Source organism: Bradyrhizobium sp. LB14.3, assembly GCF_040547985.1.
Lineage (GTDB): Bacteria > Pseudomonadota > Alphaproteobacteria > Rhizobiales > Xanthobacteraceae > Bradyrhizobium.
Window position 1 is genome coordinate 1 of sequence record NZ_JBEPQT010000029.1, and the last position, 57,671, is coordinate 57,671.

The window sequence follows — 57,671 nt, forward strand, 5'->3', positions numbered from 1 at the left end:
CGTCTCCAGGTTGGGTGGTATTGCAACCTCAGTCTGGCCTCAGACTTGGTCGCTATCCACTCCCCATGGAATCTTCGCTGCGCTCGCAATGACGAATTGGAGAAGTTCGGCATATCCTCCGAAACAGCTACAATACCCTGCATCAACAAGAAGGAGCCAAACAATGGATCTCGGTCTCAAAGGCAAGAACGCCATCGTGCTCGGCGGCACCCGCGGCATCGGGCGGGCGATTGCGGCGACGCTGGCCGGTGAAGGCAGCAATGTCGCGGTGTGTGCACGCAACGCCGATCAGGTTGCCGCCACCGTTACGGAGTTGAAGGCCAGCGGTATCCGCGCGACCGGGGGCCCCGTCGACGTCACTGACGGCGCGGCACTGAAATCCTGGATCGAGAATGCTGCAAAGGAGCTTGGCGGCATCGACATGCTGTTCTCTAACGCGGGGGCGATGGCGCAAGGCCATGATGCCGCATCGTGGGAGCAGAATTTTCGGCTCGACCTGCTCGGCGCCGTCCATGCGTTCGACGCCGCGCGGCCGTTTCTCGAGGCCGGCGGTGAGAAGAGTGGCGACGCCGCCTTCGTCATCATCTCCTCGATCTCAGCGGCACAGGCCGATCTCGCCAGCTCCTACGGCCCGATCAAGGCGGCACTGATCCACATGGCCAAGGGGCTGGCGCGGCAATACGCAAAGAAGAAGATCCGCGTCAACGTGGTCTCGCCCGGCACCGTCTACTTCAAGGGCGGCGTCTGGAACATGATCGAACAGAACATGCCAAAACGCTACGAAGATGCGATGAGCCGCAATCCGACCGGCCGCATGGCGACCCCGCAGGAAATCGCGAGCGCGGCGGTGTTCTTGGCAAGCCCGGTGTCGGCGTTCACCACAGGCTCCAATCTGGTGGTGGACGGCGCGATTTCGAACCGGGTGAATTTTTAGGAGGGCATGCGCGTCCCCGGCAGTTCCGTCATCCTGAGGTGCGAAGCTTGCGATGCAAGCATCGCAAGAAGAGCCTCGAAGGATGAACGGCCGAGCTGGTAGCCGGGCCGTCGCCCTTCGAGGGCCGCTGAAGAAGCGGCCACCTCAGGGTGACGGTGCGAGAGCGGCGCGGCCCACAACCTCAATGAAAATCCCGCGACGGCGGCAGGATGCGGACGTTGCGGGGGTGGCGGATTTTTTGCGCGGGCGCATCCGCATGGGCGCGGGGATCGTCGTTGAGCGGCTCGATCAGGGCGGCGCCTGCCGGCACCGGGTGCTTGCAGCTCAGGGCGTCGTTGGCGAGGCCGACCAGATCGTGCGAACGGTCGATCATGCGCTGGGCGATAAGGTGCGTCACCTTTTCGGGGCTGCTCTGGATGTAGCCTTCGACCAGGATGAGGCGCGCACCCATCACCTCTTTGCGGTACTGCTCCATGATCTTGGGCCATACCACGACATTGGCGATGCCGGTTTCGTCCTCCAGCGTCATGAACACGACGCCGCTGGCGCTGCCCGGCCGCTGCCGTACCAGGACGACGCCGGCACAGCGCACGCGGCGCCGCTCGTTCACATGATTGATGTCCTTGCAGGCGACGATGCGCTCGCGCGTAAACATCTCGCGCAAGAATTCCATCGGATGGCCTTTGAGTGAAAGGCGAATGGTCTGGTAGTCCGCGACCACCTGTTCGGCGCGCGGCATCACCGGCAACGGCTTGGCGTGCTCGTCCGGCTGCTCGCGTGCGGTGGCCGCTTCGAACAGCGGCAGCGGCACATCGTCGGGCAGGCGCCGCACCTGCCACAGCGCCTCGCGGCGGTCGAGCCCGAGCGAGCGGAACGCGTCGGCATCGGCGAGCAGGATCAGCGCGCGCTTGGGCAGTCCGGTGTCGCGGGCGAAGTCTTCCAACGAGGTAAAGGGCCGGCGGTTGCGGGCGGCGACGATAAGATCTGCCCAGTCTTCCTGGCTGACGTATTCCTTGCCCTGCCGCTCTGCCTGTTGTTTTTTGAGTGCGTCCTCATCCGGATCGAGCCAGTGAAAGCCGTCGACCTGGCGGAAACCGAGACGGACAGCACAATACTTGCCCTCTGTATTTTCCAGCGTGTTTTGTGCGGAACTATGAGACACGTCGATGTCGCGCACCTCGACGCCGTTCTTGCGGGCGTCGCTGACGATCTGCGCCGGGGCGTAAAAGCCCATCGGCTGCGAGTTCAGGAGACCGCAGCAGAACGCATCGGGATGATGAAGCTTCAGCCATGAAGAGACGTAGACAAGCTGCGCAAAGCTCGCCGCGTGACTTTCCGGGAAACCATAGGAGCCAAACCCCTTGATCTGCTCGAAGCAGTTTTTTGCAAATTGCGGATCGTAACCTCTGCGAATCATGTTGCCGATCATTTTCTCTTCGAAATTGCCGATGGTACCAACGTTGCGAAACGTCGCCATGGCACGACGCAATCCGTTCGCTTCTTCCGGGGTAAATTCTGCGGCCACGATCGCAATTCGCATGGCCTGCTCCTGGAAAAGAGGAACACCAAGCGTCTTGTACAGAACGTCTCGAAGCTCATCTTTATTGCCACCCTTAGGGTAGGGATATTCGATATCCTCGGGCCGCATTTTCCGCCGCCGCAGATACGGATGCACCATGTCGCCCTGGATCGGTCCCGGCCGCACGATCGCGACTTCGATGACGAGATCGTAGAAGGTCTGTGGCTTCAGGCGTGGCAGCATGTTCATCTGTGCGCGGCTTTCGACCTGGAACACGCCGAGCGATTCTCCGAGGCACAGCATGTCGTAGACTTTGGGATCGTCCTGCGGGACGCTCGCCAGAACCCAGCGCTTGCCCTTGTGCTGGTCGATCAGATCAAAAGATTTCCTGATGCAGGTCAGCATGCCCAGCGCGAGCACGTCGACCTTCATCATGCTGAGCGCGTCGACATCGTCCTTGTCCCATTCGATGAAGGTCCGATCGTCCATCGCGGCGTTGCCGATCGGCACATAGGTGTCGAGCCGGTCTTGCGTGAGCACATAGCCGCCGACATGCTGAGACAGATGACGTGGAAATTCGATCAGCTCGGTCGCGAGCTCGACCGCGAGGTTGATCATGGAGTTTTGCGGATCGAGGCCGGCCTGCCTGACCTGCATGTCGTTGAGGCCCTTGCCCCAGCTGCCCCAGACGGTGTCGGCGAGTGCGGCGGTGACGTCCTCGGTCAGGCCCAGCGCCTTGCCGACGTCGCGGATGGCGCTGCGGGGGCGATAGTGAATGACGGTGGCGATGATCGCGGCGCGGTGGCGGCCGTAACGGCGATAGACATATTGCATCACCTCCTCGCGCCGCGAATGCTCGAAATCGACGTCGATATCGGGCGGCTCCAGCCGCTCCTTGGAGATGAAGCGCTCGAACAGCAGATCGACCTTGGTCGGGTCGACCGAGGTGATGCCGAGCACGTAGCAGACCGCCGAATTCGCCGCCGATCCCCGCCCCTGGCACAAAATGTTCTGGCTGCGCGCGTAATGCACGATGTCGTGGACGGTGAGGAAGTAATGCGCGTATTTCAGCTCGGCGATCAGCGCGAGCTCTTTCTTCAGGGTGGCGCGCAGCTTGTCGTCGATCTCACCATCGAAATATTTGTCGACACCCGCCCAGGTCATATCCTCCAGATGCCCTTGCGCGGACTTCCCCGGCGGCACCGGCTCGTCCGGATACTGGTATTTGAGCTGGTCGAGCGAGAAGGTGATCTTGTCCGCAAAGCGCATGGTCTCCGCGATAGCCTCAGGGAAATCGCGGAACAGCCGCGCCATCTCCCTGGGTGTCTTCAGAAACCGCTCTGCATTGGCTTCCAGCCTCCGGCCGATCGCCTCGATCGTGGTTTTTTCCCGGATGCAGGTCAGCACGTCCTGGAGAGGACGGCGGCCGGCATCGTGATAGAGCACCTCGTTGGTCGCAAGCAGCGGCACTTTTGCTTTTGCGGCGAGATCATCGAGCTGCGCGAGGCGGCGCCGGTCGTCGCCGCGATAGATCAGGCTCGCCGCCAGCCACACGCCCTCGGCGCGGCTCGCCTTCAGCTTGGCGAGAATGTCCTGCGCTTGCGCCGCATCGAAGCGATGCGGCAGCGTCAGGATCAGGAGCTGACCTTCGGAAAATGCAAGCAGATCGGCGAAGGTGAGATGGCACTCGCCCTTCTCGATCCGCGTGATGTCGTCGCCGCGCTTGCCCCGGGTGAGAAGCTGGCACAGCCGGCCATAGGCGGCGCGGTCGCGCGGATAGACCAGAATATCGGGCGTACCGTCGATAAAGACGATGCGCGTGCCGATCAGCAGCTTTGGCTTGTGCAGCACCTTGTCATTGTCGAGCTCCTTGTAGGCGCGCACTACACCGGCCAGCGTGTTGTGATCCGCGATGCCGATCACGGGAATGCCGAGGATGCTGGCCTGGTGCACATAGGCACGCGGGTCCGAGCCGCCGCGCAGGAAGGAGAAATTCGTGGTGATGCCGATCTCGGCATAAGCTGGTGTATTCATGCGAAGAGACCGTGCACATACCAACCGGGAGGAGCGGGCTTGCCGTCGTCATCGAAGCACTCCCCTTCGTAAAGACCGTCGCGAAAGATCCAGAAGCGCAGGCCCTCGGCATCCTCGATACGGAAATAGTCCCGCGTCAGTTGCTTGCCGTCCTGCCGCCACCATTCCATGGCGATGCGTTCGGGCCCTTCGACCCGCACCACCGCATGCTGCGCGCGGCGCCAGGTGAATTGATGCGGCGGGCCGTCGGGCACGGTCGCGAACGGAACCGCGACCGGCTCGGGCTTGTCGAACAGCCGCAAGGGACGCAGCGGCGGCTCACTCTCGGTGCGCGCTGGCCATTCGGCCTGCATGGCCATGGCGAGATGATGCTGCGCGGGTGCGGCCAGCACCGCACATTCGGGGATATGGGTGTCCTGCGGCAGGTGCACGACGACGCGCTTTCCGCCGATGCGCGCGGCGATGCGGTCGATCAGCGCGGCGAGCTCGTCATTGTCGTGGACATGGGCGTCGAGATCGCGCTGCTCCTGCACCACGATCTCGGTGCGGCTCGCCGACAGCCGCACCATGTCAAAGCCGAAGCCGGGATCCAGCGGATCGGCGAGCGCATCGAGGCGCTCGCGGAACAACCGGTCGACGACGGCGCTTCGCGTCACGGGACGTCCGGTCTCGACCATGATCGCGCGCACCGCGCCGTCGGTGCGGAAGAAGGTTGCTTCCAGGCGGCGCGCGCCCTTGCCTTGCTTCTCCATCGCCGCGATCAGCGTGTCGGCGAGCCGCGACAGCGTCATCGCGATCATGGTGTCGGTGGCGATCGGCTCGGCAAAGCGTTTTTCCACGATGTAATCGGGCGGCGGCTTTCGCGGGCTGATCGGCGCATCGCCCTGCCCCAGCGCATGCGCGAGCAGCGTGGAGAACCGCGCACCGAACCGCGCCGTGATTTCATGTGGTTCGCGGGAAGCGACATCGCCGATCGTCTTCAGGCCGGCGCGGCGCAAGCCCGTGGTGATGGCCTCGCCCGCACCAAGCGCGGACACCGGAAACCGGCTGATCGCCGCCGCCTCCCCGCCATCGGCGACGATGGTGCCCGTGACCTGGCGCGTCAGCGTGCGTGCGCAAACCGAGGTGCCGGCGATCGCCGCGCTGACGGCAAAGCCCTGGCGATCGAGGGCACGGACGAGGGTCTGCAACAACGCAGTCTCACCGCCGAACAGATGCGCACAGCCGGTGATGTCCAGAAACAGCCCGTGCGGCGGATCGAGCGCCACCAGCGGCGTGAAACGATCGCACCAGTCGGCGATGTCGCTGAGCGTCTTCGCATCGGTCACGACATCGGCGTCGAACACCTTTAAATCCGGACACATCGCCCGGGCATTGGCCAAGGGCTGGCCGATATACAGACCGAGGCGCTCGGCGGCCTCGTCCAGCGCATGGATCACCAGCGCGCTGTTGTCCTTGGCAACGACGATGCTGGGCTCGTTATTCTTATGCAGTCCGGCGTTGCCAAAGAACCGCTGGATCCGGTCGATGGGCAGGCGCGGCAGCCACAGGCTGAGGATACGCCGGCGGTTCAGAGAACTGGCACTCATCACATTTCCATTCCATGATCCACCGGCCGCACGGGCCATGACGATTGCGCAGGAGCTCGGCATCGAAGCGCGGCGCGCCCCAGGCACTCCACACCGACCCCGGCGGCGAATGCGCCGCGCGCAGCATCCATCGTGTCTCCGCGGTCGATGGCAAAGGTTGCGCGGCCATCCGCAGCAACAGGCCAGTTACGCCTGAAGATTGCGCGGCCAGCGTCAGCTTGCGGCTCGCCACGAGATCGAACTGCCTGGTTTCGCCCCAGAGCTCGAGCACGACCGCACCCAGCGCATCGCAGGCGAGCCCATCGGCCGAGGTGCGCAGCGCGCTCTCCACATCGGCGGCGCGCACCATCACCATGCGGCGCGGATCGAGACCGATCTCGGCGAGCCCGCTCATCGACAGCGCGCCGGTTTCAATGTCTGAAAAATCCTGCCGCACCCATAGCAGCGGTTTGCGCGCCGTCACGCGCCCCGCAAGTCCCGTGACAAAGCCCGTCGCGGCCGCGCCCTGACGTCCTTCGCAAAACACCTCGTGGATCGCCGCGCGCGCGAGCCCGCCCTTCAACGCGCCGTCGGCCGCGCCGTGACCAAGCGCGACGCGATCGCGCTGATGCACGACCTCCGCCGTCTCGATGCGCTCGATCTGGCCGCGCAAGGTCGCAAGCGCGCTTGTTCGTGCGGTGGCGCATGATCCGCCAAAGTGTGAGCGGTTTGGCGACAAGATCATGCGCCCTCTTAAAAAGAAGAGCGCGATCGGACGCAAAACCGGCGACCACTTTTGCTGATCGCGCTCTGCATGCTCGCCGCTCCTTCAGGGATGATTGCCGGTGCTCTCAAAAGAGAACCAACGGCTGGCTCAATTGTTCATGGTATGTTCTAATATAAAGCTAACGGCGCCCCAGGAGTCAATCGAATTGGGACTCTTCGGGATTCATGAGCAGAATCAAAGGGATTCACACATGGACGTGCAACGCAAACTGGAGATTCTGGCAGACGCCGCCAAGTACGACGCGTCCTGCGCCTCCAGCGGCACCGAAAGGCGGGATTCCAGCGACGGCAAGGGCATGGGCTCGACCGCGCCCGGCATGGGCATCTGCCATTCCTACGCCCCGGACGGCCGCTGCATCTCGCTGCTCAAGGTGCTGCTGACCAACGCTTGCAATTACGATTGCCTCTATTGCGTCAACCGCGCCTCCTCCAACGTGCCGCGCGCCCGCTTCACCGTCGACCAGGTGGTCAAGCTGACGCTCGACTTCTACCGGCGCAATTACATCGAGGGGCTGTTTCTCTCCTCCGGCATCATCCGCAGCCCCGACTACACCATGGAGCAAGTGGTGAGCGTCGCGCGAAAACTGCGCGAGCAGCATCACTTCCGCGGCTACATCCATCTCAAAACAATCCCGGAGGCCGACGATGCATTGATTGCCGAGGCCGGCAAATATGCCGATCGTCTTTCCATCAACATCGAGATGCCGGAAGAGGCGAGCCTGCAGCAATTCGCGCCCGAGAAAGACGTGCGCGCGATCCGCCGCACCATGGGCCGGCTGCGGCTGAAGCTGGACGAGGCCGAGGAAAACCGTAGCGCGAAAACGAAAGCCAGGCCGCAGCGCTTCGCGCCGGCAGGCCAAAGCACGCAGATGATCGTCGGCGCCGACGCGGCCTCCGACCACACAATTCTCCACACCAGCGCCAATCTCTACGGCTCATACAGGCTGAGGCGCATCTACTATTCCGCGTTCAGCCCGATCCCCGACGCCAGCCGCGCGCTGCCTCTGCGCGCGCCGCCCTTGCTGCGCGAGCACCGACTCTACCAGGCCGACTGGCTGATGCGGTTCTACGGCTTCGATGTCGGCGAGATCGTCGACGACAGCGCGATGCTGCCGCTCGACATCGATCCAAAACTCGCCTGGGCGCTGCGCCACCGCGACCGCTTCCCGCTCGACGTCAACCGCGCCAGCCGCGAGGAATTGTTGCGCGTGCCGGGCTTCGGCACCAAGACGGTCGAGCGCATCATCGCGACGCGGCGCACGACCACCATCCGCGTCTCCGATCTCGCACGGCTGCATGTGCCCCGCAACAAGGCGCTGCCGTTCATCGTCCTCAGCGATCACCGGCCCACGCCGCATCGCCTCGACGAGGCACGGCTGATCGAACGGTTCAAGCCGAAGGCAACGCAACTGGGGTTTGGCTTCTGATGCAGTACATCACCCTCGACACCGAAACCGATTTCGACGGCTGGCGCAAAGCCGCGCGTGCGCTCGTGCTTCATCAGGTGAAGCCGGCCGATATCACCTGGGCCGTGCAGGGCGGCGAAGCGGAGCTGTTCGCGCCGCCCTCGCCGTCTCGGCTGCCGGAGGCCGGCAATGGCACCTTCAACGTGTCAGCAAAATTCGTAGAACTCGCCAAGGCCGCGATCCTGCATCGCGACGGCGAGCGTTTTTCGATCCTCTATCGCCTGCTGTTTCGGCTGAAGGGCAATCACGACCTCATCGAGGTCGCGACCGATGCAGATGTCGCGCAAGTCACGGCCATGGCAAAGGCGGTCTATCGCGACGAGCACAAGATGCACGCCTTCGTGCGCTTTCGTGAGATCGGCCGGGAACGCGAAGCACACTACGTCGCCTGGTTCGAGCCGGAGCATCATATCGTCGAGCTCGCCGCGCCGTTCTTCGCCAAACGTTTTGCCGACATGCCATGGTCGATCCTGACGCCGGATCTCTGCGCACATTGGGACGGCCACGCGCTCTCGTTCACGTCTGGCGTCAGCAAGCGCGAGGCGCCGGGCGAAGATCGGCTGGAGGAAACCTGGCGGCGTTACTACGCCAGCATCTTCAATCCGGCCCGCCTCAAGGTGAAGGCGATGCAGGCCGAGATGCCGAAGAAATACTGGAGGAACCTGCCCGAGGCTTCGATCATTAAGCCTCTGATCGAGGACGCCGAACGCATGACCGGCGCCATGATCGCCAATGCCGCAACCGATCCACACAAGCCTCAGAAGCGACCGGAGGCTCCGATGAAACGTAAGTCCGCCACCGACGATCTCGAAGCGCTCCGCGAGGAGGCTGCGCATTGCCGCGCCTGCCCGCTCTACAAGGACGCGACGCAGACCGTATTCGGCGAAGGCCCGAAGTCCGCCAATATCATGCTGGTCGGCGAGCAACCCGGCGACAAGGAAGATCTCGCCGGCCATCCCTTCGTTGGTCCGGCCGGCCAGATGCTGGACCGGGCACTGGCGGAAGCCGGCGTCGACCGCAAGAAGGTCTATGTCACCAACGCGGTGAAACACTTCAAATTCGTGCCGCGCGGCAAAATCCGCCTGCATCAGAAGCCGAATACGCCGGAGATAAAGGCCTGCCGGCAGTGGTATGAGCGGGAAGTCTCCGTAATCCAGCCCGATCTCATCGTCGCGATGGGCGCGACTGCCGCGCAGAGCGTGTTCGGCAAGATCACCCCGATCGGCAAGACCCGCGGCCGGCTGATCGACCTTCCCGACGGTCACAAGGCCCTGGTGACGGTGCACCCGTCCTATCTGCTGCGGTTGCCCGATCCGGAAGCCAAAGTGCTGGAATATCAGCGCTTTGTCGAAGATCTGAAAATCGCCGCCAGTCTGCAGAAGAAAGCGGCGCGCGCCGCCTAGATACAGGCGGGAAAGCGGCTTTCAAGCCCTGGTTGTCATCCAGCCTTCAAATCCATCGGGGACAATAGCCCTTACAGAGCTAAGGGGCGTCCAGACATGACCGATGTTGCATTCGACCACGCGGTAGCCGATCCCGCGCCGATCCAGCCGGCCTCGCGGCCAAATCTCGACAAGGGCTTCAATCCGCTGACGATGATCCTGTTCTTCGGCATCTTGGCCGTGGGCCTGCTCTACGTGGCCTACAGCATCTATTCCGATGTCGATGCGACCGGTACCAGGGTCACGAGCTACCTGCCCTATATCCTGCTTATCGTTGCGCTCCTGATCGCGCTCGGCTTCGAATTCGTCAACGGTTTCCACGACACCGCCAACGCGGTTGCGACCGTGATCTACACCCACTCGCTGCCGGCGGAATTCGCAGTGATGTGGTCCGGCCTGTTCAACTTCCTCGGCGTGCTGACGTCGACCGGAGCTGTCGCGTTCGGCATCGTCTCGCTGCTGCCGGTGGAGCTGATCCTCCAGGTCGGCTCGAGCGCCGGTTTCGCGATGGTGTTCGCGCTGCTGATCGCCGCGATCCTTTGGAACCTCGGTACCTGGTATTTCGGCCTGCCGGCCTCCTCCTCGCACACGCTGATCGGGTCGATCATCGGCGTCGGCGTGGCGAACGCGCTGATGCGCGGCCGCGACGGCACCTCGGGCGTGGACTGGGGCAAGGCCACGGAGATCGGCTATGCGCTCCTGCTGTCGCCGCTGGTCGGCTTCGTCTGCGCCGCAAGCCTGCTGCTGCTACTCAAAGTGATCATCAAGAACCCGGCGCTCTATGCCGCCCCTGAGGGCAACAAAGCCCCGCCGATCTGGATTCGCGGCCTGCTGATCCTGACCTGCACCGGCGTCAGCTTCGCCCATGGTTCGAACGACGGACAGAAGGGCATGGGCCTGATCATGCTGATCCTGATCGGCACCGTGCCGACCGCCTATGCGCTCAACCGCGCATTGCCGGAATCGCAGGTCGCCCAGTTCGCGAAGGTCTCGGATGCCGCCTCCAAGGTGGTTGCGGCCAAGGGCGCCGGTCATGCGATCATCGGCGACCCCCGGCCTGCGGTGACGCAGTACGTCACCTCGCATCACATCAGCGAAGGCACCTACCCTTCGCTGTCAGTGCTGGTGAAGGATGTCGGCGACCAGGTTGCGACATACGGCTCGCTGAACAAGGTGCCGGCGGAAGTCGTCGGCAACACCCGCAACGACATGTACCTGACCTCGGAAGCGATCCGCTTCCTGATGAAGGACAAGGAAAACGACCTCAACAAGGACGAGGTCGCAACCTTGAACGCCTACAAGGGCGGGCTCGACAACGCGACCAAGTTCATCCCGACCTGGGTGAAAGTGGCGGTCGCGATCGCGCTCGGCCTCGGCACCATGATCGGCTGGAAGCGCATCGTCGTCACCGTCGGCGAGAAGATCGGCAAGACCCACCTGACCTACGCGCAGGGCGCCTCTGCCGAGCTGGTCGCCGCCGCCACGATCGGCGCCGCCGACATGTTCGGCCTGCCGGTATCGACGACCCACGTGCTGTCGTCCGGCGTCGCCGGCAGCATGGCCGCGAACGGGTCGGGTCTCCAGGTCGCCACCATCAGGAACATGCTGATGGCCTGGGTGCTGACCCTGCCCGTCGCGATCCTGTTGTCGGGCACGCTGTACGTGATCTTCTCGCGGATCTTCTGAAGCCGGTCGCGTCACTCAAAGACAAAGGGCCCGTGCGATGCACGGGCCCTTTCATTTGTGCTTTCGGCTTGACCTCACGCTCGGCCCTACGATGCCGCGAGCGATTCCTCGACCAGCTTGACCCAGTACGACGTGCCGTAAACGATCGCCTCGTCGTCGAAATTGTAGGCGGGGTGATGCAGGCCGGCGCTGTCGCCGTTGCCGCAGAAGATGAAGGCGCCGGGGCGCGCTTCCAGCATATAGGCGAAATCCTCGCCGCCCATCAGCGGCGACATCTCGTGCACGTTGGCCTCGCCCGCGACCTGCCCGGCGATGCGACGCGCAATTTCGGTCTCCGCGGCGTGGTTGTTCACCACGGGATAATTGCGCTTGTAGTGCAGATCGATCTTGGCACCGGTGATCTGCGCCACGCCCGCGACAATCTCGTGCACGCGCTTCTCGACCAGCTTGCGCACCTCCGGCGACAGCGTGCGGATGGTACCCCTCAATGTCGCGGTTTGCGGAATGACGTTGCGGGCGTTGCCGGCGTGAAACTCACAGATCGAGATCACGGCCGATTCCAGCGGATCGACGCTGCGCGCGACGATCGACTGCAACGCGGTGATCACCTGCGCGCCGACCAGAACGGAATCGACGCATTTGTGCGGCCGCGCGGCATGGCCGCCGAGGCCCTCGATCATGATATCGACCTCGTCGGTCGCCGCCATGATCGGACCCGGCCGGATCGCGAACGAGCCGATCGGAATGCCCGGGCCATTGTGCATGCCGTAGACCTGCTCGATGCCGAAGCGCTCCATCATTCCGTCCTTGACCATGGCCAGGCCGCCGGCGCCGCCTTCCTCGGCCGGCTGGAAGATCACCACCGCATCACCGGCAAAATTGCGGGTCTCGGCGAGATAGCGCGCAGCACCGAGCAGCATCGCGGTGTGGCCGTCATGGCCGCAGGCGTGCATCTTGCCGGGAGTCTTCGAAGCGTAAGGCAGGTTGGTCTGTTCCTCGACCGGCAGCGCGTCCATATCGGCGCGCAGGCCGATGGTCTTGAGGCCCTCACCGGCCGGCTTGCTGCCCTTGATCACGCCGACCACGCCGGTCTGTCCGACGCCGGTCACGACCTCATCGCAGCCGAATTCGCGCAGGCGATCCGCGACGAATGCTGCGGTGCGGTGGACGTCATACAGCAACTCAGGATGCTCGTGGATGTCCCGGCGCCAGGCCTGAATATCGGGTTGAAGGTCGGCGACGCGGTTCACGATGGGCATGGAGGGTCTCAAGCTTTGTTGAAAATACAGGACTGTCTACCATGCAAGCACCAGTCCACCCAACTGCCGGGGATCGGGGTCTAGCCTGTCTGTTCGGCATGGCCGGGCTTGTCCCGATCCGCCGCGTCTGCGTATTAGGATGGAACGTTAAGTGACCATCCGGGTGGAAGCAGAATGCCAAGGCGGCTCGAAGGTGAATTTGACTATATCGTCGTTGGGGCCGGCACGGCGGGCTGCATCGTTGCCAACCGGCTGTCGGCCGTGCCAGGCAATCGCGTCCTCATCCTCGAAGCCGGCGGCGACGACAACTGGATCTGGTTCCACATTCCGGTCGGCTATCTCTTCGCGATCGGCAATCCACGCTCGGACTGGATGTTCAAGACCGAGGCCGAGCCCGGCCTGAACGGCCGCGCGCTCGCCTATCCCCGCGGCAAGGTGATCGGCGGCTCCTCGGCGATCAACGCCATGATCTCGATGCGCGGACAGGCCGCCGATTACGATCACTGGCGCCAGCTCGGCATGACCGGCTGGGGTTATGACGACGTGCTACCGCTGTTCAGGCGGCTGGAGGATCATTTCCTCGGCGCGAGCGAGCACCACGGCGCCGGGGGCGGCTGGCGCATCGAGGCGCCGCGGCTATCGTGGGACGTTCTCGACGCCGTTGGCGACGCCGCCGAGGAGATGGGCATCAAGCGCATTCCCGATTTCAACACCGGCGACAACGAAGGCACCAGCTATTTCCACGTCAACCAGAAGCGCGGCCGGCGCTGGTCGTCGGCACGCGGCTTCCTCAAGCCGGCGCTGAACCGCCCGAACTTGCGGCTCGAGAAGCACGTGCTGGTCGACCGTCTGATCATCGAGCAGGGCCGCGCCGTCGGCGTGCGCTTCGTCCAGAACGGCGAAATCATCGAGGCGCGTGCGAAACGCGAGGTGATCCTTTCGGCCGGCGCGATCGGCTCGGTGCAGGTGCTGCATCGCTCCGGCATCGGGCCCGCCGACTGGCTATCCCCGCTCGGCATCGACATCGTGATGGACAAGCCCGGCATCGGTCGCAATCTCCAGGATCATCTCCAGCAGCGCGCGATCTACAAGGTTGAGGGCGTGCGCACGCTGAACGAGACCTATTACAATCTGGTCCGTCGCGGCCTGATGGGCCTCGACTACGCCTTCCGCCGCCGCGGCCCGCTGACCATGGCGCCGTCGCAGCTCGGCATCTTCACACGCTCCGATGCGACGCGCGCGCGCGCCAACATCCAGTTCCATGTGCAGCCGCTGTCGCTCGACAAATTCGGCGATCCGCTGCACCGCTTCCCCGCGATCACGGTGAGCGCCTGCAATCTCCAGCCGACCTCGCGCGGCACCGTACGTCTCCGCGCGGCGGCGCCGGACGAGAAGCCGATCATCGCGCCGAATTATCTGTCAACGGACGACGACCGCCGAGTCGGCGCCGACGCCATCCGCACCACCCGCCGCCTCATGCAGCAGAAGGCGCTGGCAAAATACCGCCCGAGCGAATATCTGCCCGGTCCCTCCGTCGGTGACGACGACGCCTCGCTTGCGAAGGCCGCAGGCGACATCGGCACCACCATCTTCCATCCCGTCGGCACCGCGAAGATGGGCGCGGTGAATGACCCGATGGCGGTGGTGGACGAGCGCCTGCGCTTTTACGGCCTCGAAGGCTTACGCATCGTCGACGCCTCGATCATGCCGACCATCACGTCGGGGAATACCAACACGCCGACCGCGATGATCGCCGAGAAGGGCGCGACGATGATCCTGGAAGATGGCAAGTAGCGCCCTACCATGATTCAAGCGCACCGCTTTTCGATCGGCCCCGCGGATGCGCAGATCGCCATGCTGCGATGGGGCGAGAGCGGAAGGACGCCTGCGCTTCTGCTTCACGGCACCGGCTTCGTCGCCGACGTCTGGGACGAGGTCGCACGCGATCTCGCCGCGACCTACACGGTCTATGCGCTCGACCGCCGTGGCCATGGCGCGAGCCACAAGCCCGGGGCCTATCATTTTCTGGACTATGCCGAAGATGTCTGCCGGGTGATCGATGCGCTCGGGCTGCGCAACGTCTACGGGATCGGCCACAGCGCAGGTGCGACCGATCTTCTGCTCGCGGCGAAACTCTTGCCCGGACGTTTCGCACGCCTGTTCGTGATGGAGCCAACTGTAATGGATCCGCGCGCCGCGCGCTCCGGAGAATTGAGCGAAGACTCCTTGTCCCGCGTGCAGGGAACACTGCGCCGACGTGCCGAGTTCGACAGTGCCGACGCCGTATTCGAGCGCTACCGCGCCGCGCCGGCGTTTGCGGACTGGACCGAGACTTCGCTTCGGGCCTATGTGCGCCATGGCTTCGCGCCGCTGGCGAACGGCCGGGTGCAGCTCTGCTGCACGCCCGAGATCGAGTCGGCGATCCTGCGTCCGATCTACCAGGCGATGGAGCAGGTCTACGTCGGCGATGCGCGCGGCAATCCGTTTACCTCGCTCTCCGCGATCGACTGCCGGGTGCGGGTCACGACCGCCGCGAAGTCGGGACCGATCTACAAGGAGATGGCCTCGCGCGCCGTGTCGCTGATTCCGCGCGTCAGCACGCTGACGTTCGACGGTGCAGGGCATTGTGTGGCGCAGGAAGCGCCGGCGATCGTGGTGAAGGCCGTGCGCGAATTCGCGACATAGCGTCGTGCCTCGATCGAAACCACCTCACGAAATCGTCATCTCATCCGGGAATAAACCCACTCCTCCCCCAATCACCTCCCCGAAGCCCAATTCCGGGCGAGAGGAGACACGCGATGAGCGGACACGATCACGGGGACGACGGCTTAAGCCGCCGCAAGGTGCTGGAATGCATGACCTGGGCCGGAACCGGAGTGCTCTGGACCATCACGGGCGGCGTGCCGCGCTCGCTCGGCATCATTGATTCCGCGCAAGCCGCGACCGCGGCCGCGCCCGGCATGACCTTCCTCCAGATCAGCGACAGCCATGTCGGCTTCGACAAGCCGGCCAATCCCAACGCGCTCGGCACGCTGGAGGAAGCCATCAACAAGATCAACGCGATGCCGGTCAAGCCGTCCTTCATGATCCATACCGGCGACATCACTCATTTGTCGAAGGCCGCCGAATTCGACAACGCCGATCGCATCATCTCGCAGAGCAAGCTGGACGTGCACTACGTGCCCGGCGAGCATGACTTCCTCGACGAGGAGGTAAAGTTCTATCGCGAGCGCTACGGCCGCGGCACCAAGGGGGCGGGCTGGTATTCGTTCGACGCCGGCGGCGTGCACTTCATCGGCCTCGTCAACGTCGTCGATCTCAAGGCCGGCGGCCTCGGCAATCTCGGCGCCGAGCAGCTCGCCTGGCTCGAGGACGATCTGCGCGGCAAGTCGAAATCGACACCGATCGTGCTGTTTGCCCACATCCCGCTCTGGACCGTCTATCCGGAATGGGGCTGGGGCACGGAGGACGGCGGCCGCGCGCTGGAATACGTCAAGGGTTTCGGCTCCGTCACCGTGCTGAACGGCCACATCCATCAAGTGATGCAGAAGGTCGAGGGCAACGTCACCTTCCACACCGCGCGCTCGACTGCGTTCCCGCAGCCGGCGCCGGGGGCAGCTCCGTCACCCGGACCGATGAAGGTCGAGAACGCAAAACTGCGCGCCATGCTCGGCGTTGCCAGCGTCAACTTCAAGCAGAACGAACAGCGGCTCGCGATCATCGACACGCCGCTCCAAGGTTGAGCAGAGCTGAACGGAAGCTGACAATGAAGACACTCAATCGCCGCGACTTCGCTGTCGACCTCGGTCTCGCTTTGGCCGCGGCTATCCTCTTGCCCGCAACAACCGCTCGTGCCGACGACATGGAAGTGCATATCGACAATTTCGTTTTCCAGCCGGCCGAGCTCAAGATCAAGGTCGGCACCACGGTGACCTGGTCCAACCGGGACGACATCCCCCACACCGTGGTGTCGGCCGGCAAGTTCAGGTCCAAGACCCTGGACACCGACGACAAGTTCTCCTTCACCTTCACCAACGCGGGCGACTACAAATATTTTTGTTCGTTGCACCCGCACATGACGGGGATGATCAAGGTTGAGTAACATCTCGAACCAAGGCATCAACGTCTTGCCCGGCCGGTGGTCCCACGCCGGCCGGGCTCGTGTGCCCTCGGTCACACACGCCGACCAAACGAATGTGGACGAAACGAAGCAACGCGCAGAACAAGAGGCAAAGCGAGGAGCGATGCCCGCCAACGACGATTTGCAGAAGGCGCAGCGCTTCCGCGAGGCAGCGCTGCCTCATCTTGACGACGTCTACACACTCGCACGCTATCTGCTGCGCGACGCCTCCGATGCCGAGGACGCGGTGCAGGAGTGCTATCTGCGCGCGCTGAAGCATTTCGACAGCTATCGCGGGCCGGCGATGAAGCCCTGGCTGTTTGCGATCCTGCGTAACGTCTGCAACGCCGAATATGGACGGCGCGCGCACAGACACAGCGCGATCGAGGATACGCCCGGCGCCGCCGAGCAGACGCCGATCTGGCAAGAGACCGAGGCGAGCCCGGAGACGGAAGTGCTGCGCAGCCGCGACGCCGGCGCGATCCGCAAGCTGATCGACGCCCTCGCCGAACCGTTCAAGGAAACCTTCGTGCTGCGCGAGATCAGCAACCTGTCCTATCGTGAAATCGCCGAGGCCGTCGGCGCACCCGTCGGCACCGTGATGTCCCGCCTCGCACGCGCCCGCGCCATGCTGCGCGCGGCCTGGATGGCGGAAGAGGAGCACTCGAAATGAACTGCGACGAAGCAAAAATGCTGCTTCACGCGCTGCTCGACAACGAGCTCGATGCGGGCCATGCACGCGAGGTCGAAGCCCATATCGCAAGCTGCCCGGCCTGCGCCGCCGAGCTTGCCTCACAACGGGAAATGCAGCGCGTGCTCGCCGACACCAATTTGCGCTACACCGCGCCGACGAGTTTGCGCACCCGGATCGAGGCTTCGCTGCCGCAGCCGCAGCGCCAACAACCGAGCCGCCGCTCCGTGCTGCGCGGCTTTGCAATGGGTTCGGCGGTCTCTGCGCTCGCCGCCTCCGGTGTCGTCGCCGTGGTGCTGCGCCAGGACGACCAGCAGCGCATCCTGTCGGAGGTCGTCTCCGCGCATCTGCGCTCGCTCCAGGCCGGCCACCTCATCGACGTGGTCTCGACCGACCAGCACACCGTGAAGCCGTGGTTCAACGGCAAGCTCGACGTCGCCCCGCCCGTGATCGACCTCACCGCGCAGGGTTTTACGCTGGTCGGCGGCAGGCTCGATTATATCGACGCACGTGCCATCGGCGCGGTCGTCTACAAGCGCCGGCAGCACGTGATCAACCTGTTCGTATCGCAGACCACGAGCACCGAACACCGGCCGCCGAAGACCCAGACCATGCAGGGCTTCAACTGTCGCCGCTGGGGCGAGCGGGGCCTGAATTTCTGGGCCGTCAGCGATATCGGCGCCGACGAGCTCGCCGAGTTCGTCGACAAGTTCGAGGCGGCGATGAAGGCGAATGTGGAGGGGTAACCCTGGACTCGTATCAGAATTTGATACAAATCCCTTGCGCATGTATCAACCAATGATACATTGCCTGAGTGATCAGGACGTTTCGGGATAAAACGACTGAGGCGGTCTTTAACGGCGAAAGCCCCAAACGCTTTCCGGCCGACCTGGTGAAGGTTGCTCGCCGGAAATTGCGCTATCTTCACGCTGCGGGCGAACTCAGCGACTTGAGGGCACCACCCGGAAACCGCCTTGAGGCCCTCACGGGCGATCGCAAGGGACAGCACTCGATCAGGATCAACGACCAGTTCCGAGTGTGCTTCGTGTGGACATCACAAGGTCCCGTTCAGGTCGAGATCGTGGATTATCACTAGGAGAATGCGACGATGGCCAAGAAACTCAAGCCCATGCATCCTGGTGAGGTTCTGCGGGAAGAATTCCTGAGCCCGCTGGACATGTCGGCAGGCGCGCTCGCCAAGACATGCGGCCTGCCGCGTACGCGTATTGAGCGGATTGCGAGTGAGCAGACCGGAATCACCGCTGACACCGCGCTTCGGCTTGCCAAAGCGCTCGGCACGACCGCTGAGCTATGGCTCAATCTCCAGAACGATTACGATATTCAGATCGCCAAACGCGATCTCGGCAAGGCTCTCGACCGCATCGAGACTGTGAACAAGCCCAAGGCGGCCTGAGGGATCAGGTTACGCCGACCGCCTCACCGCGTTGTCCACCAGCGTCTTGCCGAGCGACCAGATCGCGCCGGGGACCTTGTGGCTACCGGCAATGACGTCGTCGAAGGCGCGCTCGATCCAGCCGCAATCTTCCTCGGTGATGGTGAGCGGCGGCAGCAGCTTGATAGTGTGGCTGCCGTGGCCGGCGACCTGGGTCAGGATCTTGTGATCTTTGAAGAGCGGCACGGTGATGAGCTGGCAGAACAGGCCCTTGTTGGCGGCCTCCAGCACGTTCCACGAGGCTCGCAGCCGCAGCGATTTCGGCGGACCGAACTCGATGCCGATCATCAAGCCCTTGCCGCGCACTTCCTTCAACAGCTCGTAGCCGGGCACCATGCGCGTGAGCGCAAGGCGCAGCTCGGCACCGCGCTTGGCGGCGGACTCGATCAGCTTCTCGGACTCCATGACGTCGAGCGTGGCGATGCCGGCTGCCATCGCCAGGTCGTTCTTGGAGAAGGTGGAGCCGTGCACCACCGCGCGGTCCATCTGGTTGAAGATCTTGTCGAAGATGCTCTTGCGCGTCAGCACCGCGCCGACCGGCACGTGGCCGCCGGACAGCGACTTCGACAGCAGCACCATGTCGGGCTCGACGTTCCAGTGCTCGACCGCGAGGAAGCGGCCGGTGCGGCCCATGCCGGTCTGGATCTCGTCGGCGACGAACAGCGTGCCGTATTTCTTGCAGAGCGCAGCCGCACCCGGCAGGAACTCGTCGGTGGGCATGTTGACGCCCTTGCCCTGGATCGGCTCGACGACGAAGGCCGCCACCTCCCGCGAGGCCAGCGCCTTTTCGAGCGCGGCGAGATCGTTGAACGGGATCGAGGTGCAACCCGGCAGCAGCGGCTCGAAGCCGGTGCGGAAGTTCGAATCACCCGTCAATGACAGCGCGCCATAGGTCAGGCCGTGATAGGCATGGGCGCAATAGACGATGCCGGGCCGGCCGGTGGCGCAGCGAGCGAACTTGATCGCGGCTTCGACGCATTCGGCGCCGGAATTGGCGAAGAACGCCTTGTCGAGATAGGGCACGTACTTCAAAAGCCGCTCGGCGAGCACGCCGGCGAGCACCGAGACGTCGAACTGGACGAGGTTGGGCAGGTCGGCATCGAGCACGCTCTTGAGCGCCTCGCGCATGACAGGATGATTGCGCCCGATCGCAAACACGCCAAAGCCGGACAAAAGGTCGAGATAGCGCGCGCCGTCTCGGTCGTAGAGGTACTGCCCCTGCCCCTTCTGGAAGCCGACATCATAGCCGATGGTCTTGAGCACCCGAACGAACTGCTCGTTCATATGCCGATTATGCAGGGCGCTGCGCTGGGCCTGACGGTCCGCGAATAGCTGAGACATGTCTGGATTTGGGCTGTGCATCCGTTACATACTTCGGTTGAGGGCCGTCTCGTCAACTGAAAACGGACCGTTGCCGAAAACGGTCTGTGCGGCCTTTTGCCCTTTTTCGGACCATCTTCGCAAGCACAGCTTTAGACCATGTTGCACTGCCAAGGAACTATCATGCGTTTAGCCCTTTACACCGGACTAATACTGGCTGGCGGTTTCACCTGCCTGACCCCGGCGCTCGCCGCCGATCCGACCGGCGACTGGCGGGTTGCCGACGCCGTGGCCAACATTCGTGTCGCCCAATGCAATGGCAGCATGTGGGGCGCGGTTTCCTGGGAAAAAGAGCCCGGCGGCCGCGATGAATACAATCCGGACGCGTCGAAAAAGACCAGGCCCACGCTGGGCATGGCGACCCTGATCGACATGAAGAAAAAGCCCGGCGCCGATCAGTGGGAGGGTCAGGTCTACAACGCCAAAGACGGCCAGCTCTACAGCGCGACCATCACGCCGGTTGGCACCGACCAGCTCGAGATCAAGGGCTGCGTGATGGGCTTCCTCTGCGGTGGCGAAACCTGGACCCGCGTTGGCCCGCCTATTCCCTTGAGCACCGCCAATGCCATGGCCAAGGGCACGCCGAAGTCCACCGGCGCGGTGCCGAAGGCCCCGGGAACGACGGGCGCTACAGCGGCGCAGCCTGCGCCGGCAGCGCCGAAGGCCGCCGGCACTGCCAAACCTGGTCAGAAGGGCGCCGCCGACCCGGTCGGCGACATCTGCCTACTCCCTGAGATTGCGGGGTTTGCCCATTAGCGCCGGCTGAAACAGCAGCACGGCGGCGAGCGTCGTCACCAGCGACAGCGCGAGCAGCTTGCCCATGCTGGACGTTCCCGGATGGCTCGACAGCCACAGGCTGCCGAACGCCGTCGCCGTCGTCATCGCGCTGAAAAAGATCGCACGCGTCAGGCTGGTCTGGAGCAGGTTTGTCCTGCCCGAGCGCCAGGCCACGACATAGTAGATCTTGAAGGCCACGCCGACGCCGAGCAGCAGCGGGAACGCGACGATATTGGCGAAGTTGAGCGGCAAGCCAATCAGCACGCAGATCTCGAGCGTTACCGCGCCGGCAACCAGGAGCGGCACCAAGGTCATCAGCACGTCGACGAACCGGCGCAGCGTGATCCACAGCAACAGGCCAATCACCAACAGCGCGTAGATTCCGGCATGGATGAACGCCTTCACCACGGTGTCGCCGGATTTCAGGATCGAGACCGGGCCGCCGATCGCTGTCGGCTCGGCAACGAGCACGGCCGCCGCAAATTTGCGCAGCGTGTCGTTATCGTTGGGATCGCCTTTGGGCAGCGCCTCGACGCGGATGATGCCGTCTTTGCTCTTCCAGGCGCTGATGAGGTCGGGTGGCAACGACTTCAGGGTGACCGGCTCGGCCTGCATCGCGTTCCGGAGCTGGTCGAACACGATCTTCATCGGCGCGACGAACACGTCCTGCGCCTTGTTCCGCGTAGCCTCGTCGCCATTGGCGAGCTTTTCCAGCGCGTCCGCGAGCCGGCGCGAGGCGACCGCACCCGGGCCCTTCGCATCGCCTGCGGTCCGGCGCAGATTGTCGACCGAGGATTTCAGCGCATCGACGTTCTCCTTGTCCGTCGGCGCCGCATCGATCTGGTCAGGATTGAGCGCAGGGTTCAGCACCTTGGCGCCCTGTGCAAGCAGCTTCAGCTTCGGCGGCTGGTCCTCAGGGACGAAGCTGTTGAGGGACATCACCCGCAGCACTTCGGGCACCTTCTCCAACTTCGCCTCCACCTGCTTTGCCTGCTCCTCCGACGTGGTCATCACATTGATGGCATTGGCGCCGGTGTTGGGATCCTTGCGCAAATCGAGGAAGGTCGCGATCGATTCGGCCTTCGGATTGCGCAGGTTCATCGGGTTGAAGTCGAACTTCATGAAGTAGAGCAGCGGCAGGCCGGCGACCGCGAGAAAGATCGTACCACCGACGACCAGCACGCGGTGCTTTTCCAGGAAGTGATCGAGCGGCGCCAGGAAGGCGTAGCCGACCGGCTCCTTCTCGCCGGGCGGATTCAACAGCTTCAGCATCGCCGGGAGTACGGTGATGCTGGTGAGGAACGCGACCAGCATGCCGACGCCGGCGATCTGGCCGAGCTCCGATATGCCCTTGTAGTCGGTCGGCATGAAGCAGAGGAAGCCGGCCGCGGTTGCCATCGCCGCCAGCGACAGCGGTATCGCCGAGCGCTTCGCGGCCAATACCAGCGCACCCGAAAGGTCGTTGTGCTTATAGCGCTCGGAGCGATAGCGGACGCTGTACTGAATACCGAAATCGACGCCGAGGCCGACGAACAGCACGGCGAACGCGATCGACAGCAAATTGAGCGAGCCCACCATCATCAGACCGGCGGCGGTTGTCAGCGCAAGACCGACGAAGAGATTGACGAACACCGCGAAGATGATCTTCGCCGAATGCAGCGCCAGCCACAGAATGAGCAGCACGACCAGAACCGTGCCGATGCCGTTGACGACAGCGCCTTCCTGGACGGTTGCATATTCCTCGTTGGCGATCGGGACCGGACCGGTCAGCCGCACGCGCGCCTGGTATTTGGTCGCAAACTCCAGATCGGCTGCGGCCTTGCGGATCGCGTCGGTGGCGCCCTTGCCGGGCTCCAGCGCGTTGTAGTCGAGGATCGGCTTGAACTCGATGAAGGCGCGCTTGTCCGAATCCGTCAGCGGCTCGTCACTGACGAGCTCTCGCCAGGAGAAGCTCGCACTGCCCTTGTTGAGCACGGTCTCAACCGTTTGTGCGATCTGGTTGAAGGGCCGTTCGGTGTTGTCGAGCTTCACTTGCCCGCGCTTGACGCCGGCAAGACCCGTCTCGAGCGCACCGGTCAGGCCGCGGATCGAGGGATCGCCCGCCATGATCTCGATCAGGGGTGCGGCGGATTCGAACTGGCTCGTGACCTTGGCGACCTCCTCGGTCGGCAGGAACAACAGGCCGTTCTTCTCGAAGAACTCGCCGGTGCCGAGCTGTTGCATCGACTGGAAGTCGGTTTTGTCGTCCTTCAGCTTGGCATAGAGCGCGTCCGACGCCGCAGTCGCCATCTCCGGCGTTTTGGCTTCGACCACCGCCGTGATCGTCGCATCGCGGTCGAAAGCGCGATCGAATTGCTGGTCGCGTTGGCGCCAGTCCAGATTTTGGGCAATCAGCGAATTGATGTCGGTGTTGATGGCGAAGTGATGGACCGTGTAGTAGCCCGCCCCCACCGCCAGCAGGAGCCCGAGAACGACGACGATGGGGGCAAACCGGGTGCAGGCCCTGACGATGGCAACGACTACGCTTTGCAGCACTTCTTTTCTTTCTGCGTTAACAGCTTCCCGGAAACGCCCGCTGTTTATCGGAGTTCCCGGGCGAAACCTATTGCTGTTTTGAGTGGCTCTTTCCGCCAGGAGGTTCGAGCTGAACGGCGGGAGGCCGTGGCAAAATCATGCGGGGCGGTCGGTATAGCCGAGGAGTTGAGGCGGGAAAGTGACCGAGGGCCGCGCACAAAATGTCGCCGTTTTGCCGACCGGAACGTTCTCTACTATAGTACCGCAAATGGATCCTGCAGGGGAACCAAAGTTCATGGGCCCCTTTCCTTGCTGCCGATTTTTTGACACAAAGTATTGCGCCTTCCATGTGTACCCGCATGGGCGACGGCTGCGTGCCGAAACCGATGGTGCGGATATTGCAGCTCATTGGTATCCGGGTGCTCCGGGGACTCAAGATGCGGATCGGTGCAACTTGCGTGATGGACGTCCAATGGAAGTTTATCTGGCGCAATCGCGCGGTTTTTGCGCGGGCGTAGTGGGTGCAATGGGGAGATTGAAGAACAAAGCCGCAACCACGGTGTCCGAGGGCATTACCGGGGCACTTCAGGCCCGCTTTACAGATATTCAAGGCCCGGACATCCGGGATATCTGCTATGCGACACAGAACCGCCAATCTGCGGTAAGGAACTGGAGCAAGTTGGTCGATGTGATCTTGGTGGTGGGCGCTGCCAATAGCTCGAACCGGCTCCGCGAAATCGGCACTGAGGCCGGCGTCGCGAGTTATATGATTGCCGACGGCAGCGCGCTCGATCCGGAGTGGTTGAAAGATGCCAGGACCGTCGGCGCCACGGCCGGCGCTTCGGCGTCCGGGGTACTCGTGGATGACGTGATCGAAGCGATGCGGCGGATCGGACCGGTACAGGTCTCGGTGCTGCCGGGCCGCGAGGAGAACATCGAATTCCGGCTTCCGGCCCAACTGGCTGCGAGTTGACCCACCCGAATTTCAAGCCCAGAAAGAAACTCGTAATGGCTATCCCCTTCTTCAAGGAAATGCGTATCGGCGGCTATTTGATCAAGCAGAAGCTGCTTGGCCGCAAGCGCTATCCGCTCGTGCTGATGCTGGAGCCGCTGTTTCGCTGCAACCTCGCCTGCGTCGGCTGCGGCAAGATCGACTATCCGGACGCGATCCTCAACCGCCGCATGAGCGCGCAGGAGTGCTGGGACGCAGCCGACGAATGCGGCGCGCCGATGGTCGCCATTCCCGGCGGCGAGCCGCTGATCCACAAGGAGATCGGCGAGATCGTGCGCGGCCTCGTCGCGCGCAAGAAGTTCGTCTCGCTCTGCACCAACGCGCTGCTGCTCGAGAAGAAGCTCGATCTGTTCGAGCCCTCGCCCTATCTGTTCTTCTCGGTGCATCTCGACGGCCTGAAGGAGCACCACGACAAGGCGGTGTCGCAGAAGGGCGTGTTCGATCGCGCCGTCTCCGCGATCAAGGCGGCCAAGGCCCGCGGCTTCACCGTCAACGTCAACGCCACCATCTTCGACGGCCATCCGGCCGAGGAGATTGCAAAATTCCTCGACCTCACCGTCGAGCTCGGTGTCGGCGTCTCGATGTCGCCGGGCTATGCCTATGAGCGTGCGCCCGACCAGGAGCACTTCCTCAACCGCACCAAGACCAAGAAGCTGTTCCGCGACGTCTTTGCGATGGGCAAGGGCAAGAAGTGGAATTTCATGCATTCCGGCCTGTTCCTCGACTTCCTCGCCGGCAACCAGGAATACGAGTGCACGCCGTGGGGCATGCCCGCGCGCAACATCTTCGGCTGGCAGAAGCCCTGCTATTTGCTCGGCGAAGGCTACGCGAAGACCTTCAAGGAGCTGATGGACACCACCGATTGGGAGACCTACGGCACCGGCAAGTACGAGAAGTGCGCCGACTGTATGGCCCATTGCGGCTACGAGCCGACGGCGGCGACCGCAGCCATCAGCCACCCGCTGAAGGCGATGTGGGTGTCGCTGCGCGGTGTCAGGACCACGGGTCCGATGGCGCCCGAGATCGACATGACCAAGCAGCGCCCTGCGCAGTACATCTTCTCGGCGGAAGTGCAGAAGCGCCTGTCAGAGATTCGCAAGGACGAGGCTGCCGCCGCGCAGGAGAAGGCCGCACGGAAGGCTTCGACGGCGGCGTAAGCGCGCAAGTCGGCCTTGTAGCCCGATCAAAAAACAAAGGCCCGGTCGCCAATGGCGAACCGGGCCTTTGTCTTTTGTCGGATCGGAAAACCGCTCAGGCCGCCTCGGAGACCAGAGCCTCGCTCTCGACGAGCTCGGTGCCGATCAGGAAGTCGCGGCAGCCGCGAAGCGAGCGCAGCGCGCGGTTGAAATCGATACCGGTCGAGACCAGTCCATGCAGCGCTGTCGGATTGCGCGCGATGCCGCGCAGCACGGCCAGCACGTCGATCTGGCCGTTCGGCTTGATGGCGGCGCGGGCGAGCGCCGGCAGCGCGCGATGGGCGGGATCGCTGATGACGCGGACCGCGGCGAACGGCAAGCCGGCTTCGGCGGCGTAGGCGGCCGCGATGTGGCTTTCCATGTCGACGGCGGCCGCTCCCGTCTCCGAATGCAGCGCCGCCTTGCAGGACCGCCCCGTGACCACTTCCTCGGCACCGGCGAGGCTGCCGCGCACCACGCGGCGGCGTCCCGACGTCAGGCGGTCGATGAGGTCGTCGCCGAGCGACAGCCCGGCGGCCCAGCGGGTGTCGCCGGCGAGCACTTCGGTCGCCAGCACGACGTCGCCGGAGCGCAGCGTCGGGTCGAGGCCGCCGGCCACGCCAAAGGAGATCACGCCGCGAATCGTCTCAGGATCCAGCACCGTCAGCAGCGCCCGCAACTGGGTCGGGCTGCTCGACGAACAGATGACCGCCATTCCGGGCCCGGCCGCGATGCGGGCCTCCTGAACCAGTCCGGTCACGATCAATATCGGCCGCGGATCAATGGCATTGCCCGCGGTAAGGTAGTCCCCCGTCCCCAAAGTCACATTCCGACCCCTACCACCCTGCTGTTGGTGTCCCTCAAGTTCCGATACCGGGCCAGCGCCCACAGCGGGAAGAACTTCGGGTAACCATGGTACCGCAGATAGAACACGCGGGGGAAGCCTGTGGCGGTGTACCGCTGCTCGTCCCACAGTCCTTTTTTGTTCTGTGTTGTAATCAGGTACTCCACCCCCCGGGCGACGGCCGGGTGATCGACCTCGCCGGCAGCCATAAGGGCAAGCAAGGCCCATGCCGTTTGCGAGGCGGTCGAGGGGGCTGCCTCCCAGCCGGCGTAGTCCAGGCGGTAGCTGACGGCGTCCTCACCCCAGCCCCCGTCCTGGTTCTGGATCGAGGCCAGCCAGCCGGCCGCCTTGCGCATCATCGGGTCGTCGTGACGGACGCCAGCCATGTTGAGGGCGCACAGCACCGACCAGGTTCCGTAGATGAAGTTCATGCCCCAGCGGCCATACCAGGACCCTTCCGGGTGCTGGGTCTTGCGGAGGTAGGCGATCCCGTCGGCGACGTGCTTGCTGGTCTTCGCGGTCTCGCCGAGCTGGGCCAGCATCGAGACACAGCGTGCGGTGACGTCCTCGGTCGGCGGATCGAGCAGCGCGCCATGGTCGGAGAACGGGATGTTGTTCAGATAATATTCGAGGTTGTTGACGTCGAAGGCAGCCCAGCCGCCGTCGTCGCTCTGCATGCCCTCAATCCACTCCCGGGCACGGTCGATCGCGGAATCATAACCGGCCGCATTATGCTCACGGCGCATGCGGTCCATCGACATCACGACCACCGCGGTGTCGTCGAGATCGGGATAATGGGCATTGTTGTACTGAAAGGCCCAGCCGCCCGGACGGACATTGGGCCGCTTCACCGCCCAGTCGCCCTTCACCGCGAGCTCCTGCTTCGGGATCAGCCAGTCGAGGCCCTGCTTAGCGGCAGGCACCGCCTTGTCACCGCCGGCTTCCAGCAGCGCGTGCGCGGTCAGCGTCGTGTCCCATACCGGTGAGACGCAGGGCTGGCAATAAGCCTCGTCGTCCTTGATCACGAGCAGCTTGTCGATGCCCCGGCGCGTGATCGCACGCGGCGGAAAATTCTCGTCCTTGCCGAGCGCGTCGTACATCATGACGATGTTGGCCATCGGCGGATAGATCGCGCCCATGCCGTCCTCGCCGTTGAGCCGATCCTCGGTGAAGGCGAGCGCCGCGTCGATGGCACGCTTGCGCAGGCTCTTGGGAAACATCGGCTCGACCACACGCAGGATGTGGTCGAGCGCGCGGAACAGCGCGAACCAGGCCAGGCTCTGGTGCGGCGCCTTGGCAGTCATGCAGATCGAGCGCGGATCCTGGAGGAATAGCTCGTCGATGCCGACAGCCTTCGGGTTCCTCGCGCGCGGCTTGAGCGCTGCGAGCACCATCAACGGCACCATGGTGGTGCGGGCCCAGTAGGAGATCTTGTTGAGATGGAATGGCGACCAGAACGGCAGCAGCACGATTTCGATCGGCAGCACCGGCACGGCGCGCCAGGTCACGATGCCGTACATCGCAAGCAAGAAGCGCGTGAAGACATTGCTGTTGATCGCGCCGCCGCGGGCGTGGATTGCCTCGCGCGCACGCACCATGTGCGGGCTGTCAGTGGAATCGCCGATCATCTTCAGCGCAAAATAGGCCTTCACGCTGGCACTCATGTCGAACTCGCCGTCATGCACCAGCGGCCAGCCGCCATGAGCCCCCTGAACGCGGCGAAGATAATTGGCGATCTTGGCCTCGAGCACGGCATCGACCGGCTCGGCAAGATAATGACGAAGCAGGACGTATTCGGCCGGAATGGTGCAATCGGCCTCGAGCTCGAACACCCAATGGCCGTCGGATTGCTGGAAGCCGATGACGCCTTCGGCGGCCGACGCAATGCTCGAGTCCAGGTTCCTGGAGTCCAAGTTCCTGGATTCCAGGTTCATAGATTCTTGGGCTTCGCGGTTGGTCGCGTTCACGGAATCCATCTCGCTCGATTGCTCCGTTAGTCGATTGAAATTGACCGAAATTGACCGGGGACAAATGCCCGTCAGGGCCGCCTGTCAGTATCCCTTGGCGGCCAGAACCAGATCGGCGGCGCGATCGCCGGATCGGACCGATCCCTCGATGGTTGCAGGCAATCCCGTAGCAGTCCAATCGCCTGCAAGAAACAGGTTTTTGAACGCAGTGACCGGCCCCGGGCGCAGGGCATTCTGCGCCGGCGTCGCCGCAAATGTGGCACGGCGCTCGCGCACGATCTGCCAGGGGGGCAGCTCGCCGGAAACACCGCCGGCCTTGCAGACATCGTTCCAGATCACCTGCGCGAGTTCCTCGCGCGGCATGTCGACCAGGCGGTCGCCGTTGCTGATGGTGACCGAAAGCCGGTTCGGGAACGCAAACAGCCACTCCACGACGCCGCCGATCACGCCGAGGATCGGAGCTGATCCCGCTGGCGGCTCAACGCGGAAATGCGCATTCACGATGGCGCGGAATTCGGTCGGCGTCTTCAGGCCGGGCAGCAGGTTGGAGGCGGCGCGCGGCGGCACCGCCATCACGACGACGTCGCCCGCGCCGATCTGGATCAGATCCTCGCCGCCGAAATTCAGCGCGCCGACCTTGCCGTCATTGGTCGCGAAGGAACGCAGTTCGTGGCCGAGTTGAACGGAGTGCCCGCGCTCGGTCAAGAATTTCACGGCGGGCTCGATCAGAACGTCACTGAGTCCGTCGCGCGCGATCAGGGGGCGGCAGGCCTGCCCGCCGGCGAGCAGCGTCTCGCGCACGATCGCGCCGGCAAGCCCCGCCGAGCCTTCGGGAGGATCGACGTTGAGCGCTGCGAGCAGCAGCGGCTGCACCAGGCGCTGATAGAGCACGCCCTCGCAGGGAATGGATTTGCCCACCAGCGTCTCTTCAGACGCCCAGATCAGCGGCGCCAGCTTCAGATAATCGGTGAGCCCGGTGTCGGGAACGCGGCGACTCTCGTCGAGCACCCAGGTCGGCAGCCGACCGTCGCCGAGATCGATCTGCCAGCGCTGCCCGGTCGTGATATCGACGAAGGGAAACTGCGCGCGCTCCGGTCCGACCAGGCCCGCCTCGGTGCCGATCGATCGCGCATAGGCGCGCGCATGGCTGTTGCCCGACAGCAGCAGATGATTGCCATTGTCGATGGTGAGATTGGTGGCGCCGTCGAAATACGAACGGCAGCGGCCGCCGGCGTGGTGCGTCGCCTCGTGCACGGCGACCTTGAAGCCGGCATTGGCGAGCCGCACGGCGGCGGAGAGGCCGGAAATTCCGGCGCCGATGATGTGAGCTGTTTTTTGCATCAGATGAGAGCGTAACGGAGCAGGATCAAGATGCGCGTGACTTTCGACACACGCACCGGCTCTCGCGGCGCGTCGAAACCGCGCGCGATCAGGAGGTCCAGAATGGCATGGTAGTATTTCGACATCATTCGGGGCGCGCGCACCGCGCGGCGGCGGTTGCGGTTCATGATCTCGTCCGACTTTTCGAAATACACCTTGGCGCGCTGCGCCAGCGGCAGGCAGACCTTTGGCAGCGCGCGCTCGAGGATCACGCGGTCCGGATCGTTGGAGGTGATGCCGGCATGCAGCAGCGCCTCGCGCGGCAGATAGAGCCGGCCGAGACCCGCGTCCTCGTCAATGTCGCGCAGGATATTGGTGAGCTGGAGCGCCCGGCCAAGATGATGGGCGAGCTCGATGCCGTCTTCTTCCGGCAGGCCGAACACCCGGACCGACAGCCGCCCCACGGCGCTCGCGACGCGATCGCAATAGAGATCCAGCGTCGCCATGTCGGGCGCGCGGATGTCCTGCGGCACGTCCATCTCCATGCCGTCGACGATGGCGAGGAAATCCTCGCGCTTGAGGCCGAAGTTCTTCACCGAGTGGACGTAGTCCTTCAGCCGCGGCGGCGGGTTGCCCTGGTAGAGCGCATCGATGTCGTTGCGCCACGCCTGAAGTGCGGCGAGCCGCTCGTCGCGCGGGCCATCGGAATCGGCGATGTCGTCAACCTGACGGCAGAAGCTGTAGATCTGGAACATCGCTTCGCGCTGGTCGTGCGGCAGGATGCGCATCGCGGCGTAAAACGAACTGCCGGATGCGGTCGAGCCATAATTGGCGCCGGGCGAGGTCGCCTCAAGCGTCATGTGCAGTCCCCGGTCTGGAAATGGCCTTGCGTCCGATCGCGCGGCGGCCGACTTCGCCGATCATGCCGGCGAGGCTGAAGGTGAGGAGCTCGAACTTGTTCAGGTGCACGCGCTCGCGCAGGGGATCGCGCACCTTCAACAGACGCACGATGCGGTCGGCATAGGCCTGGATCACCGAGACTTCGACGCCGAGGCGGAAGTCCCTGATCTCCGCGCTGAGCGACCTGCCCTCGTTGAGCAGCGCTTCGTTGCGCACGGCAAGCGCCTGAAGGCAGGCCAGCATCGCCGGCGGCGATTGCGTCAGCCCGAGCTGCTCGACCGAGGCGCCGCTTGCGGCCAGCGCATCGCGCGGCAGATAGACGCGGTTGAGCTCGCGGAAATCCTTGCCGCAATCCTGAAGGTGGTTGTTGATCTGCAGCGCCGCGCAGAGCGCATCCGACGCGGCCCAGGTCGACGTGCTCTCGCCATGAACGTCGAGCATGAAGCGGCCGACCGGCATCGCCGAGTAGCGGCAATAATGGATGACCTCGTCCCAGTTCTCGTAGCGTAGCTTGGTCACGTCCATGCGGAACGCGATGAGCACGTCGAGTGCGTGGCGCGGCGCCATGCCGCGTTCGGCCAGTGCGCGCCGCAAGCTGACGGCCTCGGCCTGGGTGTCGCCCGTGCCGAGCAATTCCGCCTCGAGCAGGTCGAGATAAGCGAGCTTCTCGTCGCCCGGCAGCGTGGCGTGGTCGGCAATGTCGTCGGCGGTGCGGACGAAATTGTAATACGCCAGGATCAAGGCGCGATGACGCGCATGAATGATCCAGGACGCGACGGGAAAATTCTCGTCGCGCTCACCCTTGCCGGATCGCAATTCGCTCGCAGAGGTCATCGAGGGCTGGTCTACAATCGTTTGGACAGGAAGGGCTTTTTCGCTCGCGCGGGCTCATGCCGGCGATGCCGCCGCGGCCCCCATATAGGGGAATACGGCCGCAAAACCAATCCTGTCTCTCGATGGCTGCCCTTCCGGGTTCGGCCCGAAAAGGCGACCCCGGGGCCGCCCTTGTGGGCCAGTGGCCGAGCTTACTGGTTGTGGTTCTTCAGGACCTGGTCGCAGGCCTGCGAAATCTTGGCCCGGTTTTCCTTGAGGCAGGCCAGAATGGTGAAATCGCCCTGATCGATGACCGGCCGGCAGAGCTTCTGCACATCGCGCGAGCAGGCCTTCTGCTCGGAGTCCGTGCCGCGCCCTTGCTGGGCGAACGCTGCGGTCGAGAGGGAGGCCGACAGCAAGGTGAGAGCGACGAGAAGCTTACGCATTGTATTCCTTCATTCTGACGGCAGAATCGCGCCGATCCCGGACCACACAGGGGGACGACCGGAAACGGATTGTTCTGATGGCAAGTTGCCGCGGAAAGTGCAGCCTCGGAGAAGGCACAAGCACTGGTAAATGCGGCCAAATTGGCGCCAGATCCACCAAATCAGGTCTTCCCTGCACCTTCTCTGGCAAATGTAAGAGATTGATACTACGTCATAATTCAGGCACGCCGCGTTTTGCTGCGCACCTGTTGCAGAGCTGCATCTCTCGACCCGGCCTTGGGCGCCAGAAATATGCCGAAACACCGCAAATCGCGAGGTCGGAGCATGGCGCGAGGCGTCGTGAACCGCCATCTCTGGCAGTCAGGCATTGAACCTGACACTGGCTCGGAACACTAAACTTTCGATGTGGCGAGACGTTCTCGGTGATCAGCGGACGTCCTTCTAGAACGGGATATTTTAAGATGAAATTCTTTGGGCGATCTGGACAGGCAATCAAGGCGGCTGGCATCGGGGCTGCGCTGCTCTTCTCAGTTTCGGCAAGCCAGGCTCAGTCGTCCGGACCGTTTGCAGGCTTCGAAGGCGCGTGGACCGGCACCGGCACGGTGTCGCTGTCCGACGGCTCCACCGAGCGCATCCGCTGCAAGGCGGACTACAAGGTCGCCGGTACCGGTCTCAGCCTCAAGCAGGCGTTGCACTGTGCGTCCGACAGTTACAAGTTCGACCTCACCAGCGACGTGACGAGCCAGGGCGAGCGCATCTCCGGCAATTGGAGCGAGGCCAACCGCAACATCTTCGGCAATTTGCAGGGCACCGCCGGCGGCGGCCAGATCGAGGTGTTCGTCGAGGCCAACGGCTTCGCCGCCAATTTGTCGCTGCGCACCAATGGCACCAAGCAGACGGTGCAGATCTCCTCCAAGGGCGAGATCCGCGGCGTCAACATCACGATGACGAAGGGCTGATAGCCTTCACGCTTCCCAGGCTTCAGATCAAAACAAACCCCTGGCTTTCGCCAGGGGTTTTTCTTTTATCAGAATATGGTCGACCGTTCGTCGCGATCGATTCAGATCGCGCGCTTGTCCGCGCCCTGAAGCTTGGCGTGCAGATTGATCAGCCACATCGCGGTCGGCCGCAGGATGAAGAGATCGGCGACGAGGGCCATGACCATCGAGAAGGCGCTGAGCCAGCCGAACAGCCGCAGCGACGGCAGGTCCGAGAACACGGTGACGACGAGGCCGCAGGCCAGCACCAGCGTCGTCAAGATCAGCGCCGGGCCGACCAGCACGGTCGCGCGCTCCACCGCGAGCGCCGAACCGACGCCCGGCTTGCTCTCGAGCCTGAGGCGGTTGAGGAAGTGGATGGTTGCGCTCAGCCCCAGGCCGAACGAGACGGTCAGCGCCACGACACTGGCGAATTGCAGGCCCTCGTCCATTGCCCACAGCACCGTTCCCGACATCACCACCGGGAAGATGCCCGGCAGGATGCAGGCGAACATCACGACCCAGGAGCGGAAGGCGAGGCCGATGAAGATCGCGACCAGCGCGAATTCGACGGTGAGCCCGCGATTCAGCTTCTCGATCATGCCGGCCGAGTTGCGCGCCGCGATCGCGGCAAGACCCGTCACCGCCACCTCGTAGCCGGGGTGCTTCTTGCGAACGGCGTCGAGCTCGGAATCGAGCTTGTCGACAATCGGCAGGAGCTGGCTGGAATCCTTGTCGGGCACGCGGCCGGCCACCAAGACCGCATCCTGTTGGGCATCGATGAAACGCCGCACCAGATGCTCAGGAATGACGCTGACATATTCCTTCAGCGTCGCGACGTCGGCGGTGCCGGCCTTGTCCGCAAGCCAGCGGCGCAGAGTCTCGACCGACCAGACGTTGCCGACACCAGCCGCCTTCTCCACGGTCGCGTGCACGTCCGCGATTGTTTGCAGCGTCTCCGGCGAATAGAGCGTTTCATCCTTGGGGAACTTGATCAGCACGTTGATCGGGTTGGCGCCGGTGAGCTTGGCATCGAGCCGGTCGCTGGCGGCGACGGCCTGGCGCTTGTCCGGCACCTGGTCGGCGAGCCGGTAGCGCGGCTCCAGATTGGCGTAGATGACGCCGAGGCCGGCGACGAACACCACCGCGATCAGACTGAACAGGCCGGGGCGGCCCACCATGCGCACCGCGATCCAGTAGCAGAAATTGCGCAGTGCCTGCACACCCGCATCGGCACTCTGGAATTTGGTCGCGAACGTCTGCTCGTTGCGCACCAGCAGTACGCCGAACACCGGCACCAGTGACAGCACCGCGACCAGAGCGATCATGGTTGCGGCGAGACCCGCCTCGCCGAATTTGCGGATCAGGTCGGAGTCGGAGAACTGGAGCGCAATGAACGAAATGCCGGCGGTGCCGTGCGTCAGCACGCAGGCCGGCCCCACCACCAGCACCGCGTTCTTGAACGCGGTATACTTGTCCTGACCTGCGATCAGCCGGTCGCGCGCCGCGAAGGTGAGCTGCATCGAATCGGAGAAGCTGATGACCATGATGAGCGGCGTCATCACGTTCAGGAACATGTTGAGATTGAAATTGGCCCAGCCGAGCGCGCCGAGCGCCAGCAGGATCGCGATCATCGGCGGGAACGCCGCCGCCACCATGAACGAAACCTTGCGGAAGAAGATGATGGCGATGACGCAGCCCGCGAGAATACCCAGGATGTTGTAGGTGAGTCCGTCGCGCTCGACCGCGTTGCGGATCTCGAGCTGCATGACCGGCACGCCGGAGAGCTGCACGTTGAGCCCGGTGTCGCTGAGGTCTTCCTTCATCAGCGCGCGGATATCGGCGACGGTCTTGGTCAGCTTGTTGGAGGCGACCACCTCCGGATCGAGCGAAAGCACGATCAGCGCCAGCGTGCCGTCCTCCGACAACAGCTTGCCGCGAATGATCTCGTTGTTTTTGACGGTCTCGATGAACTTGTCATAGGCCTCGCCCTCAGGCAGGTCGGCCGGGAACAGCGCGGCCGGCAGCTTGCCCGGCGCCGGCGCCTGACGCGCGGAGAACAGCGAGACCAGGCCGCGCGTGCCCTCGACCAATTGCATGTCGGTGACGAAGTCGCGCAGCTTCTCGAGGTTTTTCCGCGCCAGCAGAGTCTTGCCCTCGACCACGACGAGGACGTCGAACTCCTCGGCCGGGAACTTCTTGGTCACCTCTTCATACTGGTGGAATTCGCGGGAATTGGAGCGGAAGAGCTGCGACAGCGAATCGTCGATCTTGATCCGGTGAATGCCGAACACGGCGCCGACGATAAGCACGAGCAGGACGATGCAGGAAACGATCGGTGCCCGGACGGCGATCAGCCCGATGCGCTCAAGCCCGAAGGCGATCGAGGACGCAGGTCCCTGCTCGACCTTCTCGACATGAACCTCATTCTCACGGTGCTTTTCGAGCATGCCTTGTCCAGTTCCTAAATCGGCTCGGTCTGTGAGCTTGTTGCGCCCCGCGAACGGCCTGAAAATGCCATACCAATGGGAGGCTTGCCTTTGAAAATGCGCGGAAAATCGCCGCGAGGGGTTTAGCAGGACAATCACCCCTCTCGCAAGCAGGCGAAGTGTGGCCAAATCGATCAAGATGTGGCGATTTTGCCGTAATGCCCGTCATAAGGGCAAAGCCATGCCAATTCGACGCGGCGCGCGGTCCGCGCTCTCGTCTTTCAGCGCCACGCCGGTGACCTCCCGGGCCAGCCCTTCGCGGACCAGCCAGGCGATCTTGAAAGCAGCCTCGTCATAGCTCAAACCGGCCTTGTGGATGTTCGACACGCAATTGCGCTCGGCATCGGTGCGGCCCGGCTTCGGTGCGAAAGTCAGATAGGCGCCGAGGCTGTCGGGCGCCGACAGGCCCGGCCTCTCGCCGATCAGCGTCAGGACCATGCGCGCACCGAGAATGGCACCGATCTCGTCGCCGAGCGCGACGCGCACGCCTGAGGCGACGACGACATGGCCGATCGCGACATCATCGTCGGCTGCGAGCAGCCGCATCAGACACGTCATCAGCGCGGCCGCATGGGCGTGGACCGCTGCCGCCGACAGGCCGTCGCCGATCACGACCGCGAGTGGGCACGGCCCCGAGGCACTTCGCGTCAGAGCCTCGACTGATCCGGCATCGAGCTGCCTGCCCAGATCGGGACGCCGCAAATAGTCCCTGCGGTCGACCGCCCGGCTCCGTGCCTCGGTGGCGACGAGGCCAAGCGCGCGGAGATCGGCGACCAGTCGCGGCGCGTCGAAAGCGGCATGCACGGCGTCGCGGGCACGGGCATGGTCCAGCGTGAAGTCGAGCAGCGCGCGCGTCGGCACGCTCGCGCCGCTGCGCCCGAGCGCGACGCGCGCAGGCGTGAGCGACCGCAGATCGAGGGTCGGGCGGCGCGGAACGGCCGGGTCAGACATGTTGCGTCATTCGGCGGGAACGGAAGCCTCGCGCAGCCGCAGCGAATAGTTCGACGCATTCGTCTCGCCGCTCGATGCTTCACGCGCAAAGGTGATGAGATGGTGCGCAATCAGGGTGCAGCCGATCAGGCCTTCGAGATCGCCGCGCTTGATGCGCCCCAGCGCGAACTTCCAGAACACGCGCTTGTAGTCGCCGAGCACGCCGACCTTCCAGAAAATATTTCGCAGCATGACGAGGCCGCGCCTGATGTTGGGCCAGGTCTTCATCTCGTCCGGCTTCGGCATCTTCAGGCGGTGCACGTAAACGTGGTCGCATTGATATTGGAAGCGCGCGTAGACCTTCTCGGGCTCGTAGGCGACGGCCATGGCGTGCTTCCAGGATGCGACGACGTCGTCATAGGGCAACAGGAAGTTGACATTGGAATCGCGGCCGTCGTCCTCGACCAGGCGTCCCTCGCGCTCCAGGCGGTCCCACAGCGGCGTCTTCGGCAGCGCCTGAAGCAGATTGATGGTGAGAAGCGGAATCTGGGACTCCTCGACGAAGTCGAGCAGCACCTCGGACGTGTTCGGCTTGTCAGTGTCGAGCCCCATGATGATGCCGGACACGACCTCCATGCCGTAGGAGTTGATGGTCTGCACGCCCTCGAGGATCGGGACCATCATGTTGTGGTCCTTGTGCATCGCCTTCAGCGCATCGGGGTCGGGCGTCTCGATGCCGCAGAAGATGGTGACGAAATAGGCCTCGCGCATCTTCTCGAGGATTTCGGGCCGCTTGGCGATATTGAGCGTCGCCTCGCAGGCGAGCCGCACCACGTAGCCGGTCCTCTTCTGCCATTCGATCAGGTGCGGCAAGAGGTCCAGCGCCGCCTTGCGGTTGCCGATGAAATTGTCGTCGACAAAATAGACCGTGTCGGTCATGCCGCATTCGCGCAGTCGGTCGAGCTCGGCGATGATCTGCTCGGGCGATTTGAGGCGCGGGTTGCGGCCGTAGAGTCCGGGGATGTCGCAGAACTCGCACTGATAGGGACAGCCGCTGGAATATTGGATGCTGCCGAGAAAGTATTTCTTCACGTCGGCGAGCTCGTAGGCCGGGATCGGAAACTCCGTCATCGGCACACGGTCCTTGGTGGTCAGCACCACCTGGGCCTCGGGACGCGAGATGTCGCGCGACAGGATCTCGAACAGCTGGTTGGTGGCGTCGCCGAGTTCGCCGACATGGAGATAGTCGAACGACGGATAATAGTCCGGACAGGCGCTGACCGAGGGACCGCCGAGCGCGACCGGCAAGTCGAATTCATGGGCGCGCCGGCAGATATCGTTCATGTGCTGGCGCTGGATGTGCATGCCGCTGACGAAGACCGCCTCCGCCCATTCGAACTCCTCCTTCGTCGTGCGGCGAAGGTTCTCGTCGACGAATTTGACCTGCCATTCCCTGGGTAGATAGGCCGCGAGCAGCAAAAGCCCCTGCGGCGGCATGAAGGCGCGGACGCCATCGGTCAGGGGATAGGAATGCTCGAACGTTCCGAACGACGACGTGTATCGCGGAAACACGCAGAGAATCCGTCGGGACGTACCGTTACTTTCAGCTCGCATCAAAGCTCCCCCGCCACGCTCGACATAGCCGCGGAAATTGCCAGCCCGACGTATAGCGTAATGCTGTCGCCGGAATTTCTCAATATTGTGGCATGAGCATAATTCCCGAAGGGACCAATGGTTTCCTCAAGCCGCCGGGTGCTTCCGCCGCGTCACGCGATCAGCCGGGAGGCAAAATCGGGCAGCAGGCCAGCATCGCCGGCAAGCCGGAAGTCAGCGCCCACAATGCCCGACTGCGCCAGCCAGTCGTCGAATTCCGGCGCACGACGCAGTCCGAAGACGTCGCGGACGTAGAGCGCGTCGTGAAAAGACGTGGACTGATAGTTCAGCATGACGTCATCGGCGCCGGGGACGCCCATGATGAAGGTGACGCCGGCGGCCGCGAGCAGCGTCAGCAGATTGTCCATGTCGTCCTGGTCCGCCTCGGCATGGTTAGTGTAGCAGATGTCGATCCCCAGCGGCAGGCCGAGCAGCTTGCCGCAAAAGTGATCCTCCAGCCCCGCCCGGATGATTTCCTTGCCGTCGTAAAGATATTCCGGGCCGATGAAGCCGACCACGCTGTTGACCAGGAGGGGCGCAAAGGCGCGGGCGACCGCATAGGCGCGGGCCTCGCAGGTCTGCTGGTCGACGCCGTGATGGGCATTGGCCGACAGCGCCGAGCCCTGCCCGGTCTCGAAATACATCACGTTCTGCCCGACCGTGCCGCGCTTCTGCGACAGCCCGGCGTCCTGCGCCTCCTTCAGCAGCGCGAGGTCGACACCAAAACTGCGGTTGGCAGCTTCGGTGCCGGCGACCGACTGGAAGACGAGATCGACCGGCACACCCTGCCCGATCAGCGATAGCGTCGTGGTGACATGGGTCAGCACGCAAGCCTGGGTCGGGATTTTCAGCCGCGCGATGATCTCGTCGAGCAGCCGCAGCAATTGGCCGATCACAGCCGGGTCGTCGCTCGCCGGGTTGATGCCGATGCAGGCATCGCCGGCGCCGAGCAGGATGCCGTCGAGGATCGAGGCGGTGATGCCCCTGGCGTCGTCAAAGGGATGGTTGGGCTGGAGCCGGGTGCTCATTCGGCCCCTCAGGCCGATGGTGTTGCGGAACGCGGTGGCGACCTCGCATTTTCGCGCCGCCAGGATCAGATCCTGGTTGCGCATCAGCTTTGAGACCGCTGCCGCCATCTCCGGCGTGATACCGGGCGCCAGCTTGCGCAGGATTTCTGGCGTGGCGGCATCCGACAGCAGCCAGTCGCGGAAGGCGCCGACGGTCAACGAGGCCACCGGCGCGAAGGCCTTGGCGTCGTGGCAGTCGATGACGAGGCGGGTGACCTCGTCGGCTTCATAGGGGACAACGGCTTCCTGCAAGAACTGCCCGAGCGGGACGTCGGCGAGCGCCATCCGCGCCGCGATCATCTGCTCGGCGCTGGCGGCGGCAATCCCGGCCAGCCGGTCGCCGGAGCGCGGCGGGGTTGCTTTGGCGAGCAGGTCGCGCAAATCCGGGAACGTGTAGGTCGTGGCGTCGATGGTGTGGCGGTAGACCAAGGGTCTCTCCGGGGGTTCGTCGGCCAGTGACCGAGTCCAGCACGATCCCAAGACTATCACGAACCCAAGACTATACCTTCAGATCAAGACGCTGAAATATCTTACCTTTCTTTCGAGCAAGCACGAAGACGGGGGCAAATCCCGCGTTAACGCAGCGTCCATCTTCATTCTGCATAGTTTTGCATCAATTTTGCACGACCGCGCTCTCCCGGCCGCTCCCGGCCATTCAGGGCCCTTGAACATCATGACCATCAACCAATCTGGGAATGCCGCCGGCCTGGCAGGCCGCTTTACGCTTGCCAATAAGCTGTACGCGATCTTCGCGCTGTTCGCGCTGCTGACGGCGGCGATCGCGATGCTGTCCGACTACAACAGCCGCCGCGGCGCCGACCTGACCAGCGCGATCGAGACCGCGAACGCCGCCGCGCTCAACGTCGAGCGGGTCAACTCGCTGGTCTATGCGGTCGTGATGGAATCGCGCGGCGTCTACATGTCGACGGAGCCTGCCGTCGTCAAGAAATACGCCGAGGGCCTGCTCAAGTTCAACGCCCAGATCCTCGACGTCGTGAAACGCTGGGAAACCATCGTCCGGGCTGACGATGCCGAACAGTTCGCCACCTTCAAGAAGCGCATCGAGCAGTTCGTCGAATTCCGCAAGGAACTGGTGCGGCGCGGCGTCGAGATCAATGCGGCCGCGGGCCGCGAATGGGGCGACAACGACGCCAACCGCGCCGTGCGCTCGGCTCTGAACAAGGATCTCGAGGCGCTGTCCAAGGTCTATGCTGAGCGCGGCAGGCAGATCGCGCATGAGACCGAGACCAATCGCATCCTCTCCCTCGTCCTGACCTGCCTCGGCGGCGTGGCGCTGGCGCTGGTCGTGATCGGCATCGTCATCATCGCCCGCTCGATCGCCCGTCCCCTCTCCGCCATCACCGCGACCATCAAGCAGGTCGCAGACGGCGCCGAGAACGTCGTGGTGCCGCACGCTGACCGCGCCGACGAGATCGGCGCGTTGGCACGCGCGATCCAGATCTTCCAGGACGCGATGGGGCGCAACCGCAACCTCGCCTCGCAGGTCTCGCAGGACTCCGCCGCGCGCGAGGAGCGCGCTCGCCATATCGAGCAATCCGTCGACATTTTTCGCGAGGCGATCGGCGCGATCATGCGCGGCCTCAGCGACAGCGCCTCCGTCATGCGTGAGACGGCGCAGACCATCACCCGCGTCACCGCGGATGCGAGCAGCCGCGCCGGCACGGCGGCGAACGCCACCGAACAGGCCTCCCACAACGTCACGGCGGTCGCGGGTGCAGCCGAGGAGCTGTCGGCGTCCGTGGTGGAGATCGGCCGGCAGGTGCGGCAGTCGGCCAGCGCGGTCGAGCAGACCGGCCAGCGCACCGAGAAATCGATCGCCGAGATCGAGAGCCTGGCGGCCGCCACGCAACGCATCGACGGCGTGCTCAGCCTGATCCAGGCGATCGCCGAGCAGACCAATCTGCTCGCGCTCAACGCCACCATCGAAGCCGCCCGCGCTGGCGACGCCGGCCGCGGCTTTGCCGTTGTCGCACACGAAGTGAAGGCGCTGGCCGGCCAGACCGCGAAGGCGACCGCCGATATCAGCGAGAACGTCTCGATGATCCAGTCCTCCACTCGCAACGCGGTCGAGGCCGTGCGCGAGATCGGCGGCGCAGTCCGCGAGATCAACGACGTCACTTCGGCGATCGCCGGCGCCATCGGCCAGCAGGACGCCGCCACGCGCGAGATCTCGTCCAACGCGCAGTCGGCTGCCCAAGGCAACGAAACCCTCGTCGCCAACATCACCTCGCTCCGCGACGCCATCGGCGAGACCGATACGGCGGCGTCCTCGGTGCTGACGGCAGCGAGCAGCCTGACCGCAACCGCGGACACGCTGTCACGCGAGGTGGAAAAATTCTTCCGGAATTTGCGGTCGGGAGCGGCGGACAGCGGTATCGCAAAGGCGGGATGACGGCGCGTCCACCGCCAGATGAGCCGGCGGTGGGGTCGCTTCACCAAAAAACGCGAAAACAACCCCATGCACAGTAGCCGGGGATAGCGATATCAATGACTTGGCGGCCCCCGCGACGCATTGCGGATTTTACGAATCCGTTTGACTCGTCGGGCAAAACACCGGCAGGATGGCATCATGCAGTCCTGCTCGAACCATCCGTTCAATCCTGCACGCCTCCGGGACTAGGGCGGCACTCTCGATCCGGTCAGCCAGCGAGAGCATCTCTTACCCGCATCCTTCGAAGATGCATGCCAATCGATAGAAGAGTTGGGCCACGAGGCCGTTGTCGAAGCTGGAGACATCAGCGACCGCTGTGTCCTCGCCAGGATCATGTGGAACTTGCAGTCGCCGCTGGATGCCTTCCCGCTCTCTGAGGCAGCAACAGCAGGCACGCGAGGATACACGCAGCCAACACCGCTGAGGCAAAGGGCCGGCTTAGATGAAGCCCACCCTGGCTTACCGGCTTATCGAGGAAGTCTCCGACCGTCGCACCGAGAGGTCGGGTGAGAATAAAGGCCGCCCAGAACAGAACCACGTGGGAGATGTTGGTCCAGTAGTAGGCAGCGACAAGGACAGCCAGTCCAGCGCCAAACACAAGTGCGCCACCTTCGTATCCAAGTCCCGCATCCGCGACCCAATCACCAAGCGCTGTGCCGAGCGTCTGGGAAAACGTGATTGTCATCCAATAGAAGGCTTCCACCTTCGGCGTGGCCACCGTCTGAACATTCACCGAGCCGAGGGCAAGATACCAAGCGGCGAGCGAGCACAATACGCAGGCTAACAAAATAGACGAGCCTCCCGTGTAGCCGACACCCAACGAGCGATCAAAAAGGTCGGCCATCGCCGTGCCAACCGTCGTCGAGGCCACAATGGCCAGCCAATAAATCCAGGCGTTGAACCGCCTCATCGAAATTTGCACAATCACTGCCGCAACAAACACGGCAAAGAAGATGGCAGTGCCGATCAAATAGCCGCCATTTTGAGCATTTTGGTCAGCGTGCAGCCAGCCCATCGTAACCAAGTCACCGCCGGTTTCGCCGAGCGTCGTGGCAAGGATCTTGATGATCCAAAATCCAAGTGTGACCTCAGGAACTTTGCTGAGCACCTCATCACTATTCTGCATTTGGATCTCGCAATCGCGGGCCGGTCAAGTCGCTGTCGCACAACGCGCTCAGCCGCTCCAGGATACACTTCGGAAATATAAATCTTCGTGATGTTCCCGGCCTGCGCTGCTGTCTGGTGGTCTCCTTTTCGGCGTGTCGGCGAGGCTGCGTCACAAGGCCGGGCTCGCCGACCCGCAAGCAGCGCATCGAACGTCGGCTGTTGCCTTGCGTCGAAGGGCTCCGACCAAAATGACGGACGATGAGAGAGCGAGGATGGCGGCGCTGAACAGAAAGGTGCTTTGATAGCCGCTGTAGTCGAAGAGAACGCCGCCGCCGGCCGCTCCCGTGGTGATGGCCAGTTGCACCACCGCGACCATCAGGCCGCCGCCTGCTTCGGCATCATTGGGCAAAGCCTTGCTGACCCACGTCCACCAACCCACGGGCGCGGCCGTCCCGATGAAGCCCCACAGGAACATCAGCGGGGCAATTGCAATCGGTGACGAACCGAATGCCGTCACTGCGACGGCTATGAGAGCCATCGCGAACGGCATGATAATGAGGGACATGTAGAGACGTTCGCGGATGACGAACCCGATGATCGATGTCCCGATGAGACCCGCAACCCCCATGAGGAGCAGGAGCGCCGAGATCGTCGTGACATCGACGCGCGTTACCGTTTCGAGGAACGGCCGCAAATACGTGAAGAGTGCGAACTGTCCGAGGAAGAACAGCGCGGCTGCGAGCGTGCCGTAAGGCACTTGCGGGTGGCGCAAGACCTTGAACGCTACCGCCACGCTGGCCCGCGCCTGGCTCGGCATCGCCGGCAGCGTGAGGAACTGCCAGACAAAAGTTAGCGCGGCGACGGGAACAACACAGAAGAACGCACCGCGCCAGCCGATGTATTGGCCGAGAAAGCTGCCGAGCGGCGCAGCAATCGTGGTCGCGAGCGCATTGCCGCCATTGAGAACCGCAAGAGCGCGCGGCAGGTCGGTGGCCGGGACCAGGCGGATCATCGTCGCGGCCGACAGCGACCAGAAACCGCCGATCGTGATCCCGACAAGCGCCCGTCCGGCGATGAAGACTGGATAGTTGGGAGCGAAGGCTACGATGACGCCAGATACCAACATCAAGCCAGTCAGCCACAGCAAGAGCGAGCGACGATCGAAACCAGCCGTCGCCGCCGAGATGAACAGACTGGCCAGAACGGCGAACAGCCCGGAAACGGAAATGGCCTGTCCTGCCTGTCCTTCCGTCAGGTGAAGGCCGCTGGCGATCGGCGTAAGCAGGCTGACAGGCATGAACTCGGACGCGACGAGCGTCGAGGCGCAAAGCGACAGCGCGAAAACCGCACTCCATGCGGCCATTGGCTGCGTTGTGTTCTGATCGGTTGTGACGTCCATCGGGCATCCATAGGTCGAGGGGCGCCCAGGCTGGCGCTGTTCCTGACAACAGATAGAGGTCCGGCCGGCGTTCGATTAGACGATATAATTTGCTTGCATTGATCGATGCGGGCCATGAATAGTCGCAGCCATGGCAGGCCAGGATTTCAACGATCTGCTGGCTTTCGTAGCCGTCGCCCGCGAGCGCAGCTTTACGAAAGCCGCCGCGAAACTGGGCGTCGTGCAGTCGACGCTCAGCCATACAATCAAGCGCCTGGAATCGCAGATGGGCCTGCGGCTTCTCACGCGCACGACCCGCAGCGTCGGCCTGACCGAGGCGGGCGAGCGACTTCAGGCCTCGGTTGCGCCCCGCATCGAAGAGATCGAGCGCGATATCGCGGCGCTGATGTCCCTGCGCGACACGCCGTCGGGGACCGTCCGGATCACGCTCTCCGACCATGCGCTGGAAACGGTCGTCTGGCCAAAGCTGTCGCCGGCCCTGAAAAAATATCCCGACCTCAAAGTCGAGTTCAGTCTCGACACGGCCTTCCGCAACATCGTCGAAGACGGTTTCGATGCAGGCATACGCCTCGGTGAGAGTGTCGAGAAAGACATGATCGCGGTGCGCATCGGCCCGGATTGGCGGCTCGTCGCGGTCGCCTCGCCCGGATATCTGAAAGAGCACCCGAAACCAAAGCATCCGCAAGATCTGTTGGATCACGTCTGCATCAAACGTCGCGAGGCGGCGGGCGGTCATTATGTATGGGAGTTCGCCAAGAACGGTTCTGACTTGCGGGTACGCATCGAGGGACAAGTGACCTTCAATGAGTCGCGCGCGATGATCGACGCCGCCGTGAAGGGCTTCGGCATCGCCTATGTCCCCGAAGACATGGTGGCGCAGCACATCCGGTCCGGCGAACTCGTCATCGTGCTCGACGACTGGTCGCCGAAGTTCGATGGCTATTATGTCTATTATCCGACCTCGCGGCAGAACTCGGCTGCACTCAAGGTGATCGTCGACGCGCTACGCCATCACGACGCGCGAAGGAAGCGCGGTTAGTATGAAGCTTTTCCGCCATCCCGGAGGGCTGTGCTGTGCCTCCCTCGGGTATAGCGTTCAGCCAACAGGCCCAGGAATCCAATCGTCGCCGGACAGTGGCTTGACCGTGACGTCTGGAATGACACCAAGCTCCATGCTCGGATCGAAATGGCGCATCGTCCGCTCATTGAGGTCAATGATGCGGCCGGGCCTGAGCGGCCCCACGTCATTTATCTTGACGATGACCTTCTTGCCGACGGCCTCGACGAGAGCATATTTCGGTCGCGCCCCGAATTGGACCCCACCAAATTTCCGACGCAAGCTCGTCTTGATCGCAGCCGTCCATACCGAGGGATCATAACGCTCGCCGGAGGCTGTGCTCGGGCCGCCTTCCTCCTTACCGGGCTTGAACGGATTATACGTGGATGCTGCGCCAACGATCGCATCCCCAGAGGCGGCATCGACCACAGCGCTTGGCTGAACCTCACTTGTTGCGCTTCGAGCAACGGTAACGGAAACGGCAAGCGTAACCAGGGCGCCGCAAATTGCGGCGCTCGAGCGGAACAACATCAGATCTCCTTTGATTTTCCGGATCGTGCGGTTCCCGATGCCGCAGAACATGGTCAAGCGAACGCGGAGGCGTTTCGAACTTGCGCCAATTCTTTGCGGATTCGAGCCAACCCCGGCTGCGGAACCTTTGTGGGAACCAGATCGGTCCCGCACAGTGTTTTAGTCGTAGCCGTCTAAGACAGGAATTGCGTCAGCAGCATGACTCCGAGAGTCACGGATTTCGGCTTCCGGAGTCTTACGTGCTCAGCGGTAGAAGCGGATTGCGGGACTTCCGTGAAAACCGCAACAGCGCGAGACTGCAGGAGACGTTCATATCGTCGTTCGGCAGCAGGAGGCTTTAGCCTACGCCGATCATCCCGCCGCGCTTGATCAGCTCCTTGCCGACCGCGGCCAGATGCACCTGATCCGGTCCGTCGCCGATACGGATGAAGCGGGCGTAGACGTAAGCACGTGCGAGGAACGTATCCTGCGAGACGCCGGCAGCGCCGTGGATCTGGATGGCGCGGTCGATGACGCGGGCGGCCATGCTGGGCACCACGATCTTGGCGGCTGCAATCAGGTCGCGCGCGGCCTTGTTGCCTTCGCGGTCCATCCTGTCGGCGGCCTGCAGCGTGAGCAAGCGCGCCTGCGCGATCTCGCAGAAGGAGTGTGCGATGTCCTCGCGCACCGAGCCCTGCTCGGCGAGCGGCTTGCCGAAGGCTGTGCGGGAGACTGCGCGCTGGCACATCAATTCCAGCGCGCGCTGGGCGCAACCGATCAGTCGCATGCAATGATGGATGCGGCCGGGGCCGAGCCTACCTTGCGCGATTTCGAAGCCGCGGCCTTCGCCGAGCAGGATGTTCTCGGCGGGCACACGGACGTTCTCGTAGACGATCTCGGGGTGGCCGACCGGCGCGTCGTCGTAGCCGTAAGTGAGCATGTCCCGGACGATGCGCACGCCAGGCGTCGCCTTCGGCACCAGGATCATGGATTGCTGGCGATGACGATCGGGATCGTCGGGCGCGGTCTTGCCCATCACGATCAGGATCTCGCAATCCTCGTTCATTGCGCCTGATGTGAACCACTTCCGGCCGTTGACGACGTAGTCGCCGCCGTCGCGCTTGATCTGGCACTGGATGTTGGTGGCGTCGCTGGAGGCGACCTGCGGCTCCGTCATCGAGAAGCCGGAGCGGATGCGTCCTTCCAGCAGCGGCTTCAGCCAGCGCTCCTGCTGCGCGGGCGTTCCGTAATTCGCCAGCACCTCCATGTTGCCGACATCGGGCGCCGAGCAGTTGAAGATTTCGGGCGCCCAGAGGATGCGGCCCATGATCTCCTTCACGGGCGCATATTCGAGATTTGTCAGCCCTGGTCCGTGCTCGCCGGAGAGGAACAGGTTCCAGAGCCCCTGTTCGCGCGCCAGCCGCTTCAGGTCCTGCAACACTTGCGGCGTCTTGTAGCGCGTCGCTTCCGGCTTCACCTGCTCGTAATAGAGCTCCTCGACCGGCTCGACATGCGTCCGCATGAACTGGCGGACGCGCTCCTGCAGCTCCAGCGAACGGTCGGAGTGGTGGAAATCCATTTTGCTCTCCTGTTCGCTGAAGGTGACGCTCGCCCTTCGAGACGACCGCTCCGCGGTCTCCTCAGGGTCAGGCTAAGCGGCATTCGCGCCTGTTGAACCTGCCGCTACGCATTCCGCCCTCATCCTGAGGAGCCCGCGAAAGCGGGCGTCTCGAAGGATGCGCCGCCATCAACCGCGATAGCCAGCCCGCCTCACGTGCCGCGCAACAGCTCGCTCGCCACGATCCAGTCGTTGCCGTCGAACTGGAGCATATAGCCGTCCTTGATCGGGCGGAAATCCTGCGGCGTGGTGTTGAGCGTGATGCCGGGCATCAGCAGCGACAGCGGCACGTTCTTCAGGTTCGCCGCCTGCGCCATGATGTTCTCGCGCGTCAGATTGTCCTTGCACTGCTTGAGCAGCACCACCAGCGCCTCGGCGACGGTGTAGCCGTAGAGACCGGCAACATTGTTGACGTCGGCATTGGGCAGGCGCTTCTTCATGAAGTCGATATAGGCCGTCATCGCCGGATCGTCCTTCGGCACCTCGACGAACGGCTTGAGCGAGCCGAGCGAGAGCACGCCCTTGCCGGCGTCGAGCCCGGCTGGCACCATCACAGTCGCCTTGTTGGCGCAGCCGGAGGCGAGGAAACGCGTCGCCTGCCAGCCGACCTCATGGGCCTTGCGGATCGCCTGCGCGCAAGCGCGCGGCGTCACCGAATAGATCATGAAGACGTCGGCCTTGGTGTTGGCGAGCGTCAGCACCTGGGAATCGACAGTGGGGTCGGCGACCTCAAAGCTCGACGCCATCGCGATCGCCTTGTCGGCGTCAGCACCAAGCGCTTCCTTGACGCCGCGCAGATACTCCTTGCCGGCGTCGTCGTTCTGATAGAGCACCGCGAAGCGCGCATTGGGGTTCTTGGCGCGGGCATAGGCGACGTCGATCGCGGCTTCGCTGGTGTAGTTCGGGGCCCAAGGCAGCGCCATCGACCAGGGCATGTTGGCGGGGTCGTTCCACTTCGAGGCCGAGCTGATCAGAAATAGCTGCGGCACCTTGTTGCTGTTGAGATATTTCGCGATCGCCGAGCTCGGGGCCGTGCCCATGGTCGCGAAGATGAAGGCGACGCCGTCGCCCTCGACCAGCCGCCGTGCCGCTTCCATGGTCTTCGGCGGCGAGAACGCGTCGTCGAGCGACAGCAGATTGAGCTTGCGGCCGTTGACGCCGCCCTTCTCGTTGACCTCGTCAAAATAGGCCGCGATCACCCTGCCGGTGATGCCGAGCGGCGACGCAGGCCCGCTATAGGGCATGGTGTTGCCGATCTTGATCTCGGTGTCGGTGACGCCGGGACCATAGGATTTTTGTGCGGAGACCGGCGCAGACAGGCAGGCAGCCAGCGCTGCGGCCAGGACAAAAGCGGTTTTCATGGTTTCTCCCCGGTGATGGTCGTCCGCGCGAGGCAGGCGCGGCGTGCTGCTTCTGTCAGCGCGTCAGATCAGCGGAGTTCCGCGAGGCGGTCTTGCGTCGAGTTGCTGGTTAGTGGCGCCGCCGGGACGACAGCCAGCACAGCAGCCCTCGCGGGGAGCATACATTGACGCAAACCAAGATCGGAAGCGGCGCCTCAGCCGCGCGTCCGCTCCATCTCCAGCTCGGCCTTGAGGTTGTCGAGATCGCGATAAATTGAAGCAACCGCAAGGACGCGGCCGCCCTTGCGGTACTTCAGCAGGCAGTCTTTGCCGGAAATGCTGCCGTCGATCGCGATGTCGTCGAAGCTCTCGGCGTGGCCGACATAGTTGATCGGCACGTCATAGTGCTGCGACCAGAAGAACGGCACGGCGTCGAAGCGCTCGCGCTTTCCGAGCATGTTGCGCGCCGCGGTCTGGCCCTGCCGCTCCGCCATGACCCAGTGCTCGACGCGGATGGTTTGCCGCGAATGCGGATCGGGCCAGCGCGCGATGTCGCCGGCCGCGAAGATGCCGGATACGCTGGTCTCCAGATATTCGCTCACGCTGACGCCCCGGTCGACCGCAAGCCCCGCCTGCTCGGCGAGCGCGAGGCGCGGCCTGACGCCGATTCCGACCACGACCAGTTCGGCCTCGATCACGCCGCCGCTCTTCAACGTGGCGCGCGTGCCGTCCAGCTTTTCCACCGTGTCCTTGAGATGGAAGTTGACGCCATTCTCCTCATGCAGCGCGCGCACGAAGTCGCCCATCTCGGGACCGAGCACCTTCTGCATCGGCCGTTCGTCCGGCGCGACCACGTGCACCTCGATCTTGCGTGCCCGCAAGGAGGCGGCAACTTCGAGGCCGATGAAGCTGGCGCCGATCACCAGCGCACGCTTGGCGCTGCCAGCCGCCTTGATGATGGCGCGGCTGTCGGCGACGGAGCGCAAGGTGTAGACATGAGGCTGGTCCGCACCCGGAATCTGCAATCTGACCGGCTCGGCGCCGGTCGCGAGCAGCAGCCGGTCGAACGGCAGCCTGTCGCCGTTGCCCAGCGTCACGCCGCGCGTCTTCGCCTCGATCGCGGAGACTTTCGTGCTGAGTCTGAGGTCGATGCCGGCGTCCTGATAGTAGTCTTCGCCCCGCAGCGGCAGCCAATCCTCCGGAGCGTTGCCCGCGAGATAATCCTTGGAGAGATTTGGCCGGTCGACCGGCATCGCGCTGTCATTGCTGAGCATCGTGATAGCGCCGGCAAAGCCCTCGCGGCGGAGCGTCTGCGCCGCCGCGAAAGCCGCCGCGCCGCCGCCGATGATGACGAATTTTTCCGGCGCTGGCGCTGTACGGTGAGGCACCGAAACCTTCGGCATCTCGCGCTTGCGCTGAACGATGATCTTGTCCTGATCGCGCGAGACCTCCCACACCGCCAGCGCATTCAGCGCCGGCGGACGGGTCGCCTCGCCTGACCGCAAGGAGAAGCAGGCGTGATGCCAAGGGCAGCGGATGGTGTCGGCAACCACCAGGCCTTCGGCGAGCGGACCGTGATAGTGGCTGCAGGCCGGCTCGATCGCAAAGATCTCGCTGCCGGCCTGCACCAGCAGGACATCTTCCTCGCCGACATGGCCGAGCAATTTGCCGTCCTTGAACTCGGCGAGCGACACGCCCCTGCACAGGTCGGGCCCGCTTGGCTTCTTGTCCTCGGTCATGGCGTCGCCTCCTTGAACTGTCGCGGATCAATCGACCGAATTGGCCAGCCCCAGCAGCTCCTGGCGTGTCAACGCATTGTCGCGGAACACGCCGAGCATGCGGCTGGTGACGAGATCGGTCCCCGGCTTGTGCGCGCCGCGCGTGGTCATGCAGTGATGCGTTGCCTTGATGATGACCCCGACGCCTTCGGGCCTCAGCACATCGTTGATCGTGTTGGCGATCTGCGCGGTCATCTTCTCCTGGATCTGAAGCCGTTTGGCGTAGATGTCGACGAGACGCGCGAGCTTGGAGATGCCGACTACGCGCCGTTGCGGGATATATGCGACCCAGGCGCGGCCGACGATCGGTGCCATGTGGTGCTCGCAATGGCTTTCGAAGCGAACGCCGCGCAGGACGATCATCTCGTCATAGCCTTCGATCTCCTCGAACGTCTTTTGCAGAATTTCGGTCGGATCCTGTGCATAACCGGAGAAATACTCCTCGAAGGCGCGCGTGACCCGGTCCGGCGTGTCGCGTAGACCGTCGCGCGCGGGATCGTCGCCGGCCCAGCGGATCATGGTGCGGATCGCCTGCTCGACCTCGGCCCTCTCAGGCCGTTCGCTCGGCGCCTGCGCGACCGCGACACGTTCCAGCCTGCGTGTTTGTGTCTTCATCGAGAACCTCCCCTGCAACGAACCGCATACAGAAAGCGGCCCCACAGCTTGGACGGCTGCGATTGGAAAAGGTTCCCGGAATCAGGAAAAATCGGAAGCTGGCAGGCGGCGAGACAGTGGGACGAGAAACCCGGCTCTATGACGCCGCTTGCCGCACATCAAGCACGGCCTGCGCCCATTCCGCCGGCCGCTCCTGCGGCAGGTTGTGACCGGCATCCGTGAGCACGCGTGCCTCGAAAAAGCCCTCGAACTTGCGCGCGTGATGCGCCGTGCCGAAATTGACGCCATCGCTGTCGCCGTCGACCGCGATGGTCGGGACACGGATCGGCGGCTGGCCTGCGAGCCTTGCCTCGATCGCGGCGTATGCGGGATCGCCCGCGACCAGCGCGTAACGATGTCGATAGGAGTGGATCACGACATCGACGAAATCAGGGTTGTCGAACGAGATTGCGCTGTTCTCGAACGTCGTGTCGTCGAAAGTCCATTTCGGCGACCACATCGCCCAGAGCTGGCGCGCAAAGCCGCGCCGATTGCGCTCCAGCGCGCGGCGGCCGCGCTCGTTGTGGAACAGATATTGATACCAGAGTGCCGCCTCCTCCGGCGGTGAGGCCGGCTCCATGGCGCGGGCGATGTTCTGGATGTTGTAGGAATTGCCGGAGACCAGCCCGATCACGCGCTCGGGATACAGCACCGAGACCACACAGGCCGCGCGGCCGCCCCAGTCATAACCGCCGACCACCGCGCGCTTGATGCCGAGCGCATCCATGAAGGCCAGCAGATCGGCACCAAGCGCCGCCTGCTCGCCGGAGCGTAGCGTCTCTGGAAAGCGGAACCGCGTCGGTCCGTAGCCGCGCAGCCAGGGCACCAGCACCCGCGCGCCCGCCTGCGCGATGATCGGCGCGGTCTCGGCATAGGCGTTCACGTCGTAGGGAAAGCCGTGGCCCATGATGCAAGGCCAGCCGTCCGGCGCGCCGTATTCGCGATAGGCGATGTCGAGAATATCCGTGCTGATTGTTTTTTGTTGCATGATTGGCTTGCGGACTCGCTCGAAGACCTAGCCCGACTACCCGGTCGTTACTTCTGCGGGCCGGACAGCGAGATGTCGCGCTCGGCCCGGAATACGTTGCTGTAGAGATTGGCGATCCACTGCCGGCCGATCTCGGTCTTGTTGAGATAGCCGATCTCGGTCTGGATGTGCGGTGCGACGCTGTTCCAGTAAAATTGCGGATAGCGGTTCACGACGTCGGCCGGCGAGTCATAACCGAGCTGACGATTGATGCCGACCTCCTCGAACTCGTAGTAAAGTGCGTTGGCCTTGCGCAGATAATTGGGGTCGCCGAGCTGGCCGATGAAGTCGGCAGCGCGCAGGATCGAGGCCTCGTCGTCATAGTCCCGGCCTTCCTGGGCCGGAAACCGCGTGCCCTCAATGGCGCGAGCAATGCGTTCCGGATCCAGCCCGGGAATATGCCGCAGCCGCCGCGTTACATAAAGCTTGGAACGATCGACGTGATACATCATCAAACTCGCGTCCGATGCACCGCGCGGCAACGAGATCTTGGTGTCGGCCGCATCGATCACGAAGCCGTCGGCGTCATCCTCCTCGAACAGGCCACGCACATAGCCGATGTCGTGGGCGAGGCAGGCGATCAGGACATGGACGTAGTCCGCGGCCGACAGATGCGTATGAAGACTTCGGCCGCTGAGAATGGAATGGCCGACCAGCGTCACCAGCATCGTATGCTCGATATTGTGATAGAGCGCATCGCTGTTGCCGATGCATTCCATCGCGGTGCGGGTCGCGCTCTCGACAATACTTGCGGACGTCTCGTCGTACCGGCGACGCATGAACGTACCGAGCAACTTCTCGAGGGACTCGGCCGCCAGTCTCGGCAACGTCATCATGGATGCAGCCCCGCTTGTCGGTGGTGTCCCACGCCTACTCCCGACGTCTCATTGTAGTCCTCGACGCAACCGTCAGCATAGCCCATCTTGGGCCGCGTGACCAAATGCCGTGACGAAAATACGGAAATATGTTGCGGTTGTGTCCCGCGATATCGCGGTTGCGGTGCCGGCTCGATAAACCCAGTCCTGGGGCGGCGCCGCGACGGCAGGACCCGCAATCATTCCACCAGCAGCACGTCGACGGCGACGTCGAGCTTCTGCTTCGGCGAGCCGACGATGATGCCGTCGACCGGCGAGACGTCGGAAAAGTCGCGGCCGACCGCGAGCACGATATGGTCGCCAGCGACCATAAGATCGTTGGTCGGATCGAAATCGACCCAACCAAACTCCGCCCCGCACCACAGCGACACCCAGGCATGGGTGGCGTCGGCGCCCTGCAGGCGCGGCTGGCCCGCCGGCGGAATGGTACGCAAATATCCGCTGACATAGGCCGCGGGGAGGCCCAGCCCGCGCAAGCCCGCGATCATCACATGGGCAAAATCCTGACAGACGCCATGGCGCTTGGCGAAGACCTCGTCGAGCGGCGTCGAGATCACCGTCGCCTTGGGGTCGTAGCGAAACTCGGTGCGGATGCGATGCATGAGATCGACCGCTCCTGCGAGGATGCCCGCGCCGGGCGCAAAGCTGGTCGCCGCATAGGCGCTGACCGGCCCCAGCACCGGCACCAGCGGGCTCGCAAAGACATAGCCGACCGGCGAGGACGGCCCGAGGCTCGTCGCCTCGAAGGAGATGTCGCGAACGCTCTCCCAGGCCGGGCTCGCAGCGGCGCGCGCCGGCGGCTGGCGCGACACCTTCACGCGCGAGCGCGAATCGATGCGCAGAGTGCGATGCGCGGCCTCGATCACGACGCTCTCGGTCAGGGTGCCGAAAAAATCACGGCGAACATGACGCTCAGCGGGGCGCGGACGGATCTCGACATTATGCGAGATCAGCTCCTGGTCGTTGCCGCCCCTCGGCTCCAGCCGCAGCGTGCAGCGGGCGAAGCTGACCGGATTCTCGTACTCGTAAGTGGTGACGTGACGGATGTCGTAGATCACGCCAGCCCCGTCAGCTTTTCCGGGCGGCTGGCATTGGGGCCGTGCGGGAAATAGTGCTGCCCGACCGCCTCGGCGAGGCTGAGCAGATCCTGCTCCAGCGCGAACAGCGTCTTGACCTCGAGCTTCTCGGCCTCCGCGGTCGCAAGCATTGCCTGCATCGCGACCGCAAGCCGTTGCGGCTTCTCGATCAAGCCGTGCTCCTTCAGGCTCGGCAGCGCGGCGATATGCTCGTTCAGCGCCGTCACCTGGAACGCCACCGAACGTGGATTGTAGCTGTCGAGCACGGCGAGGTCGCGCACCGGTGCCAGGATCGGCGCCAGCAGATAACGCGAGCGGTAGGTGATCTGGCAATCCACCAGCGTCAGCAGGATATCGAGATCCTCGTCGCCGGCCTCGTCATAGGCGAACTGCCGGGCAAACCGCGTGGTGTTGATGGCGCGCTCGGTGCGGCGGCCGATATCGAGAAAGCGCCAGCCGGCGGCGCGGTTCATGTTCTCATGCGCAAGGCCGGCAAAGCTCGCGAGCTCCTGCAAGGTCAGCTCGGCCGCGCTCAGCACACCGTCGTCGCCCTCGACCTCCAAGGCCAACCGCTCGGTCATCTCGGTGATGACTTGCCAGGCATCGGGCGATAGTCGCTCGCGCAGCGAGGTCGCCGTGCGCTGGGCCGCGCGGGCCAGCGACAATGCCGAGCCGAAACGCTCCGGGCTCTGCAGCGCTTCGGCAACGATGCGGCTGGGCGCCGCGCGAGACGTCTGCGAGATCGCGCCCCAGGCCACAAGCAAGCGCTGAATACGCTCGGCAGATTGCAGCGAGGCCGCGGTGCCCTTGTTGGGCCCGCTCGGCGAGCCCAGCGCCCGCACCAGCCGCAGCGTCGCCTCGGCGCGTTCGAGATAGCGGCCGAGCCAGTACAGATTGTCGGCGGCGCGACTCGGCAGCACGCCGGCGATACGGCGGATGCGCACCTTGTCGGTCGCAGGCAGCAGCGTCGCGGTCGGGACCTGCTTGTCCGAGACCACCCAGACGTCGGCGGAGCGCGCGCCGTCGCCCATCGACACCGCGCGCGCATCCGACTGCTCGGCGATCCGGCAGAAGCCGCCGGGCATGATGGCCCAACCGTCGGGCGTCGCAGCTGCGAACACGCGCAGCACGAAGGGACGGGGCGTGATCTGCCCCTGGTCCCACACCGGCATGGTCGAGAGCCGCACCACCTCCTGGCCGACATAGTCCATGCCGCGCGCAGCGATGGCGTCGGTCAGGCGCCGGCGTGCGCCGGCTTCGAGCTCGCTCGCGAGCACCGGACCGTTGTTGTCAAAACCGGGAACGCCGCGCCGGTAGGCGCCTCCGATCGCGACCTCGTCGAGCCGCGACAGCACCTCATCGCGCGCCGAGCGCTGGCCGCACCACCAGGTCGCGATGTGCGGCATCTTCAGCTCTTCACCGAGCAGGCGACGGCTGAGCGCCGGCAGGAAGCCGAGCATCGCGCGCGCCTCCAGCACGCCGGAGCCCGGCATGTTGGCGACGACGACGCCGTCCTTGCGCAGCACGTCGATCAGGCCGGCGACCCCCAGCCGCGAGGAGGCATCGAGCTCGAGCGGATCCAGCGAGTTGGAATCGACCCGGCGCAGCAGCACGTCGAGCCGCTTGAGACCCGCAACCGTGCGGATGTGGATATGGTCGTCGCTGACGGCGAGATCGTCGCCCTCGACCAGCAGGAAGCCGAGATAGCGCGCCAGCGTCGCGTGCTCGAAATAGGTCTCGCTGAAGCTGCCCGGCGTCAGCACGCCGATGCGCGGCTCGTCGCGATCGGCGCGCGCACGAAGACTATCTCGAAACGCCTCGAAGAACGGCGCGACGCGCGGGACGTTCATCGACTTGTAGAGGTCGGAGAAGGCGCGCGAGAGCACCAGGCGGTTTTCCAGCGCATAGCCCGCGCCCGACGGTGCCTGCGTGCGGTCGCCAAGCACCCACCAGCGGCCGTCGGGTCCGCGGCCGACGTCGGCGGCATAGAGCGAGAGATAGCGCCCGCCGGGAGGCTCCACGCCGCAGACGGGACGAAGATATTCGGGACTGCCGGCGATCGCGGCGGCCGGCAACGCGCCTTCGGCGACGAGCCGGCCCTCGCCATAGATGTCGCGCAGCACGAGCTCGAGCAGCTCGGCGCGCTGGGTGATGCCGTCCGACAGCTGCTTCCAATCGGCCTCGTCGATCAGCAGCGGCAGATGGCTGATCGACCACGGCCGGTCGGCGCTCTCGCCGGGCGCGCGATAGGTGACGCCGGCCTCGCGCAGATGTCGGTCGGCCATGCCAAACCGCCGCTCGACCTCGTCGGGCGCGAGCGCGCCGAAGGCGTCGAAGAACCGGCTCCAGACCGCGCGCGGGGCGCCGTCGGGCCCCAGGAATTCGTCGGGGATGCCGGGCAGGCGGCGATAGTCGCGGACCCATTGCGCGAAGCGGCGCTGGCCTTGACGTTGGCCTTGCGCCCTACCCGCCTTGTCGTCCTCTTCGGCTGCGCCCTCGGCCATGCGCCTCTCCCTGCCCCGGCATCATACTCATTGCAGGAGCGGGGTCCGCAAGTCGAGGGTCAGCGGAAACTCACTTGTGCGTTCTTCGGGCGGCGGCTGCATCGGCCCCGGCGTGTGGCCATGGTCCTGGAAGCGCGCCAGCCGCCTCGCCTCGGCCTCATAGGTATTGACGGGCTTGGTGTCGTAGCTGCGGCCGCCGGGATGGGCGACGTGATAGACGCAGCCACCGAGCGAGCGGCCATTCCAGGTGTCGATGAGGTCGAAGGTCAGAGGCGCGTGCACCGGAATGGTCGGATGCAGGCCGGAGGCCGGCTGCCACGCCTTGAAGCGGACACCGGCCACGGCTTCCCCGGAGCGACCGGTGGAGGTCATCGGCAGGCGGCGGCCATTGCAGGTGACGATATGGCGACCCTCGACAAAACCCTCGGCCTTCACCTGGAGCCGCTCGACCGATGAGTCGACATAGCGCACGGTGCCGCCGGCCGAGCCCTCCTCGCCGAGCACGTGCCAGGGCTCCAGCGCCTGCCGCAATTCCAGCGTCACGCCGCCATGATGGACGCGGCCGAAGGCGGGAAAGCGGAATTCGAGCTGGGCCAGATACCATTCCGGCTCGAACGGATAACCGAACTGCTTCAGCTCGCTGAGCACTTCGAGGAAATCTTCCCAGATGAAGTGCGGCAGCATGAAGCGATCGTGCAGCGCGGTGCCCCAGCGCACGAACTTGCCGGCCTGCGGCTCGCGCCAGAGTTTTGCGATCAGCGCGCGGATCAGCAACTGCTGCGCCAGCGACATGCGCGGATCGGGCGGCATTTCGAGCGCGCGAAATTCGACGAGGCCGAGCCGGCCGGTCGGTCCATCCGGCGAATAGAGCTTGTCGATGCAGATCTCGGCGCGATGGGTGTTTCCGGTGATGTCGACGAGGAGATGCCGGAACAGGCGGTCCACCAGCCACAGCGGCGCCTGATAGCCTGGCGGCGGAACGTGCGAGAGCGCGACTTCGAGCTCGTAAATGCTATCGTGGCGGGCTTCGTCGATGCGCGGCGCCTGGCTGG

General features: G+C 64.0%; 45 protein-coding genes and 1 pseudogene (1 of these 46 running past the window's edge). 18 read left to right on the plus strand and 28 right to left on the minus strand.

The annotated features are described in order from the left end of the window. The first annotated feature begins 163 nt into the window (after nt 1-163). Entirely contained in the window at nt 164-934 is a 771-nt protein-coding gene (locus ABIB00_RS32690) for an SDR family NAD(P)-dependent oxidoreductase (protein ID WP_354107193.1), read from the plus strand. A gap of 181 nt (nt 935-1,115) precedes the next feature. On the opposite strand, the gene ABIB00_RS32695 is transcribed toward ABIB00_RS32690, so the two are convergent. The 3 genes from ABIB00_RS32695 to ABIB00_RS32705 are packed head-to-tail and all read right to left on the minus strand — an operon-like array spanning nt 1,116 to nt 6,800. Then, the gene (locus tag ABIB00_RS32695; protein ID WP_354107194.1) at nt 1,116-4,487 is read right to left on the minus strand and encodes an error-prone DNA polymerase; all 3,372 of its coding nucleotides are present in this window, start codon (nt 4,485-4,487) and stop codon (nt 1,116-1,118) included. Beyond that, nucleotides 4,484-6,076: a Y-family DNA polymerase gene (locus tag ABIB00_RS32700; protein ID WP_354107195.1), complete on the minus strand. Its 1,593-nt coding sequence runs from the start codon at nt 6,074-6,076 to the stop codon at nt 4,484-4,486. The genes ABIB00_RS32695 and ABIB00_RS32700 overlap by 4 nt, the downstream gene beginning before the upstream one ends. Beyond that, complete coding sequence (locus ABIB00_RS32705) at nt 5,973-6,800, minus strand: ImuA family protein (protein WP_354107196.1); 828 nt, start codon at nt 6,798-6,800, stop codon at nt 5,973-5,975. The genes ABIB00_RS32700 and ABIB00_RS32705 overlap by 104 nt, the downstream gene beginning before the upstream one ends. A 232-nt stretch (nt 6,801-7,032) precedes the next feature. Between ABIB00_RS32705 and ABIB00_RS32710 the strand changes: the two genes are divergently transcribed. The 3 genes from ABIB00_RS32710 (at nt 7,033) to ABIB00_RS32720 (ending at nt 11,435) form a co-directional block, all read left to right on the plus strand. Then, nucleotides 7,033-8,268: a putative DNA modification/repair radical SAM protein gene (locus ABIB00_RS32710; protein WP_354107197.1), complete on the plus strand. Its 1,236-nt coding sequence runs from the start codon at nt 7,033-7,035 to the stop codon at nt 8,266-8,268. Then, a complete protein-coding gene (locus ABIB00_RS32715) occupies nt 8,268-9,710 on the plus strand; it encodes a UdgX family uracil-DNA binding protein (protein WP_247349866.1) in 1,443 nt (480 codons plus the stop codon). The genes ABIB00_RS32710 and ABIB00_RS32715 overlap by 1 nt, the downstream gene beginning before the upstream one ends. Before the next feature lie 96 nt (nt 9,711-9,806). Next, nucleotides 9,807-11,435, plus strand: coding sequence for an inorganic phosphate transporter (locus tag ABIB00_RS32720; protein ID WP_354107198.1), 1,629 nt, complete (start codon nt 9,807-9,809; stop codon nt 11,433-11,435). An 86-nt stretch (nt 11,436-11,521) separates the two neighbouring features. Here ABIB00_RS32720 and ABIB00_RS32725 read toward each other — a convergent pair whose 3' ends face one another. Beyond that, the gene (locus ABIB00_RS32725; protein ID WP_354107199.1) at nt 11,522-12,694 is read right to left on the minus strand and encodes a M20 aminoacylase family protein; all 1,173 of its coding nucleotides are present in this window, start codon (nt 12,692-12,694) and stop codon (nt 11,522-11,524) included. A 174-nt stretch (nt 12,695-12,868) separates the two neighbouring features. On the opposite strand from ABIB00_RS32725, the gene ABIB00_RS32730 reads away from it, so the two are divergent. The 8 genes from ABIB00_RS32730 to ABIB00_RS32765 all read left to right on the plus strand — a co-directional run bounded on the left by ABIB00_RS32730 (nt 12,869) and on the right by ABIB00_RS32765 (nt 18,919). Beyond that, entirely contained in the window at nt 12,869-14,488 is a 1,620-nt protein-coding gene (locus ABIB00_RS32730) for a GMC family oxidoreductase (RefSeq protein ID WP_354107200.1), read from the plus strand. A 9-nt stretch (nt 14,489-14,497) separates the two neighbouring features. After that, the gene (locus tag ABIB00_RS32735) at nt 14,498-15,379 is read left to right on the plus strand and encodes an alpha/beta fold hydrolase (RefSeq protein ID WP_354107201.1); all 882 of its coding nucleotides are present in this window, start codon (nt 14,498-14,500) and stop codon (nt 15,377-15,379) included. A 113-nt stretch (nt 15,380-15,492) separates the two neighbouring features. Beyond that, nucleotides 15,493-16,437: a metallophosphoesterase family protein gene (locus tag ABIB00_RS32740; RefSeq protein ID WP_354107202.1), complete on the plus strand. Its 945-nt coding sequence runs from the start codon at nt 15,493-15,495 to the stop codon at nt 16,435-16,437. A gap of 23 nt (nt 16,438-16,460) precedes the next feature. Then, nucleotides 16,461-16,796 carry a cupredoxin domain-containing protein gene (locus ABIB00_RS32745; protein WP_247349860.1) on the plus strand — a complete coding sequence of 112 codons (336 nt, stop codon included), beginning with the start codon at nt 16,461-16,463 and terminating at the stop codon, nt 16,794-16,796. A gap of 142 nt (nt 16,797-16,938) precedes the next feature. Next, entirely contained in the window at nt 16,939-17,487 is a 549-nt protein-coding gene (locus tag ABIB00_RS32750; protein ID WP_247349859.1) for a sigma-70 family RNA polymerase sigma factor, read from the plus strand. After that, entirely contained in the window at nt 17,484-18,251 is a 768-nt protein-coding gene (locus ABIB00_RS32755; RefSeq protein WP_354107203.1) for an anti-sigma factor family protein, read from the plus strand. Before ABIB00_RS32750 ends, ABIB00_RS32755 begins: the two co-directional genes overlap by 4 nt. Nucleotides 18,252-18,319: 68 nt before the next feature. Then, the gene (locus tag ABIB00_RS32760; protein ID WP_247447272.1) at nt 18,320-18,601 is read left to right on the plus strand and encodes a type II toxin-antitoxin system RelE/ParE family toxin; all 282 of its coding nucleotides are present in this window, start codon (nt 18,320-18,322) and stop codon (nt 18,599-18,601) included. A gap of 12 nt (nt 18,602-18,613) precedes the next feature. Beyond that, nucleotides 18,614-18,919: a HigA family addiction module antitoxin gene (locus tag ABIB00_RS32765; RefSeq protein WP_247349855.1), complete on the plus strand. Its 306-nt coding sequence runs from the start codon at nt 18,614-18,616 to the stop codon at nt 18,917-18,919. Between the two features lie 9 nt (nt 18,920-18,928). Here the strand turns inward: ABIB00_RS32765 and hpnO are convergent, their stop codons facing one another. Further along, a complete protein-coding gene (gene hpnO / locus ABIB00_RS32770) occupies nt 18,929-20,320 on the minus strand; it encodes an aminobacteriohopanetriol synthase HpnO (protein ID WP_354107204.1) in 1,392 nt (463 codons plus the stop codon). Between the two features lie 141 nt (nt 20,321-20,461). Here hpnO and ABIB00_RS32775 point away from each other — a divergent pair, with 141 nt between their 5' ends. Next, a complete protein-coding gene (locus ABIB00_RS32775) occupies nt 20,462-21,094 on the plus strand; it encodes a DUF2147 domain-containing protein (protein WP_354107205.1) in 633 nt (210 codons plus the stop codon). Here the strand turns inward: ABIB00_RS32775 and hpnN are convergent. Next, nucleotides 21,062-23,650 (minus strand): hopanoid transporter HpnN, encoded by a 2,589-nt coding sequence (gene hpnN / locus ABIB00_RS32780; RefSeq protein ID WP_354107206.1) that lies wholly within the window; start codon nt 23,648-23,650, stop codon nt 21,062-21,064. The genes ABIB00_RS32775 and hpnN overlap by 33 nt on opposite strands. A gap of 550 nt (nt 23,651-24,200) precedes the next feature. On the opposite strand from hpnN, the pseudogene ABIB00_RS32785 reads away from it, so the two are divergent. Next, nucleotides 24,201-24,602: pseudogene (locus ABIB00_RS32785) on the plus strand (4-hydroxy-3-methylbut-2-enyl diphosphate reductase); the annotation flags it as partial. Between the two features lie 35 nt (nt 24,603-24,637). Next, nucleotides 24,638-25,798 (plus strand): adenosyl-hopene transferase HpnH, encoded by a 1,161-nt coding sequence (gene hpnH / locus ABIB00_RS32790; RefSeq protein WP_247349851.1) that lies wholly within the window; start codon nt 24,638-24,640, stop codon nt 25,796-25,798. Between the two features lie 94 nt (nt 25,799-25,892). Here hpnH and ABIB00_RS32795 read toward each other — a convergent pair whose 3' ends face one another. The 6 genes from ABIB00_RS32795 to ABIB00_RS32820 form a co-directional block, all read right to left on the minus strand. Then, on the minus strand, nt 25,893-26,642 hold the full coding sequence (locus ABIB00_RS32795) for a phosphorylase (protein ID WP_247349850.1): 750 nt from the start codon (nt 26,640-26,642) through the stop codon (nt 25,893-25,895). Continuing rightward, on the minus strand, nt 26,639-28,636 hold the full coding sequence (gene shc, locus ABIB00_RS32800) for a squalene--hopene cyclase (protein ID WP_354107207.1): 1,998 nt from the start codon (nt 28,634-28,636) through the stop codon (nt 26,639-26,641). Before shc ends, ABIB00_RS32795 begins: the two co-directional genes overlap by 4 nt. A 75-nt stretch (nt 28,637-28,711) precedes the next feature. Beyond that, a complete protein-coding gene (gene hpnE, locus ABIB00_RS32805) occupies nt 28,712-29,968 on the minus strand; it encodes a hydroxysqualene dehydroxylase HpnE (protein WP_354107208.1) in 1,257 nt (418 codons plus the stop codon). Beyond that, entirely contained in the window at nt 29,968-30,807 is an 840-nt protein-coding gene (gene hpnD, locus ABIB00_RS32810; protein ID WP_354107209.1) for a presqualene diphosphate synthase HpnD, read from the minus strand. Before hpnD ends, hpnE begins: the two co-directional genes overlap by 1 nt. Beyond that, nucleotides 30,797-31,681, minus strand: coding sequence for a squalene synthase HpnC (hpnC, locus tag ABIB00_RS32815; protein WP_354107210.1), 885 nt, complete (start codon nt 31,679-31,681; stop codon nt 30,797-30,799). The genes hpnD and hpnC overlap by 11 nt, the downstream gene beginning before the upstream one ends. Before the next feature lie 191 nt (nt 31,682-31,872). Next, nucleotides 31,873-32,106, minus strand: coding sequence for a hypothetical protein (locus tag ABIB00_RS32820; RefSeq protein WP_247349845.1), 234 nt, complete (start codon nt 32,104-32,106; stop codon nt 31,873-31,875). Nucleotides 32,107-32,567: 461 nt separating this feature from the next. Here ABIB00_RS32820 and ABIB00_RS32825 point away from each other — a divergent pair, with 461 nt between their 5' ends. Next, nucleotides 32,568-33,065: a hypothetical protein gene (locus ABIB00_RS32825; protein ID WP_247447280.1), complete on the plus strand. Its 498-nt coding sequence runs from the start codon at nt 32,568-32,570 to the stop codon at nt 33,063-33,065. A 101-nt stretch (nt 33,066-33,166) separates the two neighbouring features. Here ABIB00_RS32825 and ABIB00_RS32830 read toward each other — a convergent pair whose 3' ends face one another. From ABIB00_RS32830 to ABIB00_RS32845, 4 genes are all read right to left on the minus strand, one after another. Beyond that, nucleotides 33,167-35,533, minus strand: a complete 2,367-nt coding sequence (locus ABIB00_RS32830) for an efflux RND transporter permease subunit (protein WP_354107211.1) — start codon at nt 35,531-35,533, stop codon at nt 33,167-33,169. 204 nt (nt 35,534-35,737) lie between these two features. Next, nucleotides 35,738-36,523, minus strand: coding sequence for an ethanolamine ammonia-lyase subunit EutC (eutC, locus tag ABIB00_RS32835; RefSeq protein WP_354107212.1), 786 nt, complete (start codon nt 36,521-36,523; stop codon nt 35,738-35,740). Between the two features lie 6 nt (nt 36,524-36,529). Further along, nucleotides 36,530-38,116 carry a B12-binding domain-containing radical SAM protein gene (locus ABIB00_RS32840; protein ID WP_354107213.1) on the minus strand — a complete coding sequence of 529 codons (1,587 nt, stop codon included), beginning with the start codon at nt 38,114-38,116 and terminating at the stop codon, nt 36,530-36,532. 152 nt (nt 38,117-38,268) lie between these two features. Beyond that, complete coding sequence (locus ABIB00_RS32845) at nt 38,269-39,651, minus strand: ethanolamine ammonia-lyase subunit EutB (protein WP_354107214.1); 1,383 nt, start codon at nt 39,649-39,651, stop codon at nt 38,269-38,271. Between the two features lie 244 nt (nt 39,652-39,895). On the opposite strand from ABIB00_RS32845, the gene ABIB00_RS32850 reads away from it, so the two are divergent. Further along, nucleotides 39,896-41,635 (plus strand): methyl-accepting chemotaxis protein, encoded by a 1,740-nt coding sequence (locus tag ABIB00_RS32850; protein WP_354107215.1) that lies wholly within the window; start codon nt 39,896-39,898, stop codon nt 41,633-41,635. A gap of 370 nt (nt 41,636-42,005) precedes the next feature. On the opposite strand, the gene ABIB00_RS32855 is transcribed toward ABIB00_RS32850, so the two are convergent. Continuing rightward, the gene (locus tag ABIB00_RS32855; protein WP_247349836.1) at nt 42,006-42,800 is read right to left on the minus strand and encodes a COG4705 family protein; all 795 of its coding nucleotides are present in this window, start codon (nt 42,798-42,800) and stop codon (nt 42,006-42,008) included. Nucleotides 42,801-42,950: 150 nt separating this feature from the next. Further along, on the minus strand, nt 42,951-44,180 hold the full coding sequence (locus tag ABIB00_RS32860) for an MFS transporter (RefSeq protein ID WP_354107216.1): 1,230 nt from the start codon (nt 44,178-44,180) through the stop codon (nt 42,951-42,953). A gap of 130 nt (nt 44,181-44,310) precedes the next feature. Between ABIB00_RS32860 and ABIB00_RS32865 the strand changes: the two genes are divergently transcribed. Continuing rightward, nucleotides 44,311-45,219, plus strand: coding sequence for a LysR family transcriptional regulator (locus ABIB00_RS32865; RefSeq protein ID WP_354107217.1), 909 nt, complete (start codon nt 44,311-44,313; stop codon nt 45,217-45,219). Between the two features lie 57 nt (nt 45,220-45,276). Here the strand turns inward: ABIB00_RS32865 and ABIB00_RS32870 are convergent, their stop codons facing one another. The 10 genes from ABIB00_RS32870 to ABIB00_RS32915 all read right to left on the minus strand — a co-directional run. Beyond that, nucleotides 45,277-45,768 carry a septal ring lytic transglycosylase RlpA family protein gene (locus tag ABIB00_RS32870; protein ID WP_354047326.1) on the minus strand — a complete coding sequence of 164 codons (492 nt, stop codon included), beginning with the start codon at nt 45,766-45,768 and terminating at the stop codon, nt 45,277-45,279. A gap of 337 nt (nt 45,769-46,105) precedes the next feature. Continuing rightward, nucleotides 46,106-47,326, minus strand: a complete 1,221-nt coding sequence (locus ABIB00_RS32875; RefSeq protein ID WP_354107218.1) for an acyl-CoA dehydrogenase family protein — start codon at nt 47,324-47,326, stop codon at nt 46,106-46,108. Nucleotides 47,327-47,517: 191 nt separating this feature from the next. After that, nucleotides 47,518-48,726 carry an ABC transporter substrate-binding protein gene (locus ABIB00_RS32880; RefSeq protein WP_247447289.1) on the minus strand — a complete coding sequence of 403 codons (1,209 nt, stop codon included), beginning with the start codon at nt 48,724-48,726 and terminating at the stop codon, nt 47,518-47,520. A gap of 194 nt (nt 48,727-48,920) precedes the next feature. After that, complete coding sequence (locus ABIB00_RS32885) at nt 48,921-50,444, minus strand: FAD-dependent oxidoreductase (protein ID WP_354107219.1); 1,524 nt, start codon at nt 50,442-50,444, stop codon at nt 48,921-48,923. A gap of 27 nt (nt 50,445-50,471) precedes the next feature. Continuing rightward, nucleotides 50,472-51,098, minus strand: a complete 627-nt coding sequence (gene folE, locus ABIB00_RS32890; RefSeq protein WP_247447292.1) for a GTP cyclohydrolase I FolE — start codon at nt 51,096-51,098, stop codon at nt 50,472-50,474. Nucleotides 51,099-51,234: 136 nt separating this feature from the next. After that, on the minus strand, nt 51,235-52,125 hold the full coding sequence (locus ABIB00_RS32895; protein ID WP_247349827.1) for an alpha/beta fold hydrolase: 891 nt from the start codon (nt 52,123-52,125) through the stop codon (nt 51,235-51,237). Between the two features lie 47 nt (nt 52,126-52,172). Then, on the minus strand, nt 52,173-53,000 hold the full coding sequence (locus tag ABIB00_RS32900; protein WP_354107220.1) for a metal-dependent phosphohydrolase: 828 nt from the start codon (nt 52,998-53,000) through the stop codon (nt 52,173-52,175). A 218-nt stretch (nt 53,001-53,218) separates the two neighbouring features. Then, nucleotides 53,219-54,097 carry a transglutaminase family protein gene (locus ABIB00_RS32905; RefSeq protein WP_354107221.1) on the minus strand — a complete coding sequence of 293 codons (879 nt, stop codon included), beginning with the start codon at nt 54,095-54,097 and terminating at the stop codon, nt 53,219-53,221. Then, nucleotides 54,094-56,619 (minus strand): circularly permuted type 2 ATP-grasp protein, encoded by a 2,526-nt coding sequence (locus tag ABIB00_RS32910; protein ID WP_354107222.1) that lies wholly within the window; start codon nt 56,617-56,619, stop codon nt 54,094-54,096. Before ABIB00_RS32910 ends, ABIB00_RS32905 begins: the two co-directional genes overlap by 4 nt. Before the next feature lie 27 nt (nt 56,620-56,646). After that, nucleotides 56,647-57,671 carry the 3' portion of a transglutaminase family protein gene (locus tag ABIB00_RS32915; RefSeq protein WP_354107223.1) on the minus strand. The gene runs 2,251 nt beyond the window's last position, so only the last 1,025 of its 3,276 coding nucleotides appear in the window; its start codon lies off the right edge, out of view; the stop codon is at nt 56,647-56,649.

Excerpts from the sequence above, each read along its gene's own strand:
- ABIB00_RS32875 (WP_354107218.1), bottom strand. The coding sequence starts at position 47,326 with ATGGATTTCCACCACTCCGACCGTTCGCTGGAGCTGCAGGAGCGCGTC.
- ABIB00_RS32850 (WP_354107215.1), top strand. The coding sequence starts at position 39,896 with ATGACCATCAACCAATCTGGGAATGCCGCCGGCCTGGCAGGCCGCTTT.
- ABIB00_RS32755 (WP_354107203.1), top strand. The coding sequence starts at position 17,484 with ATGAACTGCGACGAAGCAAAAATGCTGCTTCACGCGCTGCTCGACAAC.
- ABIB00_RS32700 (WP_354107195.1), bottom strand. The coding sequence starts at position 6,076 with ATGAGTGCCAGTTCTCTGAACCGCCGGCGTATCCTCAGCCTGTGGCTG.
- ABIB00_RS32745 (WP_247349860.1), top strand. The coding sequence starts at position 16,461 with ATGAAGACACTCAATCGCCGCGACTTCGCTGTCGACCTCGGTCTCGCT.
- ABIB00_RS32910 (WP_354107222.1), bottom strand. The coding sequence starts at position 56,619 with ATGGCCGAGGGCGCAGCCGAAGAGGACGACAAGGCGGGTAGGGCGCAA.
- ABIB00_RS32715 (WP_247349866.1), top strand. The coding sequence starts at position 8,268 with ATGCAGTACATCACCCTCGACACCGAAACCGATTTCGACGGCTGGCGC.
- ABIB00_RS32830 (WP_354107211.1), bottom strand. The coding sequence starts at position 35,533 with ATGCTCGAAAAGCACCGTGAGAATGAGGTTCATGTCGAGAAGGTCGAG.
- ABIB00_RS32900 (WP_354107220.1), bottom strand. The coding sequence starts at position 53,000 with ATGATGACGTTGCCGAGACTGGCGGCCGAGTCCCTCGAGAAGTTGCTC.
- ABIB00_RS32690 (WP_354107193.1), top strand. The coding sequence starts at position 164 with ATGGATCTCGGTCTCAAAGGCAAGAACGCCATCGTGCTCGGCGGCACC.
- ABIB00_RS32860 (WP_354107216.1), bottom strand. The coding sequence starts at position 44,180 with ATGGACGTCACAACCGATCAGAACACAACGCAGCCAATGGCCGCATGG.
- ABIB00_RS32880 (WP_247447289.1), bottom strand. The coding sequence starts at position 48,726 with ATGAAAACCGCTTTTGTCCTGGCCGCAGCGCTGGCTGCCTGCCTGTCT.
- ABIB00_RS32705 (WP_354107196.1), bottom strand. The coding sequence starts at position 6,800 with ATGATCTTGTCGCCAAACCGCTCACACTTTGGCGGATCATGCGCCACC.
- hpnC (WP_354107210.1), bottom strand. The coding sequence starts at position 31,681 with ATGACCTCTGCGAGCGAATTGCGATCCGGCAAGGGTGAGCGCGACGAG.
- hpnO (WP_354107204.1), bottom strand. The coding sequence starts at position 20,320 with ATGCACAGCCCAAATCCAGACATGTCTCAGCTATTCGCGGACCGTCAG.
- ABIB00_RS32865 (WP_354107217.1), top strand. The coding sequence starts at position 44,311 with ATGGCAGGCCAGGATTTCAACGATCTGCTGGCTTTCGTAGCCGTCGCC.
- hpnD (WP_354107209.1), bottom strand. The coding sequence starts at position 30,807 with ATGACGCTTGAGGCGACCTCGCCCGGCGCCAATTATGGCTCGACCGCA.
- ABIB00_RS32740 (WP_354107202.1), top strand. The coding sequence starts at position 15,493 with ATGAGCGGACACGATCACGGGGACGACGGCTTAAGCCGCCGCAAGGTG.
- ABIB00_RS32870 (WP_354047326.1), bottom strand. The coding sequence starts at position 45,768 with ATGTTGTTCCGCTCGAGCGCCGCAATTTGCGGCGCCCTGGTTACGCTT.
- shc (WP_354107207.1), bottom strand. The coding sequence starts at position 28,636 with ATGGATTCCGTGAACGCGACCAACCGCGAAGCCCAAGAATCTATGAAC.
- ABIB00_RS32710 (WP_354107197.1), top strand. The coding sequence starts at position 7,033 with ATGGACGTGCAACGCAAACTGGAGATTCTGGCAGACGCCGCCAAGTAC.
- ABIB00_RS32750 (WP_247349859.1), top strand. The coding sequence starts at position 16,939 with ATGCCCGCCAACGACGATTTGCAGAAGGCGCAGCGCTTCCGCGAGGCA.
- ABIB00_RS32885 (WP_354107219.1), bottom strand. The coding sequence starts at position 50,444 with ATGACCGAGGACAAGAAGCCAAGCGGGCCCGACCTGTGCAGGGGCGTG.
- ABIB00_RS32825 (WP_247447280.1), top strand. The coding sequence starts at position 32,568 with ATGAAATTCTTTGGGCGATCTGGACAGGCAATCAAGGCGGCTGGCATC.
- hpnH (WP_247349851.1), top strand. The coding sequence starts at position 24,638 with ATGGCTATCCCCTTCTTCAAGGAAATGCGTATCGGCGGCTATTTGATC.
- folE (WP_247447292.1), bottom strand. The coding sequence starts at position 51,098 with ATGAAGACACAAACACGCAGGCTGGAACGTGTCGCGGTCGCGCAGGCG.
- ABIB00_RS32895 (WP_247349827.1), bottom strand. The coding sequence starts at position 52,125 with ATGCAACAAAAAACAATCAGCACGGATATTCTCGACATCGCCTATCGC.
- ABIB00_RS32840 (WP_354107213.1), bottom strand. The coding sequence starts at position 38,116 with ATGCGAGCTGAAAGTAACGGTACGTCCCGACGGATTCTCTGCGTGTTT.
- ABIB00_RS32725 (WP_354107199.1), bottom strand. The coding sequence starts at position 12,694 with ATGCCCATCGTGAACCGCGTCGCCGACCTTCAACCCGATATTCAGGCC.
- ABIB00_RS32855 (WP_247349836.1), bottom strand. The coding sequence starts at position 42,800 with ATGCAGAATAGTGATGAGGTGCTCAGCAAAGTTCCTGAGGTCACACTT.
- ABIB00_RS32695 (WP_354107194.1), bottom strand. The coding sequence starts at position 4,487 with ATGAATACACCAGCTTATGCCGAGATCGGCATCACCACGAATTTCTCC.
- ABIB00_RS32765 (WP_247349855.1), top strand. The coding sequence starts at position 18,614 with ATGGCCAAGAAACTCAAGCCCATGCATCCTGGTGAGGTTCTGCGGGAA.
- ABIB00_RS32775 (WP_354107205.1), top strand. The coding sequence starts at position 20,462 with ATGCGTTTAGCCCTTTACACCGGACTAATACTGGCTGGCGGTTTCACC.
- ABIB00_RS32735 (WP_354107201.1), top strand. The coding sequence starts at position 14,498 with ATGATTCAAGCGCACCGCTTTTCGATCGGCCCCGCGGATGCGCAGATC.
- hpnE (WP_354107208.1), bottom strand. The coding sequence starts at position 29,968 with ATGCAAAAAACAGCTCACATCATCGGCGCCGGAATTTCCGGCCTCTCC.
- ABIB00_RS32720 (WP_354107198.1), top strand. The coding sequence starts at position 9,807 with ATGACCGATGTTGCATTCGACCACGCGGTAGCCGATCCCGCGCCGATC.
- ABIB00_RS32730 (WP_354107200.1), top strand. The coding sequence starts at position 12,869 with ATGCCAAGGCGGCTCGAAGGTGAATTTGACTATATCGTCGTTGGGGCC.
- ABIB00_RS32820 (WP_247349845.1), bottom strand. The coding sequence starts at position 32,106 with ATGCGTAAGCTTCTCGTCGCTCTCACCTTGCTGTCGGCCTCCCTCTCG.
- eutC (WP_354107212.1), bottom strand. The coding sequence starts at position 36,523 with ATGTCTGACCCGGCCGTTCCGCGCCGCCCGACCCTCGATCTGCGGTCG.